General features: G+C 56.8%; 61 protein-coding genes and 1 tRNA gene (2 of these 62 cut by a window edge). 33 read left to right on the top strand and 29 right to left on the bottom strand.

Annotation, left to right across the window (positions count from 1 at the left end; all coding sequences use genetic code 11):
- On the top strand, window positions 1–402 hold the final stretch of the coding sequence (locus ACR0J2_RS02530; RefSeq protein ID WP_170615012.1) for a helicase HerA-like domain-containing protein. 1146 nt of this gene lie to the left of the window's left edge; 402 of the gene's 1548 nt are visible here — the last part of the coding sequence; the start codon falls outside the window, past its left edge; the stop codon is at window positions 400–402.
- 15 nt (window positions 403–417) lie between these two features.
- Here the strand turns inward: ACR0J2_RS02530 and ACR0J2_RS02525 are convergent, their stop codons facing one another.
- The 6 genes from ACR0J2_RS02525 to ACR0J2_RS02500 all read right to left on the bottom strand — a co-directional run bounded on the left by ACR0J2_RS02525 (window position 418) and on the right by ACR0J2_RS02500 (window position 6296).
- On the bottom strand, window positions 418–669 hold the full coding sequence (locus ACR0J2_RS02525; RefSeq protein ID WP_170677152.1) for a hypothetical protein: 252 nt from the start codon (window positions 667–669) through the stop codon (window positions 418–420).
- A 187-nt stretch (window positions 670–856) separates the two neighbouring features.
- A complete protein-coding gene (locus ACR0J2_RS02520) occupies window positions 857–2170 on the bottom strand; it encodes a branched-chain amino acid ABC transporter permease (protein WP_480811573.1) in 1314 nt (437 codons plus the stop codon).
- Window positions 2167–3177, bottom strand: coding sequence for a branched-chain amino acid ABC transporter permease (locus tag ACR0J2_RS02515; protein ID WP_170615015.1), 1011 nt, complete (start codon window positions 3175–3177; stop codon window positions 2167–2169). The genes ACR0J2_RS02520 and ACR0J2_RS02515 overlap by 4 nt, the downstream gene beginning before the upstream one ends.
- 181 nt (window positions 3178–3358) lie before the next feature.
- Window positions 3359–4201 (bottom strand): ABC transporter ATP-binding protein, encoded by an 843-nt coding sequence (locus tag ACR0J2_RS02510; protein ID WP_480811572.1) that lies wholly within the window; start codon window positions 4199–4201, stop codon window positions 3359–3361.
- Window positions 4198–4986, bottom strand: a complete 789-nt coding sequence (locus ACR0J2_RS02505) for an ABC transporter ATP-binding protein (protein WP_480524111.1) — start codon at window positions 4984–4986, stop codon at window positions 4198–4200. The genes ACR0J2_RS02510 and ACR0J2_RS02505 overlap by 4 nt, the downstream gene beginning before the upstream one ends.
- A 128-nt stretch (window positions 4987–5114) precedes the next feature.
- Window positions 5115–6296: an ABC transporter substrate-binding protein gene (locus tag ACR0J2_RS02500; RefSeq protein WP_170615018.1), complete on the bottom strand. Its 1182-nt coding sequence runs from the start codon at window positions 6294–6296 to the stop codon at window positions 5115–5117.
- A gap of 163 nt (window positions 6297–6459) precedes the next feature.
- On the opposite strand from ACR0J2_RS02500, the gene ACR0J2_RS02495 reads away from it, so the two are divergent.
- Complete coding sequence (locus tag ACR0J2_RS02495) at window positions 6460–7551, top strand: PQQ-dependent sugar dehydrogenase (protein WP_480811571.1); 1092 nt, start codon at window positions 6460–6462, stop codon at window positions 7549–7551.
- A 20-nt stretch (window positions 7552–7571) separates the two neighbouring features.
- On the opposite strand, the gene ACR0J2_RS02490 is transcribed toward ACR0J2_RS02495, so the two are convergent.
- Entirely contained in the window at window positions 7572–8576 is a 1005-nt protein-coding gene (locus ACR0J2_RS02490) for a GlxA family transcriptional regulator (protein ID WP_170615020.1), read from the bottom strand.
- Between the two features lie 169 nt (window positions 8577–8745).
- Here ACR0J2_RS02490 and ACR0J2_RS02485 point away from each other — a divergent pair, with 169 nt between their 5' ends.
- A complete protein-coding gene (locus tag ACR0J2_RS02485; protein ID WP_480811570.1) occupies window positions 8746–10116 on the top strand; it encodes a class II 3-deoxy-7-phosphoheptulonate synthase in 1371 nt (456 codons plus the stop codon).
- 66 nt (window positions 10117–10182) lie between these two features.
- Here the strand turns inward: ACR0J2_RS02485 and ACR0J2_RS02480 are convergent, their stop codons facing one another.
- Window positions 10183–10803 carry a PAS domain-containing protein gene (locus tag ACR0J2_RS02480; RefSeq protein WP_480811569.1) on the bottom strand — a complete coding sequence of 207 codons (621 nt, stop codon included), beginning with the start codon at window positions 10801–10803 and terminating at the stop codon, window positions 10183–10185.
- Window positions 10804–11108: 305 nt separating this feature from the next.
- Between ACR0J2_RS02480 and ACR0J2_RS02475 the strand changes: the two genes are divergently transcribed.
- The 11 genes from ACR0J2_RS02475 to ACR0J2_RS02425 all read left to right on the top strand — a co-directional run bounded on the left by ACR0J2_RS02475 (window position 11109) and on the right by ACR0J2_RS02425 (window position 21985).
- Window positions 11109–11987, top strand: a complete 879-nt coding sequence (locus ACR0J2_RS02475; RefSeq protein WP_480811568.1) for a YicC/YloC family endoribonuclease — start codon at window positions 11109–11111, stop codon at window positions 11985–11987.
- Between the two features lie 17 nt (window positions 11988–12004).
- Entirely contained in the window at window positions 12005–12646 is a 642-nt protein-coding gene (gene gmk, locus ACR0J2_RS02470) for a guanylate kinase (protein WP_321252965.1), read from the top strand.
- On the top strand, window positions 12643–13167 hold the full coding sequence (locus tag ACR0J2_RS02465) for a gamma carbonic anhydrase family protein (RefSeq protein ID WP_170824539.1): 525 nt from the start codon (window positions 12643–12645) through the stop codon (window positions 13165–13167). Before gmk ends, ACR0J2_RS02465 begins: the two co-directional genes overlap by 4 nt.
- A gap of 34 nt (window positions 13168–13201) precedes the next feature.
- Window positions 13202–14263: a sensor histidine kinase gene (locus ACR0J2_RS02460; protein WP_480811567.1), complete on the top strand. Its 1062-nt coding sequence runs from the start codon at window positions 13202–13204 to the stop codon at window positions 14261–14263.
- A gap of 182 nt (window positions 14264–14445) precedes the next feature.
- Window positions 14446–15486, top strand: a complete 1041-nt coding sequence (locus ACR0J2_RS02455) for a substrate-binding domain-containing protein (RefSeq protein WP_480811566.1) — start codon at window positions 14446–14448, stop codon at window positions 15484–15486.
- Between the two features lie 83 nt (window positions 15487–15569).
- Entirely contained in the window at window positions 15570–17042 is a 1473-nt protein-coding gene (gene pstC / locus ACR0J2_RS02450; protein WP_480811565.1) for a phosphate ABC transporter permease subunit PstC, read from the top strand.
- Window positions 17039–18400, top strand: a complete 1362-nt coding sequence (pstA, locus tag ACR0J2_RS02445; protein WP_480811564.1) for a phosphate ABC transporter permease PstA — start codon at window positions 17039–17041, stop codon at window positions 18398–18400. The genes pstC and pstA overlap by 4 nt, the downstream gene beginning before the upstream one ends.
- A 12-nt stretch (window positions 18401–18412) precedes the next feature.
- Window positions 18413–19210, top strand: a complete 798-nt coding sequence (gene pstB / locus ACR0J2_RS02440) for a phosphate ABC transporter ATP-binding protein PstB (protein WP_170677121.1) — start codon at window positions 18413–18415, stop codon at window positions 19208–19210.
- Between the two features lie 16 nt (window positions 19211–19226).
- Window positions 19227–19928, top strand: coding sequence for a phosphate signaling complex protein PhoU (gene phoU / locus ACR0J2_RS02435; protein ID WP_170615031.1), 702 nt, complete (start codon window positions 19227–19229; stop codon window positions 19926–19928).
- A 12-nt stretch (window positions 19929–19940) separates the two neighbouring features.
- Window positions 19941–20630, top strand: coding sequence for a phosphate regulon transcriptional regulator PhoB (gene phoB / locus ACR0J2_RS02430; RefSeq protein WP_170806354.1), 690 nt, complete (start codon window positions 19941–19943; stop codon window positions 20628–20630).
- 125 nt (window positions 20631–20755) lie between these two features.
- A complete protein-coding gene (locus ACR0J2_RS02425) occupies window positions 20756–21985 on the top strand; it encodes an acyl-CoA dehydrogenase (RefSeq protein ID WP_480811563.1) in 1230 nt (409 codons plus the stop codon).
- Between the two features lie 252 nt (window positions 21986–22237).
- Here the strand turns inward: ACR0J2_RS02425 and ACR0J2_RS02420 are convergent, their stop codons facing one another.
- Together ACR0J2_RS02420 and ACR0J2_RS02415 are read right to left on the bottom strand one after the other, a co-directional pair.
- On the bottom strand, window positions 22238–23107 hold the full coding sequence (locus tag ACR0J2_RS02420) for an acyl-CoA thioesterase (RefSeq protein ID WP_170615034.1): 870 nt from the start codon (window positions 23105–23107) through the stop codon (window positions 22238–22240).
- A gap of 51 nt (window positions 23108–23158) precedes the next feature.
- Window positions 23159–24334, bottom strand: coding sequence for a serine hydrolase domain-containing protein (locus tag ACR0J2_RS02415; RefSeq protein WP_480811562.1), 1176 nt, complete (start codon window positions 24332–24334; stop codon window positions 23159–23161).
- Between the two features lie 229 nt (window positions 24335–24563).
- Between ACR0J2_RS02415 and aroQ the strand changes: the two genes are divergently transcribed.
- Window positions 24564–25016: a type II 3-dehydroquinate dehydratase gene (aroQ, locus tag ACR0J2_RS02410; protein WP_480811561.1), complete on the top strand. Its 453-nt coding sequence runs from the start codon at window positions 24564–24566 to the stop codon at window positions 25014–25016.
- Entirely contained in the window at window positions 25013–25768 is a 756-nt protein-coding gene (locus tag ACR0J2_RS02405; RefSeq protein WP_480811560.1) for an autoinducer binding domain-containing protein, read from the top strand. Before aroQ ends, ACR0J2_RS02405 begins: the two co-directional genes overlap by 4 nt.
- Window positions 25769–26151: 383 nt before the next feature.
- On the opposite strand, the gene tsf is transcribed toward ACR0J2_RS02405, so the two are convergent.
- The 5 genes from tsf to ACR0J2_RS02380 all read right to left on the bottom strand — a co-directional run bounded on the left by tsf (window position 26152) and on the right by ACR0J2_RS02380 (window position 29946).
- A complete protein-coding gene (tsf, locus tag ACR0J2_RS02400; protein ID WP_170615038.1) occupies window positions 26152–27027 on the bottom strand; it encodes a translation elongation factor Ts in 876 nt (291 codons plus the stop codon).
- Between the two features lie 76 nt (window positions 27028–27103).
- Window positions 27104–27889, bottom strand: a complete 786-nt coding sequence (gene rpsB, locus ACR0J2_RS02395; protein ID WP_170806348.1) for a 30S ribosomal protein S2 — start codon at window positions 27887–27889, stop codon at window positions 27104–27106.
- Window positions 27890–28057: 168 nt separating this feature from the next.
- Window positions 28058–28894: a lyso-ornithine lipid O-acyltransferase gene (olsA, locus tag ACR0J2_RS02390; protein WP_480811559.1), complete on the bottom strand. Its 837-nt coding sequence runs from the start codon at window positions 28892–28894 to the stop codon at window positions 28058–28060.
- A gap of 4 nt (window positions 28895–28898) precedes the next feature.
- On the bottom strand, window positions 28899–29654 hold the full coding sequence (gene olsB / locus ACR0J2_RS02385) for an L-ornithine N(alpha)-acyltransferase (protein WP_480811558.1): 756 nt from the start codon (window positions 29652–29654) through the stop codon (window positions 28899–28901).
- A gap of 109 nt (window positions 29655–29763) precedes the next feature.
- Window positions 29764–29946 carry a DUF3553 domain-containing protein gene (locus tag ACR0J2_RS02380; protein ID WP_480811557.1) on the bottom strand — a complete coding sequence of 61 codons (183 nt, stop codon included), beginning with the start codon at window positions 29944–29946 and terminating at the stop codon, window positions 29764–29766.
- Between the two features lie 42 nt (window positions 29947–29988).
- On the opposite strand from ACR0J2_RS02380, the gene ACR0J2_RS02375 reads away from it, so the two are divergent.
- Window positions 29989–30585 (top strand): histidine phosphotransferase family protein, encoded by a 597-nt coding sequence (locus ACR0J2_RS02375; protein WP_480811556.1) that lies wholly within the window; start codon window positions 29989–29991, stop codon window positions 30583–30585.
- Here the strand turns inward: ACR0J2_RS02375 and ACR0J2_RS02370 are convergent.
- The 9 genes from ACR0J2_RS02370 to ACR0J2_RS02330 form a co-directional block, all read right to left on the bottom strand.
- Entirely contained in the window at window positions 30582–31844 is a 1263-nt protein-coding gene (locus tag ACR0J2_RS02370; protein ID WP_480811555.1) for a glutamate-5-semialdehyde dehydrogenase, read from the bottom strand. The genes ACR0J2_RS02375 and ACR0J2_RS02370 overlap by 4 nt on opposite strands.
- Window positions 31845–31891: 47 nt before the next feature.
- Window positions 31892–32998 (bottom strand): glutamate 5-kinase, encoded by a 1107-nt coding sequence (gene proB, locus ACR0J2_RS02365; RefSeq protein ID WP_480524073.1) that lies wholly within the window; start codon window positions 32996–32998, stop codon window positions 31892–31894.
- A complete protein-coding gene (gene obgE / locus ACR0J2_RS02360; protein ID WP_480811554.1) occupies window positions 32986–34020 on the bottom strand; it encodes a GTPase ObgE in 1035 nt (344 codons plus the stop codon). The genes proB and obgE overlap by 13 nt, the downstream gene beginning before the upstream one ends.
- A 37-nt stretch (window positions 34021–34057) precedes the next feature.
- Complete coding sequence (locus tag ACR0J2_RS02355) at window positions 34058–34594, bottom strand: GNAT family N-acetyltransferase (RefSeq protein ID WP_170615047.1); 537 nt, start codon at window positions 34592–34594, stop codon at window positions 34058–34060.
- A complete protein-coding gene (locus ACR0J2_RS02350) occupies window positions 34591–35199 on the bottom strand; it encodes a LysE family translocator (RefSeq protein ID WP_480811553.1) in 609 nt (202 codons plus the stop codon). Before ACR0J2_RS02350 ends, ACR0J2_RS02355 begins: the two co-directional genes overlap by 4 nt.
- Window positions 35200–35295: 96 nt before the next feature.
- Entirely contained in the window at window positions 35296–35565 is a 270-nt protein-coding gene (rpmA, locus tag ACR0J2_RS02345) for a 50S ribosomal protein L27 (protein WP_010440093.1), read from the bottom strand.
- An 11-nt stretch (window positions 35566–35576) separates the two neighbouring features.
- Window positions 35577–36194, bottom strand: a complete 618-nt coding sequence (locus ACR0J2_RS02340; protein WP_480811552.1) for a 50S ribosomal protein L21 — start codon at window positions 36192–36194, stop codon at window positions 35577–35579.
- A gap of 206 nt (window positions 36195–36400) precedes the next feature.
- Entirely contained in the window at window positions 36401–37201 is an 801-nt protein-coding gene (locus ACR0J2_RS02335; protein ID WP_480524068.1) for a DUF2059 domain-containing protein, read from the bottom strand.
- Window positions 37201–38043 carry a DUF2059 domain-containing protein gene (locus ACR0J2_RS02330; RefSeq protein WP_480811551.1) on the bottom strand — a complete coding sequence of 281 codons (843 nt, stop codon included), beginning with the start codon at window positions 38041–38043 and terminating at the stop codon, window positions 37201–37203. Before ACR0J2_RS02330 ends, ACR0J2_RS02335 begins: the two co-directional genes overlap by 1 nt.
- Before the next feature lie 123 nt (window positions 38044–38166).
- Between ACR0J2_RS02330 and ACR0J2_RS02325 the strand changes: the two genes are divergently transcribed.
- From ACR0J2_RS02325 to ACR0J2_RS02285, 9 genes are all read left to right on the top strand, one after another.
- Window positions 38167–38256 (top strand) — tRNA-Ser (locus tag ACR0J2_RS02325).
- A gap of 350 nt (window positions 38257–38606) precedes the next feature.
- The gene (locus ACR0J2_RS02320; RefSeq protein WP_480811550.1) at window positions 38607–39077 is read left to right on the top strand and encodes a hypothetical protein; all 471 of its coding nucleotides are present in this window, start codon (window positions 38607–38609) and stop codon (window positions 39075–39077) included.
- Window positions 39078–39350: 273 nt separating this feature from the next.
- Window positions 39351–40226, top strand: a complete 876-nt coding sequence (locus ACR0J2_RS02315; protein ID WP_480812020.1) for a branched-chain amino acid ABC transporter permease — start codon at window positions 39351–39353, stop codon at window positions 40224–40226.
- Window positions 40227–40228: 2 nt separating this feature from the next.
- Entirely contained in the window at window positions 40229–41326 is a 1098-nt protein-coding gene (locus ACR0J2_RS02310; protein ID WP_480811549.1) for a branched-chain amino acid ABC transporter permease, read from the top strand.
- A complete protein-coding gene (locus tag ACR0J2_RS02305) occupies window positions 41323–42087 on the top strand; it encodes an ABC transporter ATP-binding protein (protein ID WP_480811548.1) in 765 nt (254 codons plus the stop codon). Before ACR0J2_RS02310 ends, ACR0J2_RS02305 begins: the two co-directional genes overlap by 4 nt.
- Window positions 42084–42857: an ABC transporter ATP-binding protein gene (locus ACR0J2_RS02300; protein WP_480811547.1), complete on the top strand. Its 774-nt coding sequence runs from the start codon at window positions 42084–42086 to the stop codon at window positions 42855–42857. Before ACR0J2_RS02305 ends, ACR0J2_RS02300 begins: the two co-directional genes overlap by 4 nt.
- 3 nt (window positions 42858–42860) lie before the next feature.
- Entirely contained in the window at window positions 42861–44747 is a 1887-nt protein-coding gene (locus tag ACR0J2_RS02295; RefSeq protein ID WP_480811546.1) for an AMP-dependent synthetase/ligase, read from the top strand.
- A gap of 29 nt (window positions 44748–44776) precedes the next feature.
- Complete coding sequence (locus ACR0J2_RS02290; RefSeq protein ID WP_480811545.1) at window positions 44777–45937, top strand: ABC transporter substrate-binding protein; 1161 nt, start codon at window positions 44777–44779, stop codon at window positions 45935–45937.
- Window positions 45938–46071: 134 nt separating this feature from the next.
- Window positions 46072–46743 carry a YrbL family protein gene (locus tag ACR0J2_RS02285; protein WP_480811544.1) on the top strand — a complete coding sequence of 224 codons (672 nt, stop codon included), beginning with the start codon at window positions 46072–46074 and terminating at the stop codon, window positions 46741–46743.
- A 112-nt stretch (window positions 46744–46855) separates the two neighbouring features.
- Here the strand turns inward: ACR0J2_RS02285 and rpsI are convergent, their stop codons facing one another.
- Window positions 46856–47341 (bottom strand): 30S ribosomal protein S9, encoded by a 486-nt coding sequence (rpsI, locus tag ACR0J2_RS02280; protein WP_170615060.1) that lies wholly within the window; start codon window positions 47339–47341, stop codon window positions 46856–46858.
- A 6-nt stretch (window positions 47342–47347) separates the two neighbouring features.
- The gene (gene rplM, locus ACR0J2_RS02275) at window positions 47348–47806 is read right to left on the bottom strand and encodes a 50S ribosomal protein L13 (RefSeq protein ID WP_039536983.1); all 459 of its coding nucleotides are present in this window, start codon (window positions 47804–47806) and stop codon (window positions 47348–47350) included.
- A gap of 242 nt (window positions 47807–48048) precedes the next feature.
- Between rplM and ACR0J2_RS02270 the strand changes: the two genes are divergently transcribed.
- Window positions 48049–48414 (top strand): nuclear transport factor 2 family protein, encoded by a 366-nt coding sequence (locus ACR0J2_RS02270; RefSeq protein WP_480811543.1) that lies wholly within the window; start codon window positions 48049–48051, stop codon window positions 48412–48414.
- Window positions 48415–48417: 3 nt separating this feature from the next.
- Here the strand turns inward: ACR0J2_RS02270 and ACR0J2_RS02265 are convergent, their stop codons facing one another.
- On the bottom strand, window positions 48418–49821 hold the full coding sequence (locus ACR0J2_RS02265; protein ID WP_170806328.1) for an aminotransferase-like domain-containing protein: 1404 nt from the start codon (window positions 49819–49821) through the stop codon (window positions 48418–48420).
- A gap of 99 nt (window positions 49822–49920) precedes the next feature.
- Between ACR0J2_RS02265 and ACR0J2_RS02260 the strand changes: the two genes are divergently transcribed.
- Window positions 49921–50148 carry a DUF1127 domain-containing protein gene (locus tag ACR0J2_RS02260; protein ID WP_480811542.1) on the top strand — a complete coding sequence of 76 codons (228 nt, stop codon included), beginning with the start codon at window positions 49921–49923 and terminating at the stop codon, window positions 50146–50148.
- Between the two features lie 59 nt (window positions 50149–50207).
- Here the strand turns inward: ACR0J2_RS02260 and ACR0J2_RS02255 are convergent, their stop codons facing one another.
- A complete protein-coding gene (locus ACR0J2_RS02255) occupies window positions 50208–50651 on the bottom strand; it encodes a PaaI family thioesterase (protein WP_170806327.1) in 444 nt (147 codons plus the stop codon).
- A 30-nt stretch (window positions 50652–50681) separates the two neighbouring features.
- Between ACR0J2_RS02255 and ACR0J2_RS02250 the strand changes: the two genes are divergently transcribed.
- The 4 genes from ACR0J2_RS02250 (at window position 50682) to gluQRS (ending at window position 54663) form a co-directional block, all read left to right on the top strand.
- Window positions 50682–51494 carry an enoyl-CoA hydratase gene (locus ACR0J2_RS02250; protein WP_480489837.1) on the top strand — a complete coding sequence of 271 codons (813 nt, stop codon included), beginning with the start codon at window positions 50682–50684 and terminating at the stop codon, window positions 51492–51494.
- A 262-nt stretch (window positions 51495–51756) separates the two neighbouring features.
- Entirely contained in the window at window positions 51757–53097 is a 1341-nt protein-coding gene (gene trmFO / locus ACR0J2_RS02245) for a methylenetetrahydrofolate--tRNA-(uracil(54)-C(5))-methyltransferase (FADH(2)-oxidizing) TrmFO (RefSeq protein WP_480811541.1), read from the top strand.
- A 37-nt stretch (window positions 53098–53134) separates the two neighbouring features.
- On the top strand, window positions 53135–53749 hold the full coding sequence (locus tag ACR0J2_RS02240) for a class I SAM-dependent DNA methyltransferase (RefSeq protein WP_480811540.1): 615 nt from the start codon (window positions 53135–53137) through the stop codon (window positions 53747–53749).
- Window positions 53746–54663, top strand: a complete 918-nt coding sequence (gene gluQRS / locus ACR0J2_RS02235) for a tRNA glutamyl-Q(34) synthetase GluQRS (RefSeq protein ID WP_480811539.1) — start codon at window positions 53746–53748, stop codon at window positions 54661–54663. Before ACR0J2_RS02240 ends, gluQRS begins: the two co-directional genes overlap by 4 nt.
- 6 nt (window positions 54664–54669) lie before the next feature.
- Here gluQRS and hisI read toward each other — a convergent pair whose 3' ends face one another.
- A complete protein-coding gene (gene hisI / locus ACR0J2_RS02230) occupies window positions 54670–55059 on the bottom strand; it encodes a phosphoribosyl-AMP cyclohydrolase (protein ID WP_170677050.1) in 390 nt (129 codons plus the stop codon).
- Window positions 55060–55107: 48 nt separating this feature from the next.
- Here hisI and ACR0J2_RS02225 point away from each other — a divergent pair, with 48 nt between their 5' ends.
- A protein-coding gene (locus tag ACR0J2_RS02225) for an iron-sulfur cluster assembly scaffold protein (protein ID WP_170615070.1) crosses the window boundary here: on the top strand, window positions 55108–55470 show its 5' portion. Its footprint extends 90 nt past the window's final position; 363 of the gene's 453 nt are visible here — the first part of the coding sequence; its start codon is at window positions 55108–55110; its stop codon lies off the right edge, out of view.

Below are 55470 nucleotides of genomic sequence, written 5' to 3'. Positions count from 1 at the left end.
GAGCGCACATTGATCCGGCCACCGGGGTCCCAGCTTGGCCCGATCACGCAAAGCGAACGGCAGGCGATCCTTGATGCGTCGAGGATGCGGGCAAAATACGATCAGCCCGTCGATCGAAAGTCGGCGTTTGAAATACTTCAGGCCCGGGCCGACGCAGCAGCAAAGGAAGCCGAAGCTGCCGAGGCAGAAGAGCTGTTTGAAACACAGACACCTGCCGAGCGCGAGTTTGCCGCGGCCCGCAGGTATTCAGGGCAGCGCGTCAGCCGATCCTCTTCCCGCGTTTCGCGGAAACAGGATACGTTTGCATCAGCCATGAGTCAGGCGGTGATCAAGGAACTGAAAGGGACGACAGGCCGTCGCATCGTGCGTGGCATACTTGGCGGGTTGTTTCGCAATCGCTGAGTGAATGCGCCGTTCCTAATTGAGGCGGCGCTGACCTTCCTGTCGGCAGTATGCGTCCGCCTCGGCGACTGACATCTTGGTTGCCGGATAATCGATGGCCCGATCCCAAATGACCCGGTTCAGAGTATAGAGCTGGCAGGTCACAACCCCTTTTGGTGTTTGGACCTGGACAGGTGTTGTTTCAAGGCTTTCTGGGGACGGAACGCAGGCTGTCATAGCCGCGAGAACAGGCAGAACCAGGGCTGCTTTGGTGGTTGGTGCTTTCATGGTGGAACACAACTTTTCTAGGTTAACATACAGAATCGTTACAGATCGGCGGTTTAGGTGTGAGTGAGTGCCGAACAACAGCCAGAAACCATCTGGCTGATATACCCGTCTAGTCAGTTTTTCCTATCGATGCAACAAACCGCGCCGGCCAGCCGGCGCGGTTAACTCAATTGTAAGAAGTTTGAAATTATTTTTCGGGGATCAAACCACGCGGGCTGAATCTAAGAACAATCAATAGAATCAATCCCATGGTAAACAACCGCATATGCGCGGCGCTGTCGATCAGGTGCGCTTTGAGTGCACTTCCGTCAGGCATACCCGCAGTGATCAGATTCATCAGCCACAGACCGATGGGCTCTACCTGAACCCAAAGGAACCAGATCAGGAACGCACCAAGGACGGCGCCAAAGTTGTTGCCCGATCCGCCCACGATCACCATGACCCAGACAAGGAAGGTGAACCGCAGCGGGTTGTAGGTGCCTGGCGTCAGTTGCCCGTCCAGCGTGGTCATCATCGCGCCCGCTATGCCACAAATGGCCGATCCCAGAACGAAGATCTGCAGGTGGCGGCGGGTGACGTCTTTGCCCATCGCCTCGGCGGCGACCTCGTTGTCGCGAATGGCGCGCATCATGCGACCCCACGGGCTTTTCAATGCCATCTGCGCCATCCACAGCAGAACCAGAAGGACAATTAGGAACAGCAAGGAATAGCCAAGTTTCACGGACAGTGTTGAAGCCGTCACTGGGTCCAGTCCGAACCATTCGGCACGGGCAACGAAGCCGGGGTCATTCTGCAGGTCGACCTCATACCCGACCACAGGGGAAGGGCGGGGAATGCCGTAGACGTTCTTGACACCACGCGCCAGCCAGTCCTCGTTCTTCATGATCGCAATGATGATCTCGGCGATACCGAGCGTCGCAATTGCCAGATAGTCCGAGCGCAAACCCAGTGCGGTTTTGCCGATCAGCCAAGCCGCACCTGCGGCCAGCAGTCCACCAGCAGGCCAGGCCAGCAGCACGGGCAAGTTCAGACCGCCGATATTGCCTGCAACGGCGGGGTCAATCGCCTCGATTGCGGCAACATTGGGATCGAAGATGGCGCGGTAGATAAAGAAACCAACGACCAGAATACCAATGATTGCCAGGGTCTGTGTGCGCCCCTTGGGCATCTTCTGCGCAACCATCACGGCCGCAACGACGGTTGCGGCCCCCAGCAACAGCGCGAGGATCACACCAAAGCCACCACCGGACCAGGCGCCCGGCGTGGGCGCGGTCGAAACAAGCACAACAGCCAGCCCGCCCAGCGCCACAAACCCCATGACGCCGACATTGAAGAGGCCCGCAAAACCCCATTGCAGGTTCACCCCAATCGACATGATGGCCGAGATCAGGCCCATGTTCAGGATCAGGATCGCCGCGTTCCAGCTTTGCGTGAACCCGGTCAGCAGGATCAGACCGCCAACGACAACAAATAGCAGTGTGTTTTTGACGGGCTCGCTCATATCACTTTCCCCTTGAACAGACCCGTGGGCTTAAACAGCAGCACAATCAGCAGGATCGCAAAGCTGACGGCGAATTTGTAATCGGTGGACAGGAACTGGACCAAGCCTGACGGCTCCAGACTTTCCGGCGCCAGATAGGTCAGTACCTTTTTCCACGCGTAGGTGATCGTCACTTCGGAAAACGCGATGATGAACCCGCCCGCGATGGCACCCAGAGGGTTGCCAAGCCCGCCTACGATCGCCGAGGCAAAGATTGGCAGCAGAAGCTGGAAATAGACAAAGGGCTTGAAGCTTTTGTCGAGGCCGTAAAGCACACCCGCCGTTGTCGCTAGCGCAGCCACGATGATCCAGGTGATCATCACAACACGTTCGGGGTTGATGCCTGACAGCAAAGCCAGATCCTCGTTGTCCGAATAGGCGCGCATCGATTTACCGGTGCGGGTCTTGTTCAGGAACCAGAACAGCAGCGCCACGGCAACAACCGCCACGATCACGGTAATTCCCTGAGAGGTCTTGATCGCCAGCCCTTCTTGCAGGCCGGTCATCGCCTTGAAATCCCGCGCCGAAACAATGAACCGCGCGCCGTCAGAGAACCTTTGGTCATCCGGCCCGATGATGAACCGCACAAGCCCGTTCATGATGAACATCACGCCCATCGATACGATCACCAGAATGACCGGCTTGGCCTTTTGTTCCCTATAGAACCGATAGACCAGCCTGTCCGTGATCAGTACCAGAACGATACAGCCCAGAATGGCAAAGGGCAGGGCCAACAAGGCGGTCGGCAGCGGCCCGAAACTGACACCGGCGGCCTGTAGGCCCCATGTGACCAGAACGGCAATCATCGCGCCAAAGGCCATCGTGTCGCCATGGGCAAAGTTCGAGAACCGCAGGATGCCATAGATCAGCGTCACCCCCAGAGCCCCCAGCGCCAACTGGCTGCCATAGGCGATTGCGGGAACAAGGACGAAGTTGGAGAGCGCCACAAAGGCGTTGAGGAAGTCCATTAATTTGCTCCTCCGAATGACGAGCATTTTCCATGCCATTGGGAGATTACGAACTCTCCGACGGTAGAAGTGTTACGAGAACGGACTGAAGATCCATTCTCCGAGATCAATGTTGTCTGAGCTTTCAAAGACTGTAGTGCTAGCAGATTGGCGATGGCAGCGGAGTGTAGTCGTCGCATTCTCACCCCCCCAAAAAACTCTTGCGAACTTCCGGATCGGCCAGCAGTTCCTTGCCCGTGCCAGTATAGGCATTCCGCCCCTGAACCAGCACATAACCCTTGTCTGCGATTTCAAGCGCCTGACGGGCGTTCTGTTCCACCATCAGGATCGGCAACCCGGTGCGGGAAACCTCAATGATCCGGTCAAACAACTCATCCATCACGATGGGCGAGACACCGGCGGTTGGTTCGTCCAGCATCAGCACCTTGGGTTGGGTCATCAGCGCGCGGCCCACGGCGACCTGTTGACGTTGGCCGCCTGACAGCTCTCCGGCGGCCTGATTGCGCTTGTCGCGCAGGATGGGGAACAGGTCATAGACCTGCTCCATTGTATGGCTGATGTCGTCGCGCCGGATGAAGGCGCCCATCTCAAGGTTCTCTTCCACCGTCATCGAAGTGAAGATGTTCGAGGTCTGCGGCACAAACCCCATCCCCCGGATCACACGATCCTGCGGGGTGAGGTTGGTAATGTCCTCGCCGTCCAGCCGCACCGAACCGGACCGGACGTCCAGCATTCCGAAAACGGCCTTCATTGCGGTCGATTTGCCGGCTCCGTTCGGGCCAACGATCACGGCGATTTCGCCCTTGTCGACGGCGATGGTGCAGTCATGCAGAATGTCCGGACCCTTGCCGTAGCCACCCGTCATCGTGTCGCCGATCAGAAAGGGACCACCTTCGACCCTGTGGGTTTCGCCGCTTTTGCTATGTGCAGGCGTCATCGTGCCAGCACCCCGGGTATTGGTGATCGAGGCGTCCTTGTTGCCGTGGTCATCCTGATAGGGATTGTCGCTCGTGCCAGCGGTCATGTTTGGGCCTCCAGCTTGTCCTTGTTTTTCAAACCGGTGCCCAGATAGGCTTCGATCACGTGCTCATTGGCCTTGATTTCGTCCAGCGTACCTTCGGCCAGCACCTTGCCCTCGGCCATGCAGATGACCGGATCGCAGATCTTGCCAATGAAATCCATGTCATGCTCGATGACGACAAACGTATAGCCGCGTTCCTTATTCAGGCGCAGGATCGTGTCGGCGATGGTCATCAGCAGGGTGCGGTTCACGCCCGCGCCGACCTCGTCCAGAAACACGATCTTGGCGTCGACCATCATGGTGCGGCCCAGTTCCAGCAGTTTCTTCTGACCGCCCGAGACCTGACCCGCCTTGTGGTCGGCCAGATGTTCGATGGTGAGGAACTCCAGCACCTCGTCGGCTTTCGCGCGTAAAGCGCGTTCCTCGTCGGCGATGCGTTTGCGGCCGAACCACGTGTTCCACAGCGATTCCCCCGATTGGGCACCGGGAACCATCATCAGGTTCTCGCGGCAACTCATCGATGAGAATTCGTGCGCGATCTGGAAGGTGCGCAGCAGGCCCTTGTGAAACAGCTCATGCGGAGGCAGGCCTGTGATGTCCTCGCCATCCATGAACACTTTTCCGCTTGTGGGGGGCAATACCCCGGCGATCACGTTGAACAGAGTGGTTTTTCCGGCCCCGTTCGGCCCGATCAGACCGGTGATTGAACCCTTTTGGATTTCCAGCGATGCCCCATCCACCGCATGAAACCCGCCGAAATGCTTATGCACGTCTTCGACGACGATCATATTATCCCCTTGCCGCCCTGTTCGGCGTTCTTGTTGTCCCATCCCCAGAGAAGAGGTGCGGTCTTTTGTCATTGAAACAGCCCGGACACAAGGCCCGGGCTGCTCGATTTATAACTTGTACTGAGGCGTCAACGGAAGTTGACTGTCTTGTTTTCGCCGTCGGTCACTTCGATCTCGCGGTAAGAACCAGCGCTCTCGCCGGGGCCGATCAGTTCCACGCCCGAGGCGCCGACATAGTCGATGTCCTGACCTGCGGCCAGCAGTTCCAGACCCTTGGCCAGTTCACCCGGATAGATCTTTTCACCCGGAGCGTTGGCGACGTCCATGATCTTGGCGCCGTAGTCCGCCGGGTTGGTCGACCCTGCGGCCTGCATGGCCAGCATGAACAACGCGGCGGCGTCATAGGATTCAGGCGAGTAGGGCGACGAGCCGTCGAAGCCACCGGCCTCGGCCATGGCAAAGTACTTCTCGGCACCTTCACCACCCGAACCGGCGATCTGACCGAACGAGCCGTTCAGGTCTGGTCCCACATTTGCGGGCAGCGAGTCACCGATCATGCCGCCGGGCAGACCGAACGTGTCGAATGCACCGCTGTCTAGTGCCGACTGGATGATGCCCAGACCGCCCTGGTCCAGATAACCGGCAACCACCAGAATATCGCCACCTGCCGACGCCAGAGCGCCAACTTCGGCCGAATAGTCGGCTTTACCGTCTTCGTGCGCCGCAACTATGGTGATTTCACCGCCAGCTGCTTCGAACGAAGTCTGGATCGCGTCCGCCAGACCCTTGCCGTAGTCGTTGTTGGTGTAAGTCAGAGCGATCGAGTTGATGCCGCGGTCTTTCAGAATGTCTGCCATCACCTGACCTTCGCGCGCATCCGAAGGTGCGGTGCGGAAGAACAGGCCGTTGTCTTCCATGGTCGACAGACCGGGCGACGTTGCCGACGGCGAGATCATGACCATGCCGTTCGGGATTGCGACGTTCTGCAGGATCGCGCCGGTCACACCCGAGCAGTCGCCGCCGATGATGCCGGCAACGCCATCGGCAATCATGCGTTCTCCGTTCGAGGTGGCCAGACCGTTGTCGATGCAGCCGGTATCGGCCCGGGTTCCGGTGACGGTTGCGCCATCCAAAAGTTTGCCGGATTCCGTGACTTCGGCCATCGCCATTTCTGCGCCGGACCCCATCGCCGGTGCCAGAGATTCAATCGGGCCGGTGAAGCCAAACAGGATGCCAAGTTTGACATCTTCGGCCATGGCGGTACCGGCCAGCAAAGCGGTTGCTGCAGTTGCTGTTAGCAGCTTTTTCATAAGGTTACTCCCATATTGGAACGTTAACGTCCGGCCATGACCCTAGGCAAGCAATGCGAAAAAGGGAAGTCCTAACGAAAAAGTGCTTTTGCTTGTCCGAACTCTATTTGTTTTGTTGGGTTTAACCAAAACTTGGGCGTCTGACCAAGGCAGGAGGGTAATGATGATCAGGGTTTGCGCGATTCTTTCGATGCTGGGGATTGCTGTGACCGCATGGGCGGATGAACTACAAACCTCGCAAGGCCCGATGAGTGTCGAGGAAATGGCCACCAGGCTGGATACGCCGTGGGCGATCGGGATAATCTCCGACGACATATTTCTGGTGACGGAGCGAGACGGCGATCTTTTGTATTTCGACGGGGACAGAAGCCAACAGGTCTCGGGCGTGCCTGCCGTGGTCGCATCGGGGCAGGGCGGTTTGCTGGATGTCACAATCGCCCGTGATTTCGCGCGTAGCAGAGAGATCTTTCTTACCTTCTCCAAAGCTCAACAGGGTGGTGCAGGCACAGCGGTCGCGGTGGCTCGTCTTTCGGAAGACGGAAAAAAGCTCACCAACGTCCGCATCATTTTCGAGGCTATTCCAGGCGGATCAGGTGGCCGCCATTTCGGCTCGCGCGTGGTCGAAGCAACGAATGGCAGATTGTTCGTGACGCTGGGCGAGCGTGGGGACCGTCCTGCGGCCCAGGACAGGTCCAATCATCTTGGAACGGTCATTCGGATCAACCGCGATGGCTCGGTTCCCGCAGACAATCCCTTCGTTGGTCAGGCCGCGATACGGCCCGAAATCTGGTCTTACGGCCATCGAAACCCGCAGGGCGCAGGGCTGGACGCCCGGGGCCGTTTGTGGGTGTCGGAACATGGGGCCAAGGGTGGTGACGAGGTCAATCTGGTTCAACCCGGCACCAATTACGGTTGGCCGGTTATCTCGTACGGTGTTCACTATTCCGGTAAGAAGATCGGTGAAGGCACGTCAAAGCCGGGCATGAAGCAGCCCGAACATTACTGGGACCCCTCCATCGCCCCTTCGGGATTGCTGGTCTATTCCGGCAAAATGGTGCCCAAGTGGAAGGGGGATATCTTTGTCGGGTCGCTCAAGTTTGACTACATCGCGCGTCTGGCAGGTTCTCCGCTGCGCGAAGTGGAGCAGATCAAAGGCCCGATGACCGAGCGTGTGAGGGACATCGTCGAAGGTCCCGATGGGGCAATCTGGTTCATTTCCGTAGGACAGGGCGCGGTCTACAGGATGTCACGCTGAGCGCGCCAACCCCGCGGTCCTTAGACCGACAACCGCCCGCTTTGCGTTCCACGCTCACGATAAGGGGTGGTGTTGTAGTGCGCCCGGTAGCATTTCGAGAAATGCGAAGGGCTGGCAAAGCCGCAGGCGAGTGCCACGTTGATGACGCTCATATCCGTCTGCATCAGCAGGTTGCGGGCCTTGTGAAGACGCAGTTCCATATAATACCGCTTGGGTGATCGGCTCAAATAGCGACGGAACAGACGCTCCAGCTGGCGGGTCGACATGCCGACTTCTTTCGCCAGAATCGAAGGCGAAATCGGCTCTTCGATGTTCTTTTCCATCATCAGAATGACCTGACTCAGCTTGGGGTGCCGCACACCGATCCGTGTCGGGGTCGACAGCCGCTGTGTATCCTGATCTGTGCGGATCGATGAATAGATCATCTGGTCGGCCACGGCGTTTGCCAGATCCTCACCGAATTCATCTGCGATCAGCTTGAGCATCAGGTCGATGGACGAAGTACCGCCTGCAGTCGTCATGCGATTGCCGTCGATCAGGAACACCGATTTGGTCAGTTCCACTTCATCGAACTCCTCGATGAAACTGTCGGAGTTTTCCCAGTGGATCGTCGCCCGTTTTCCGTCCAGAAGACCGGCCTTTGCCATCGTGTAAGCCGCTGTACACAGCCCGCCGACCTTGAGCCCTCGGCGCGCCTCGCGACGCAACCAGTTCAGCACTTTTTTCGTGGTTGCGGTCTGAACATCGACACCGCCGCAGATCAGGACAACCTCGTCGCGGCGCAGTTCGATCAGGTCGGCGTCCAGTTTGAAGGTCGTTCCGGCGGAACAACTGACGGTGTCACCGCCTTCGCCCACCAGTGACCACGTATAAAGCTGGCGACCGGCCATGCGGTTGGCGATCCGCAGGCTGTCCAGCGCGGACGCAAAGGACAAAAGTGAGAATTTGTCCAGCAAAACGAAAACAAAGTTTTGCGGATTGGACGCAGTGTCTGGCACCGTGACAACTTGGCGTTGCTCTTTCATGGCGTGATGTCCTTGATTCGGCGCCGGGTGATCGTTTTCCCGGCGTCAGCTTTATCAGTCACCATGACCAAAGCTTGTTTGCGGCGTCAAGGGGCGCAAATGGGATATGGTCACTCTTCAATACATTTTGTATAGAGGCGACCTGACTACTTCAGCGGAGATCAAAGCTATGACAGAATGGCAAAAAACGGACTGGCGCAACAAGCCACGGGTTCAGATGCCAGACTATACCGACGCGGCCGCCCTGGCCAAGGTCGAGGCCCAGCTTTCACAGTATCCCCCGCTGGTTTTTGCCGGTGAGGCGCGGCGTCTCAAGCAACATCTGGGTGCCGCCGGTCGCGGCGAAGCCTTCCTGCTGCAGGGCGGGGATTGTGCTGAAAGTTTTGAACAATTCAGCGCGGACGCGATCCGCGACACCTTCAAGGTGATGCTGCAGATGGCGATGGTGCTGACCTATGGCGCCAAGGTGCCGGTGGTCAAAGTCGGCCGCATGGCCGGCCAGTTCGCCAAGCCGCGCAGCGCCCCGACCGAGGTGGTGAATGGCGTCGAACTGCCCAGCTATCGTGGTGACATCATCAACGAACTGGCCTTCACGCCCGAGGCGCGGATTCCGAATCCGGACAAGATGCTTCAGGCCTACACGCAGGCGGCGGCCACGCTGAACCTGTTGCGCGCATTTTCGACCGGCGGATTCGCGGACATGAGCCGTGTCCATTCCTGGACTCTGGGCTTCACCGACAAACAGGATGTCCAGAAATATTCCGAGATCGCGGATCGTATTCAAGACACCATCGATTTCATGGGCGCAGCCGGGATCACGGCGGATACAACGCATGAGTTTTCGACGGTTGAGTTCTACACCAGTCACGAAGGGCTGCTGCTGGAATATGAAGAGGCCCTGACGCGTCTTGATTCCACATCCGGCAACTGGCTGGCTGGCTCCGGTCACATGATCTGGATCGGTGACCGCACCCGTCAGCCTGACGGTGCGCATGTCGAGTTCTGCCGTGGCGTTCAGAATCCGATCGGGTTGAAATGCGGCCCGACCACAACGGCCGAACACCTCAAGGTTCTGATGTCGAAGCTGAACCCGGAGAATGAAGAAGGCCGCCTGACCCTGATTGCACGCTTTGGTGCGGGTAACGCGGGCGAGCATCTGCCGCGCCTGATCAAGGCCGTCAAGGAAGAGGGCGCCAAGGTGACCTGGGTCTGCGATCCGATGCACGGCAATACGATCAAGTCGGCCACGGGCTACAAGACCCGTCCGTTCGACTCGGTCCTGCGCGAAGTGCGCGACTTCTTCGGTGTGCATCAGGCCGAGGGCACGATCCCCGGCGGCGTTCATTTCGAGATGACAGGTTTGGACGTGACCGAATGCACCGGTGGCGTGCGGGCCGTGACCGAAGAAGACCTGTCAGACCGCTATCATACCGCCTGCGACCCACGCCTGAATGCGTCCCAGTCGCTGGAGCTGGCGTTCCTGGTCGCTGAGGAACTGACCAACCTCCGCCGCGACCGCGTTAAGCGCGAAGCCAGCTGATAGTGCTTCCCAGAAAAGCAGAACGGCGGGCCATGGTGCCCGCCGTTTTCATTTGATCGGATTAGTTCAATCCTTTCGCGAAACGACAAGCCGCAAATGAGAGGCGGGGTGTTTGAACCCTTCTTGTTTCTCGGCAAACCCCTCGGCCAATTGTTTCTGTACGTTTTGGGGGGCTTGGATTTCGGAAACAGCGCGGATCCGACTTTCCTTGATCGCAAAACGTCTGGGTGTGGCACCAATGGTGCCGTCGCTGACCATCACGCCCAGTATCCGGCTGACATCGCCCAGATCGCTTCTCAGTGGCAAAAGGATCATGCGTGCCTGCAAACGCGCGCTGCCCAAACGTCCTTTTGAGATCAGGTCCATCTCTGCCAGCGCGGGTTCCGAAAAAACCCGTTCCAGAACTTCGGTAATCTGCCGCCTCGCAGAGGCCTCGAAAAATGCGGTAAGGGGCATGCCGCGGACTTCCATGCCAGCCAGTTTGGTCTGATGGCTGCCAGCAAGGCGGAACCGCGCCAAACCGGGGGCGATACGTTCAAGAACAAAGGTGTATTCCAGAATATTCTCAAGTCCGCGCGGGTCGATCTGTGACCGCATCGGAACGCCGTCACCGGTTAAAAGAGCCGTCCAGTAGGCTTCGGCCTGACGGATCGGAGTAAGACTGCGCCCACTGTCAAAACGATCCATTGCAACGATCTTTCCAAATTTAGACCCGGAACCATTCCCAAAAAGAGACTTCACTTTCGTCACCCCGTACCAATCAAACGCCATTTTCATAAAATGCTACGCATTACGGCCATAGGCGTTCCAAAAACCACGAAAGGAAGATTGGCACGGGTTAACTCAATTTTGGAGGAATTCTTTAACGAATGGTTAACTTCCGGGAGTTCACGCAATCACAGCAAGGTCTTGCCCTGTGGCGGTCTATGGCATTAGGTGCGGCAAGCACGCAGGAAATGGCATCGACAGAAAGGGCAGGCATGATCAGATCCATGACCGGATTTGCCTCGGGTAAGGGGGCTTTCGGGCCGCATAGCTGGACGTGGGAGCTCCGCAGCGTGAATGGCAAGGGTCTGGACATGCGCCTGCGCCTGCCGGATTGGCTGACCGGATTGGAAGCCGCCTTGCGGGGGGAACTGTCAAAATCTCTTAGCCGCGGCAATGTGACTTTGTCGTTGCGGTTGAGCCGCGAAGAAACGGCACCAGATCTTGTGCTGAATGAAACCGCGATGGAATCGGCATTGGATGCGCTGGCTCGAACAGAAAACATGGCTGCAGCGCGGGGCTTGACGCTTGCGCCATCCTGTGCCGCAGATTTGCTTGCGTTGAAAGGCATGATGGAAGCGGGCAATGATACGGACGATGCCGCGCCTTTGGTCGCACATCTTCAGTCTGAATTTCCTGCACTTCTGGGCGCCTTTATCGACATGCGGCGAGCCGAGGGAAAAGCATTGGTCGGTATACTTGACGGGCAACTGGATCAGGTCGCGGCGCTGACAGCTCAGGCGGCTGAGTTGGCCGAAAAGCGCAAAGGCAAGGCTGCCGAGGCGTTGCAGGAGAACCTGGCCCGCGTTTTAGACAACGCTCAGGGTGCGGACCCGGACCGCGTCGCGCAAGAGCTTGCGTTGATCGCCGTAAAGGCGGACATCACCGAAGAGATTGACAGACTGGGTGCCCACGTGACCGCTGCCCGAACTTTGCTGGCGCAGGACGGGGCGGTAGGACGCAAGCTGGACTTCCTGATGCAGGAGTTCAACCGCGAGGCCAACACCTTGTGTTCCAAGGCGCAAAGCGCGGAGCTTACTGCCGTAGGTCTGGAACTTAAGGCTGTGATAGATCAGATGCGCGAACAAGTGCAAAACGTGGAATAAGATCGGAGCGTAAGGATATGGCGGATAGACGAGGCCTTCTTATCATTCTGTCCTCGCCATCGGGCGCGGGCAAATCCACGCTGGCCAAACGGTTGATGAGTTGGGACACAGAGCTGGAGTTTTCAGTTTCGGCAACAACCCGCGCGCCGCGACCGGGCGAAGAACACGGGCGCGATTACTATTTTCTAAGCGAAGATACGTTCCGTCAGCAGGTTTCAGACGGTCAGATGCTGGAACATGCGCATGTTTTCGGAAACTTCTATGGTTCTCCCGCAGGTCCGGTTCGCGAGTCGATCAACAGTGGCAAGGATGTCCTGTTCGATGTCGACTGGCAGGGTGAGGTGCAGATCCGGAACTCGGATCTGGGCAAACATGCGCTTTCGATCTTTATTCTTCCGCCTTCGATTCCGGAATTGCGACGCAGGTTGGAAAGCCGGGGGCAGGACAGTGAAGAAGTGATCGCCAAACGGATGCTCAAAAGCTGGGACGAAATCAGCCACTGGGGGTATTACGATTACGTGCTGATCAATGACGATCTGAATGCAACCGAAGAAAAGCTGAAAACCATCGTCAGCGCCGAGCGAATGCGCCGCATTCAGCAACCCGCGTTGCAGGATCATGTGCGGACATTGCAAAGTGAGTTCGAGGGTTTGGCATGACCATCTACGCACTGGGCGAACACACACCGCAACTTCACGAGGATACCTGGGTTGCGCCCGACGCCAATTTGATTGGGAAGGTCGTGCTGGAGCAAGGCGCCTCGGTCTGGTTCGGCTGCACCATCCGCGCCGATCACGAGGAAATTCGCGTAGGTGCGGGCAGCAATGTGCAGGAAAACTGCGTCATGCATATCGACGCCGGTTTCCCGCTGTCCATAGGGGCCAATTGCACCATCGGCCACAAGGTCATGCTGCACGGCTGCACAATCGGTGAGAATACCTTGATCGGGATGGGTGCCATCGTTCTGAACGGGGCCAGGATCGGCAAGAACTGCCTGATCGGGGCCGGGGCGCTGATCACCGAAAACAAGGAGATACCGGACAATTCCCTGGTCATGGGATCGCCCGGAAAGGTCGTGCGCCAGGTGGATGAGGCGACGGCGCAGCGGCTTACACTCAGCGCGCTGCACTATCAGGACAATATGCGGAAATTTCGTGAAACCCTGAAGCCGATTTCATAGGCCTTTTGACGAGACAAGTAGAAAGGCCGCAGCAATGGCAGAAGATCAGCTAAACGAATTTGTTTCGGCCATTCCCATGCCAGCATTGATGGTCGACCAGACAGAGCGGATCGTTGCTGCCAACACTGATGCCATAACTCTGTTGGGCCGCAACATTCATGGCCGACATTTCGCAACCATCCTGCGGCAGCCTCAGGTTATCGAAGCGATGGAGCAAAGCCTGAGCACGAAAGAGGCCGCGAAAACAAAGCATCTGTCCAACGACGGTGCGCAGGACACCACGTTCGAGGTCCAGTGCAGATACGTTAACGGGGTCGGTGCGGTTTCCGGCGGCGCAGTTTTGGCCATCTTCCAGGACGTGAGCCATCTGGAACAGGCCAGCCAGATGCGGCGGGACTTTGTAGCGAATGTCAGTCACGAGTTGCGCACCCCCTTGACCGCCCTAATGGGGTTCATTGAAACACTGCGTGGCCCGGCCCGAAAGGATGAGGCCGCGCGTGACCGGTTCCTGCAGATCATGATGGATGAGGCGAACCGGATGAACCGTCTGGTGGGCGATCTGTTGTCGCTAAACCGGGTCGAGAGCGAGGAACGTATCCGGCCAAAGGAAGCAGTGGACCTGACGGGGCTGTTGCAATCAACGATAAATACGCTGCGCCCGCTGGCAGAGGATGTGCAAGTCGCTTTGTCTCTGAACGCGCCGCCGGATTCCGTGTCGCTGCCGGGTGATGCCGATCAACTGCGTCAGGTCTTCACCAACCTTATCGAGAACGCCATCAAATACGGCAGCAGCGGCGGCGTCGTTGATGTCACGCTTGAGCTTTTGGAGCGTGACGCGACCGTACGTGGCCCGTCTGTGCGTGTTCAGGTGGCGGACAAGGGGCAAGGTATCGACTCAGTACATTTGCCCCGGCTGACGGAACGGTTTTATCGGGCCGACAGCCACCGGTCACGTCAGTTGGGGGGGACGGGACTTGGGCTGGCGATCGTAAAACACATCGTCAACCGGCATCGCGGCCGGTTGCGTGTGGAAAGCGAATTGGGGCAGGGCACAACGTTCACTGTGATCCTTCCCATCGGGCACAGCGAAACCTGAAACCTGCTCACGGAAGCCTTGCGTCGACGGCATGACAGCTTTGCGCAAAGTTATGCAACTTTCCTCCGGCTTGTCATGAAACTGTTACACACCTGTCACAAAAGGCTTACGCGCGCCTCTTAGAGGTTCGCCCAAGATCATCATGGGGATGATCACTACATATCTTTGTCAAGGAGACTGAAATGTCCTTTGTAAAACTGTCGGCTTCTGCACTGGCCATCGCGGCCGTTTCGGCGACTACTGCTGCTGCGCGTGATCAGGTACAGGTTGCCGGTTCGTCAACCGTGCTGCCTTACGCTTCGATCGTTGCTGAAGCCTTCGGTGAAAACTTTGACTTCCCGACACCGGTTGTTGAATCGGGCGGTTCCTCGGCGGGTCTGAAGCGTTTTTGTGAAGGTGTAGGCGAAAACACCATCGACGTTGCGAACGCTTCGCGTGCCATCCGCGAAAAAGAGATCAAAGCCTGCGCTGAGAACGGCGTGACGGACATCATCGAAGTTCAGATCGGTTATGACGGCATCGTTTTCGCATCCGACATCAACGGCAACTCGTTCGAGTTCACGCCGGAAGACTGGTACAAAGCCCTGTCCGCTCAAATCGTCGTCGACGGCGAACTGATCGACAACCCGAACAAAACCTGGGCTGACGTGAACCCGAGCTTCCCGGCACAGCCGATCGCAGCCTTCATCCCGGGCACCAAGCACGGCACCCGTGAAGTGTTCGAAGACAAGGTGATCCTGGCCGGTTGTGAGCATCTGGGCGACTTTGACGTCTACAAGGCGGCCAACGGCGACGACAAGAAAGCAGCTGAAAAAGCCTGTATCGCGCTGCGCACCGACGGCGTTTCGGTCGATATCGACGGTGACTACACCGAAACACTGGCCCGTATCGAAAGCAACAAGGACGGCATCGGCGTCTTTGGTTTGGCGTTCTACGAGAACAACACCGACAAGCTGCAGGTCGCGACAATGTCCGGCATTGTTCCTTCGACCGAGTCGATCGCATCTGGCGAATACCCTGTTTCGCGCCCGCTTTTCTTCTACGTGAAGAAGGCCCACATCGGCGTGATCCCCGGCCTGAAAGAGTATGCCGAGTTCTTCGTCGCTGACGAGATCGCAGGCCCCGATGGCCCGCTGGCAGAATACGGCCTGGTATCCGACCCCGAGCTGGTCAAGGTACAGGAAACCGTAGCCAACGAAACCGTACTGGGCGGCGGCTCCTAAATACTCATATGAACGGAACCGGGGCGTTTTCTGCGCGTCCCGGTTCCTTTTGACTCCTACTCTGCCATCCTTACGGAGTTCTCATGGCGCTATCCTGGCTGTTGCTTATCCTGCTTGCATTGGCAGTGATTGGATTTTTCGCGGGTCGGTCCCGCGCATTGGCAAGCGCGGCCGGAGAGGCCCGTGATTTGCATTCTTTGCCATCATACTACGGCTACAACGTTGCTCTGACCGCGTTGGTTCCGGCATTGGGTGTGCTTATCATCTGGCTCTTGGTGCAACCGATGATCGTGAACAGCACTGTTTCCGGCCTTATTCCTGATCAAGCGATCCTCGAGGGTTCAGATCGCGGTTTGGTCATGAGCGAGGTGCGCCGTGTGGCTTATGGTCTGGACGGCGCTGTGGCCACTGGCGCGATGGCTGAGGCGCAGGCCCGGGATGGCAATGCTGATATCGAAACCCTGACAAAAACGCTGAAAGAGTCCGGACAGGTTCTGACGCAAGACATCACACAGCCAATTTTGATGGCAGCGCAGAAGTACCGCAGCATGACGTCAACCGGGAAGGTTGCAATGCAGGTCGTCGTACTGGCGATTGCCCTGTTCGGAGCTGCCTTTGCCTATGTCAGAACGCACAAGGATTTCCGGGCCCGTAATGTGGTCGAGCAGGGGGTTCTGGCGCTGTTGCTGCTGGCCGCGTCGATTGCAATCCTGACAACCGTCGGCATCGTTCTGTCGATGTTGTTCGAGACTATGAACTTCTTCCAGTTGCATTCCTGGAAAGACTTTTTCCTGGGAACCACCTGGGCTCCCAACTTCCGTGGCGGAAGTGAGCTGTCGATTCTGCCGCTGCTCTGGGGCACGCTATACATCTCGCTGATTGCGCTGCTGGTTGCTGTGCCGATCGGTCTGTTCGCCGCAATTTACCTGTCGGAATATGCATCCGGTGCGACCCGGTCGATTGCCAAACCTCTGCTCGAAATTCTGGCGGGTATCCCGACCATCGTGTACGGCTTGTTTGCCTTGCTGACGGTTGGTCCCGCGCTTGTTTCCCTTTTTGGTGATGGTGGCGCCTTAGGTGTGGGCTGGATGGCCAGTTCAAATGCGGTTCTGACGGCCGGTCTGGTGATGGGGATCATGCTGATTCCGTTCGTGTCCTCGCTGTCTGACGACATCATCAACGCTGTACCGCAATCCATGCGCGACGGTTCTCTCGGCCTTGGGGCCACGCATTCGGAAACCGTGCGCAATGTGATCCTGCCCGCAGCGCTGCCGGGTATCGTCGGGGCCATTCTGCTGGCTGCCAGCCGTGCCATTGGTGAAACGATGATTGTTGTGATGGCTGCCGGTGCGATAGCAAAGTTCTCGGGCAACCCATTCGAAGCGATGACCACCATCACCACGCGGATCGTCAGCCAACTGACCGGTGATACCGACTTTGCCAGCCCTGAAACACTGGTCGCGTTCGCGCTGGGGCTGACACTCTTTGTGATCACGCTGGGCCTGAATATCCTCGCCCTCTACATCGTACGCAAATACCGGGAGCAGTACGAATGACCGATTTGTCCCAATCACCTGCCTCCGCACCTGCGGCCAAGCCCAAAGGCGGCTCTCTGTTCCAGCAGGATGCCCGAACCAAGCGTCGGAACGCGGCCGAATCCCGTTTCAAGATTTACGGGATCGCTGCAATCAGTGTCGGCCTGCTGATGCTGGTTGTGCTGGTGACGAATATCGTGACCGCCGGAACCGGCGCCTTTCAGCAAACCTATGTCGAACTGGATGTGGACCTGCTGGAAAGCAAGCTGGACAAAAAGGGCAACCGTAACATTGACGAAATCAAGAAAGTGTCGACCTTCGGATACGCACCGCTAATTTCCGCCGCGCTGGAATCCGAAGTTAAAAAGCTGGGCGTCCAAACTGACCTGAAACCCAAGGAAATGGGGAAGATCCTGTCCAAGGCGGCGCAGGCCGAATTGCGGAACTACGTCATCGCAAACCCGAACAAGATCGGCGAAACGGTCAGCTTTCGCTTTCTGACCAACAGCCGCGTTGACGGCTACCTTAAGGGGCGCGTAAGCCGCGAGTCGATCGTGAACGACAAAAGCATCTCGGCCGAACAGCTGGATCTTGTCGACCAATTGCGCGATGCCGGTGTTCTGTACAAAGCCTTTAACCCTGATTTCATTTTCGGCGCAGATGCGTCCGACCAACGCCCCGAGGCGGCAGGGATCGGCGTGTCCATGCTGGGTTCGCTGTTCATGATGTTCGTGGTGCTGGCGCTGGCATTGCCGATTGGTGTTGCCGCCTCGATCTATCTTGAGGAATTCGCGCCGCAGAACCGGCTGACCGATATTATCGAGGTGAATATCTCGAACCTTGCTGCCGTTCCGTCCATCGTGTTCGGTATCCTGGGTCTGGCCGTGTTCATCAACTACATGCACCTGCCAACGTCCGCTCCGCTGGTCGGCGGTCTGGTGCTGACGCTGATGACTTTGCCGACGATCATCATATCGACCCGAGCATCACTAAAGGCCGTGCCGCCGTCGATCCGCGATGCAGCGCTTGGGGTAGGGGCCTCGAAAATGCAGGCGGTGTTCCACCATGTTCTGCCGCTGGCCGCGCCCGGCATCCTGACCGGTACCATCATTGGTCTGGCACAGGCGCTGGGTGAAACGGCTCCGTTGCTTCTGATCGGGATGGTGGGCTTTATCGCTTCGAACCCGCCCGACGGTATTGTTGCGGGCTTCCTGTCCCCGAACTCGGCCATGCCAGCGCAGATCTACGAATGGTCCAAGCGCGCCGACCCGGCCTTTTACGAACGCGCATGGGGGGGCATCATCATTCTGTTGATCTTCCTCGTCACAATGAACACGATTGCGGTCATCCTGCGCCGCCGCTTTGAACGCCGCTGGTAAGTGGAGGCAATAATGAACGACATGACACGAGTGGAGAGAACTGTGGACTCCGAAGAAATCAAGATCGCCGCGAAAAACGTTCAGGTCTATTACGGCGATGCCCACGCCATCAAGGACGTGAACGTGGAGATCGAAGACAAGAAGGTGACGGCCTTCATCGGCCCGTCGGGGTGCGGCAAATCCACCTTCCTGCGCTGCCTGAACCGGATGAACGACACGATCGACATTTGCCGTGTCGAAGGTGATATCCTGTTGGATGGCGAAGACATCTATGACAAGCGTGTCGACCCGGTGCAGCTGCGCGCCAAAGTGGGGATGGTGTTCCAGAAGCCCAACCCGTTCCCCAAGTCGATCTACGACAATGTCGCCTACGGCCCTCGCATCCACGGCCTTGCCAAGAACAAGGCGGAACTGGATGAGATCGTTGAGAAATCCTTGCGTCGGGGTGCGATCTGGGATGAGGTCAAGGACCGGCTGGATGCCCCGGGCACAGGTCTGTCAGGTGGTCAGCAGCAACGCCTGTGCATCGCCCGCGCCGTCGCGACCGAGCCCGAGGTTCTGCTGATGGACGAACCCTGTTCGGCGCTGGACCCGATTGCAACGGCGCAAGTCGAGGAACTGATCGATGAGCTGCGCGCGCAATATTCTGTGGTGATCGTGACCCATTCGATGCAGCAGGCCGCCCGTGTAAGCCAGAAGACCGCTTTCTTCCATTTGGGCAACCTGGTCGAGTTTGGCGAAACCGGCCAGATCTTCACCAACCCGGTGGATCCCCGCACGGAAAGCTACATTACAGGCCGGATCGGCTGAGCACAGGTAACCAGATATGACCGAACAACATATTGCATCCGCATTCGACCGCGACCTTGAAACGATCCAGGCCCACATCATGAAGATGGGCGGTCTGGTCGAGGCCGCAATCATGAGCTCGGCCCGCTCGCTTGAGACGCGCGACGAGGAACTGGCGCAGCAAGTCCGGCAGGGCGACAAGGCCATTGACGCGCTTGAAGAACTGATCAACGAAGAAACCGCGCGTCTGATTGCGCTGCGGTCCCCGACGGCCGGCGATCTGAGGCTGGTGTTGTCGGTCCTGAAGGTTTCGGCCAACCTGGAACGCATTGGCGACTATTCCAAGAACATTGCCAAGCGGACCACGGTTTTGGTCAACGCAGGCGAGATCAACGGCAGCGCTGCGGCTCTGCGCCGTATGGCGCGCGAGGTTGAGCGTATGCTGCGGGACGCCCTGGATGCCTATATCCAGCGCGATGCCGAACTGGCGGCTGACGTGATCGAACGGGACGAGGAAGTGGACCAGATGTACAACGGTCTGTTCCGCGAATTCCTGACGTTCATGGCCGAGGATCCCCGCAATATTTCGTCGTGTATGCATTTGCATTTCATCGCCAAGAACATCGAGCGTATGGGCGACCATGTCACTGCAATCGCTGAGCAGGTTGTTTATCTCGTGACCGGTGAACGACCCTCCGAGGCGCGGCCCAAGGCTGATATCACCTCGCAAACCGTCTAGGAGATCGCGATCATGTCCGCTGATCAGCCCACAGTTCTGGTTGTCGAGGATGAACCCGCGCAGCGCGAAGTGCTGGCCTACAATCTTGAAGCAGAAGGGTTTCGCGTCTCAAAAGCCGCCAACGGTGACGAAGCCCTGCTGCTGGTCGATGAGGATAGCCCGGACATCATCGTGCTAGACTGGATGATGCCACATCTCAGCGGGATCGAAGTCTGTCGGCGTCTGAAAACCCGGCCGGATACGCGCTCCATTCCGATCATCATGCTTTCGGCCCGTACGGAAGAGGTGGACAAGGTGCGTGGGCTGGAAACCGGCGCGGATGACTATGTGGTCAAGCCGTATTCAGTCGTCGAACTCATGGCACGGGTGCGATCCCAACTGCGGCGTGTGCGTCCGGCGACGGTTGGTCTGCGGCTGGAGTATGACGACATCGTTCTGGACTCCGAGACACACAAAGTCAGCCGCGACAGCAAACCGCTGAAACTTGGCCCGACCGAGTTTCGCCTGCTCAGCACTTTCATGGAAAAGCCAGGCCGGGTCTGGAGCCGCGAGCAATTGCTGGACCGGGTCTGGGGGCGGGACATTTATGTCGATACCAGAACAGTTGACGTGCATATCGGACGCCTGCGCAAGGCTTTGACACAGCATGGGGGCGACGATCCGGTGCGCACGGTACGTGGTGCTGGCTACGCCTTGGGCTGAACAAAGGGCAGGGCGGCCCGGTCAGAAACTATGCGATTCACTCATGGGTGATTGCTAAACTCTTGCTGTCTTTTGCCAGCGCTCCGGGTTATTTTGCCGCGAAGCCGACTGAGCGGAGAATGATCATGAACGCCCCGACCCCCAAACCCACCTTGCGCGCCAAGGATACCCCGGATCTTGGTAAATTTGCCTGGGATGATCCTTTTCGCCTGTCTGATCAGCTGAACGAAGACGAACGCATGATTGCGGACAGCGCCCGTGCTTATGCTCAGGAAAAGCTGCAACCCCGGATTACGCAGGCGTTCGAGGAGGAAAAGACAGACCCCGAGATCTTTCGCGAGATGGGCGAAATGGGTTTGTTGGGCACCACGATTCCCGAAGAATATGGCGGGATCGGTGCCGGCTATGTCTCGTACGGGCTGGTGGCGCGTGAAGTCGAGCGTGTGGATTCCGGCTATCGATCGATGATGTCGGTGCAAAGCTCACTGGTGATGTATCCGATCTATGCCTATGGCAGTGAAGAACAGCGGCAAAAATACCTGCCCAAGCTGGCCAGCGGAGAGTGGATTGGTTGTTTCGGTCTGACCGAAGCAGACGCGGGTTCGGATCCGGCGGGTATGAAGACCCGCGCTGAAAAGATCGATGGTGGCTATCGGTTGAACGGCAGCAAGATGTGGATTTCCAATGCACCGATCGCGGATGTGTTTGTTGTCTGGGCCAAATCCGATGCGCATGACGGCAAAATTCGCGGTTTTGTGCTTGAAAAAGGCCTCAAGGGTCTAAGCGCCCCTAAGATTCAGAACAAGCTGAGCCTGCGTGCATCAATCACCGGTGAGATCGTTCTGGATGGCGTAGAGGTTGGTGAAGACGCATTGCTGCCCCATGTTCAGGGTCTGAAAGGTCCATTCGGCTGTCTGAACCGCGCAAGATACGGCATCAGCTGGGGGGTCATGGGGGCAGCGGAATGCTGCTGGCATGGCGCACGCCAGTATGGACTGGACCGCAAGCAATTCAATCGTCCCTTGGCGCAAACGCAATTGTTCCAGCGCAAACTGGCCGACATGCAAACCGAAATCGCGCTGGGGCTGCAGGCCAGCCTGCGGGTCGGACGCCTGATGGATCAGGCCGAAGCTGCGCCGGAAATGATTTCGATCGTGAAGCGCAACAATTGTGGCAAAGCTCTGGATATCGCGCGTCTGGCACGCGACATGCACGGTGGCAACGGTATCTCTCTGGAGTTTCACGTTATCCGCCACATGGTCAATCTGGAGACCGTGAATACCTATGAAGGCACTCACGATGTCCATGCATTGATCCTGGGGCGGGCGCAAACCGGCTTGCAGGCGTTTTTCTAAGCGCCGGATTTCGACGGTGAACATTCTGCCACTCGGCTGCTATTTTGGCAGCCGGGTGGTTGTCGTTGGTAAGATTTTATTCAGAGGTTTGTGAGTTGCCGTCAGCTTGACCGTCAATTTCACAAGATACGTTAGTACGCATAATCAGTATTATGGTAAAAAGCCTCCTTCGCGTTCCTGGTGACACGTTCTTGGTGACACGTTGCTAATCAAAAGTAGTCTAACATCATAACAATCGGTTAGAAGAGATCTCTAACCCTGTTTGACGGCCTTCCGCATCAGGCCTTCCTGTGCGACAGACGCCACAAGTTCGCCATTCTGAGAAAAGATCGAACCGCGGTTAAAACTGCGACCACGGCCTGTCCAAGGTGAATCCATCGAATACAGATGCCAGTTCTCGAAGTGAACCGGTGCATGGAACCACAACGCATGATCCAAGCTGGCGCTGTTGACTTCGCCAGTATACCAGCTCAGGCCGTGCGGCCGCATCCCTGACGTCATCAGGTACATGTCTGACGCGTAGGCCAACAACAGATGTTGTGTGATTGGATCAGTGTCAGCCGCTGCTGACATGCGAAACCAGATTTGGTTGCGGTCATCGGATTTCACCGGATGGATCGGGCTGTGGTGATTGACTTCGCGAACTTCGATCGGACGTTCCCGAAGCAGTTCGCCATGCAGCCGTTTCGGAACTTGATCCAGCAACTTGTGATACAACTCTGATCGCGCGGGATACGAGTTCGGTGAATTCGACTCTGGCATGGGATGTTGGTGGTCCCATCCATCATCCTGAATATGAAAAGACGCCGACAAGTTCAGGATTTGTTTGCCGTTCTGGATCGCAACAACCCGGCGAGTCGTAAAAGAACCTCCATCTCGCGCTCTATCCACTTGATATATTATCGGAATATCAGGGTTTCCGGGTCGTATGAAATACGCATGTAGCGAATGGCATAGCCGGTCGTCCACTGTCCTGTATGCCGCAGCCAGTGCTTGAGCTATGACCTGACCGCCGAAAACTCTTGTTGGGGTTTCCCCGCCGGATCCGGTGCCCCGAAACAGGTCTTGTTCAAGCCTTTCAACGTTGAGAAGATCAAGAAGGATACGCTCGGCTTCGGTCATATTGTGTCTCACTGGTGTATTTCTTCAGGCGAAGTAACAGTCGCCGACCGGTCATTCAATGATTGTACCCAAAACCAGTGATTTTAGCTCGGCCCGGGACGGGTACGAACTAGAAGGAGACAACTGTGTGAAGAACACCGAAGTCAGATCGTTCTGGTAGTCGATCCAGAAAAACGTAGAAGCCATTCCGCCCCAACTGAAATCCCCTTGGGACCCGGCAACCCGGGTGCGACCCGGTTGGATAACAATAGCGCCCGCAAGTCCAAACCCCATTCCCTCCATTGGTTGTTCCGCAAAACTGCGCGGGCCCATCGATGCGATGTCACCCGGCAAATGGTTATGCATTATAAACTCAACGGTCTTGGGGCCCAACAGGCGGTGGCCGTTCCCCTGCCCCCGATTTCGCAGCATTTCCGCGAAACGGGCATAGTCATCGATCGTGCTTACCAGACCGCCACCTCCGGAATACATCGTCGCGCGTTCAAACGGAGATTTCCCGGCTTCGTCTACAAGCCGCAGGCTGTTTTCCCCGACATCGGCGGAATTGAGCGCCATGGCATCGCCAGCCAAGGGGGTGTAAAGCGACGCAAATCTGCTGGATGCTCCATGTGGGACTGAAAAACCGGTCTTTGTCATGCCCAATGGGTCAAAAACATTTTGCAGAAGGAACCCGTCCAAGGACTGTCCGGATACGATTTCGACGATCCGGCCAAGAACGTCTGTCGCGACGGAGTATTCCCACCTGGTCCCTGGTTGGAACGCCAGTGGCAGGGTCGCGAGTTTTGTTACGTTGTCCGCCAGAAAGCCCTGATCCGGCTTGAAAAATAGTTCCTGCGCTTCCATGGCTTCCGGCAGTATTCCGGGGTTAAAGGAATAGCTAAGGCCACTTGTGTGTGTCAGTAGCTGGTGCACCGTCGGGGTCGTGGCAGGTTCTGTCTGATCAATCCTTGTTGCGTCAGACACAAGCGCCTGCATATCCGCGAACTCGGGCAAAAAGTCAGATACCGGCGCGTTCAGAGGAAACAAACCGCGTTCAACCAGCATCATGATGGCGACGGACGTGATCGGTTTGGTCATCGAATAAATTCGAACCACTGTGTCACGTTCAAAAGGCAGTTCGCGCGCAAGATCCCGATGCCCGCAGGTATGGAAAAACGCCTCTCTACCGCCCTGGATCAGCAACAACGAAGAACCTGCGTATTTGCGCTGATCTACATAGCGTTGCATCCAGTGGCGGATGTGTTGCGTCCTGTCAGGGTCAAGTGCCGACTGGCGTGCCATGTATTTCCAAACCTGTGTTGTATTGCGGATTTCGCTGCTCCAGCCAGCCAATGCAGGTGTCGGCCGCCGTTTTGTATGTATCGTAACGGACTAATTACATATTTTTATACAACAATGGCATGTAGACATCTTCCCCATTTCACGTTTATCAAACTGTTATGGGGACAGTAAAATAATGCGCAAAATTCTGGTATTAAATGGGCCAAACCTCAATTTGCTGGGTACGCGGCAACCTGAGATTTACGGCAGCGTCACTTTGAAAGACGTCGAAGATCTGTGCATAGCGCATGGAAAGTCGATTGGGCTGTCAGTATCACATCTTCAGTCCAACCACGAAGGCGCGCTTGTTGATGCCATCCACGCGGCGCGCGGAGTTTATGGAGGGCTGGTACTGAACGCCGGCGCCTATACGCACACTTCAATTGCATTGCTGGACGCGATTTCGTCGGTCGAGCTGCCGACGATCGAAGTCCACCTGTCAAACATTCATGCGCGAGAATCCTTCCGCCACAAGTCCTACATCGCCAGGGCGGCGCTTGGTCAGATTTGCGGATTTGGGGCGCAAAGCTATGTGCTGGCTTTGGATGCGTTGGCTTCGCATCTCAATGACGGAGGTGGCGCGGCGTGAACCTGAAAGAATATCTTCATTTCCTGAGCTATACAAAAACTCTGGAAGAGCTATGGGACGCGCACTGCCGTCAAATGGCTGAGTTCGGGTTCGAGCGTCTTTTGTACGGCTACACGTTGTTCCGGACAGAAACGTCGCTGGGAGACCCCGAAGACTTTGTCATCCTCACAAATCATGGCCGGGCGTATTTGGATGGGTTTTTGCAGGGCGGGCTGTATTTCCATGCGCCAATGTTGAAATGGGCGCTGAACAATGAGGGTGCGCAAAGTTGGAATCTGGCACAATCTTCGCAGAGCAACGGTTCGTTGTCTCCTCAGGAGAAGCAGGTTCTGGATTTCAACAAGTCCATGGGCGTTGTCGCCGGATATACTGTCAGCTTCAATTCTGTGTCGATGCGTACAAAGGGCGCAATCTCACTGGCGGCCGGAAGTGATCTGAACCAGGATGATGTTGACGCGATATGGGAAGAGCACGGCGAAGACATTCTGCTGATGAACAATGTCGCCCATCTGAAGATCCTGACACTGCCCTATCACGCCCCCAACCGGGCCCTGACAAAGCGCCAGCGTGAGGCGCTGCAATGGGTCGGCGATGGCAAGACAACGCAGGATATTGCTCTGCTCATGGGGCTGACTTCAGCGACGGTAGAAAAGCACCTCAGGCTCGCGCGCGAGTCACTTGCAGTTGAAACAACAGCGCAGGCTGTCCTGAAAGCTTCGCTGCAGAACCAGATGTTCGTTATGGAGGCATAACGCATCAATTTTGACGCTAAACTGCGTCAATTTACCTTAGGTAAGGAAATCATGACTTTCCGAATCCTTACCATAAGTTGCAAAGTGAGAGTGTTCCGTGAGTGGTGGCTTTAGCCAGGGAACAATTGATCGGATCTTTGCAATACCAGGGCTCTCCGGTCGCTCTGACTCAAATGCGTCTATTAGTCCACGTAGTTGAGTCGGAAATTTTGGGGGGCCTCGACCATCCCCATCATGCGGGGCCCCTCAATCAACCTTTTCTCCAATCTTGCGGTAGTCGGCAGCGTTCTGCGTACGTGCATCCGGAATACAAAAAACCGGTCACGCTTTCACGTAACCGGTTCCTATTTCTTAGTGGGGGTATCTGTTGATACCCCGCATTCTCAGCCCTGAGCAGCCTTGGCCACTTCGGCTGCGAAGTCTTCTTTTTCGACAACGATGCCTTCACCCACTTCCAGACGGACGAAGCCGGTGATGGTCGCGCCAGCTTCTTTGGCAGCGGCTTCAACAGTCAGGTCAGGATTCACAACGAACTGCTGGTTCAGCAGAGTCGATTCCGCGACGAACTTCTTCATGCGGCCTACGATCATCTTTTCGATCACCTGCTCGGGCTTGCCGGATTCGCGGGCGATGTCCATCTGAACCTGCTTTTCCTTCTCGACAACAGCCGGGTCCATATCATCTTCGGACAGGGCCGCCGGGTTTACAGCTGCGATGTGCATTGCAACCTGTTTGCCGATTGCTTCGTCACCACCGGTCAGAGCAACCAGAACACCGATTTTGCCCATGCCATTGGTGGCAGCGTTGTGCACGTAAGACACAACGGTGTCGCCCGACAGTTTGGCCATGCGGCGAACCGACATGTTTTCTCCGATGGTGGCGATCTTGTCGGTCAGCGTGTCGGCAACGGTCTTGCCGCCCAGATCAGCAGCCAGCAGCGCCTCGACATTGTCCACGCCTTCGGCGGCGTAGGCGATTTTGCCGACCATTTCCTGGAACTCGCCATTCTTCGCAACGAAGTCGGTTTCCGAGTTCACTTCGACAGCGACACCAGTGCCACCGTCCACGTGAACTGCAACCAGACCTTCTGCCGCGGTACGGCCAGATTTCTTAGCCGCTTTGGCCAGGCCCTTGGTGCGCAGCCAGTCAACGGCTTCGTCCATGTTGCCGCCGGTTTCGGTCAGCGCTTTTTTTGCGTCCATCATGCCTGCGCCGGTCGAGTCGCGCAGTTCTTTAACCATTGCTGCTGTGATTGCCATCTTTTGGCTCTCCTCAATTCAAACGGAATTGGGGCAGGTCTACCCTGCCCCATATGTCATTTTGGTGACGGGCAGCTTACGCTTCAGCAGGTGCTTCTGCTTCGGCCTCTTCAGCAACGGCTTCTTCAACCGGAGCTTCTTCGAACGCACCCAGGTCAACGCCCGCAGCACCCATCTGAGCGGTCATGCCGTCCAGTGCGGCGCGTGCGGCCAGATCGCAGTACAGAGCGATTGCGCGTGCAGCGTCGTCGTTGCCGGGGATGATGTAGTCAACGCCGTCGGGCGAGCAGTTGGTGTCGACAACTGCCACAACCGGGATACCCAGTTTGTTGGCTTCGGCGATGGCCAGTGCTTCTTTCTTGACGTCGATGACGAACAGCAGATCAGGAACGCCGCCCATCTCGCGGATACCGCCCAGCGATGCTTGCAGTTTGCCTTGGTCACGTTCCATGCCCAGACGCTCTTTCTTGGTCAGGCCTTCGGCGCCCGATTCCATTGCTTCGTCGATCTGGTTCAGACGGTTGATCGACTGGGAAACGGTTTTCCAGTTGGTCAGAGTGCCGCCCAGCCAGCGGTGGTTCATGTAGTACTGCGCCGACTTTTCAGCAGCTTCAGCGATCGGCTGAGCAGCCTGACGCTTGGTGCCAACGAACAGAACGCGGCCACCTTTTGCGACGGTGTCACGAACAGCCTGCAGCGCCTGATCCAGCATCGGAACGGTCTGGGTCAGGTCCATGATGTGGATGCCATTGCGCGAGCCGTAGATGAACGGGCCCATGCGGGGATTCCAACGCTGTGTCTGGTGACCAAAGTGAACGCCAGCTTCCAGCAGCTGACGCATGGTGAACTCGGGAAGAGCCATGCTTTACTTTCCTTTTCCGGTTTACGCCTCGGCGGGGGTGAAAGAAGCGGATGCTCCAACCGGCGGTCTTGATGAGGATGTCTCCCTCAAAAAGGCCAAACCCCGCCTGCGGGTTTGAATGGCGCGCGTATACGGCAGGTTGAGTGGCAGCGCAAGGGTCTTTCGCCCTTATTTTTCGAGCCGCGCCAGGCTATGTGCGTGCCGAACCGCCTCCTCGCAATGTGCAGCCAAAGCCTTGCGGTTCTCAAAGTCGCTGACTTTTGCGGGGGCGTGATAAATCAACTCAACCGAGCCTTGCTTGCGTGCGCCGAGTGTCTTGAGAAGGTGCGGTCCGAAATCCATGTCGCCCCACCAGCCATAAAATCGCGCAGGCCGCCCATCGGGTGCATGGAAAACCACCGTGACCGGTTGGACATACATGAACTCTCGCAATTCTCTGGTAAAGAACGCCTCGAAAAGTGTTGTTTTAAATGGCAAAACACGCAAACCATCAGTCGAGGTGCCTTCGGGAAAAAACAACAGCTTGTGCCCGGCTTTCAGTCGGGTTTCGAACACCTTGGTCTGCTCGCGCGCTTTCTTTCGGTCACGTTCAATGAACACGGTGCCGGTTGCGCGGGCCAGCCACCCAATGCCGGGCCATTTGGCAACTTCGGCCTTGGAAACAAAGTAGACGCGCTTGCGCGCATTGAGTGCGAAAATGTCCAGCCAAGAGGTGTGATTAGCCACAACAGCGCCTTGTTCCCGCATCAATTCGCCTGAGGTTCGATACCCCATTCCGAGTATTCGAAGTGCATTCCTGCAGACGAACTGGGTGATGGAAGGTGTAACCGGCCTTCGAATGCCGTAAAGCGGTCGTTCGATCAGACGAAGGGCCAAAAGGATGATCAGACCACCAAACACCAAAATCGCTAAAGGCAGCCCGCGCAGGATCACCAGAAGCCAACCGTCCAGCCCCAATCGGATAGGATCCGGCGCATCCTCGCTATTCCAAAGCGGGTCGTTCACAGGATTACGCCCCACTGTAGATGCGCTTTTGACGCTCGTTCATGCGGGCTGTGTCCAGGATCAGGCAGACATCGGTGGTGTTGAAGGCATGATCAATAAAGGCCCCCTCGCCCACAAATCCGCCCAGCCTCAGGTACGCTTTGATGAGTGATGGGACCTGCACCATGGCAGCACGCCGATCCAGATCCTCGGGGGCGACAAGGTTCATGTCCTGAAAGACATCTGACTGGGCACGTACCCGCAGATCAGGTGGTGCCAGATGGTTGTGATGCAGCATCGACAGGGGTTGAGCAAGTGCCTGAACATCCGTGCCGTGGAAACTGGCGACACCAAACAGAACTTCGATGTTGCGGTCTTCAACGTATTTCGCAAGTCCATTCCAGATGTAATACATCGCCGTGCCGCCCCGGTAATCGGGGTGCAGGCACGATCGCCCAAGTTCCAGCAGCTTGCGCCCGCTTTCTTTCAGGACAGTCAGATCATATTCATCTTCCGAGTAGAACTGCCCCAGCTCTGCGGCCCGATCACCGGGCAACAACCGATAGACACCAATCACCTTGCCCGTCGTATCGTCATAAGCCAGCATGTGATCGAAATGCGGATCGAAGCTGTCCTGCTCCAAACCGGCATCATGGTCAACCATCCGCCCACCGCCGCCCAACTCGCGCACGAACACGTCATAGCGTAGCCGCTGCGCCGCCCGAAGCTCCGCCTCGTTTTCGGCAAGTTTGACTGTGAAAGATGGGCCTGCGTCGGGCATGTGCGATGTTTGATCCTTTTTGATACTGGTCCGCCTGATACAGCAGTTTTTTGCGGCTTAGCAACATGCGCTGCTCTGGCAGGTTCCGTTAACTTTTCCTAAACCAGTTTCAGAGATCAAAGACCGACACCAGGGCAATACGTGTCCCGTCAATCACCACTTTCCCCTGCTCGCGAAAGTTCACGGTGATCTTGCCTGCGATGTTGGACTGAACCTGTCCGACGCCCCAATCGGGGAAATCCGGGTGGCGGACATACATGCCCGGTGCAAGAATAGCATTGAGGTCTGTCATGCGGTGGCTCCGGTCCGGCGGCAGATACAGCAGGAGGTACGCATGGGCGGCACGGACGTCAACCTGGCCGAGTTGATCGGTTCCCGGATCTGTCACGATCTGATCAGCCCTATAGGTGCGATCACCAACGGTCTGGAACTGCTTGAGATGGTTGGCAGCGTGCAAGGTCCTGAGATGGAGTTGATTTCCGGCAGCGTCGGCAGCGCCGGTGCCAGAATTCGCTTTTTCCGCGTGGCGTTCGGCGCTGCGGGTGACCAGCCGCTTGGACGAACCGAAATTGCAGATCTGTTACGGGATATCGAACGCGCAGGCCGCGTTCGGATCAATTGGACCCTGGGCGAACCCGCACCCCGCAATCAGGTGAAACTGACCTTTCTGGCATTGATGTGCTGCGAAAGTGCCATGCCTATGGGAGGCGAGGTCGAGATTTCCCTGCATGACGGGAAATGGACTGTGGCCGGGAACGCGGACAAACTGAATATCGATTGCGATCTGTGGAAGCACGTCGCGACCGGTCGGTTTCCCGGCAAGATAACACCATCTCAGGTGCAGTTTGCCTTGCTGCATGAAACTTCGGCGGCCATGGGGCGGCGGATTGCGGTTGAAACTGCCGCAACCCGGGTTGCTTTGCGCTTTTAGGTTCGGGTCGTCCCGTTCCCGCGCACCAGATACTTGAAGCTGGTCAATTGCGCTGCCCCCACCGGGCCGCGTGCATGCATCTTGCCGGTGGCAATCCCGATCTCAGCGCCCATTCCGAATTCCCCGCCGTCGGCAAACTGAGTTGAGGCATTGTGCATCAAAATGGCACTGTCCAACCGCTCGAAAAAACGCGCGGCGGCATTGGCGTCCTCGGTCATGATGCAATCGGTATGGTTTGAGCCATTGGCCCGGATATGCGCGATGGCCGCGTCGATGTCGGCAACCGGTTTTGCCGCAATAATGCTGTCGAGGAACTCCTTGCCCCAATCCTCATCGGTCGCGGCGATTGTGCCTTCGATGGCCAGATCGCCCTCGGCATGGACTTCGACACCGGCCGCCATCAAGGCGGATACAACGTCGCGTCCCAGTGTCTTCGCAACGTCCTCGTGAACAAGAAGACATTCCGCAGCGCCACAAATGCCGGTGCGTCGCGTCTTGGCGTTCAGGACCACATCCAGCGTTTTTTGGGGATCGGCTGCCTTGTCCACGTAGATGTGAACGATGCCTTCGAGATGCGCAAAAACAGGCACACGTGCTTCGCGTTGCACCAGCCCGACCAAACCCTTGCCGCCGCGGGGGACGATGACATCCACGTAATCGGTCATGGTCAACAGTTCCTGAACCGCAGCCCGATCCCGGGTCGGGATCAACTGTATCGCGTCCTCGGGCAGGTTGGCGGCTTTAAGACCCTCAACAAGGCAGGCGTGGATCGCTGTCGACGAGTGAAAGCTCTCGGAACCGCCGCGCAGAATCACGGCATTGCCGGATTTCAGGCAAAGCGCACCGGCATCGGCAGTTACGTTTGGCCGGCTTTCATAGATCACACCGATCACGCCAAGCGGTGTGCGTACACGCTGAATATTCAGACCCGACGCCATATCCCATTCAGACAGAACTTCGCCCACGGGATCTGCCTGTTCAGCGACGGCGCGCAAACCGTCGACCATGCCGCGGACACGGTCCTCATCCAGCATCAGGCGGTCCATCATGGCGGCGCTCAGGACCTTTTCGCGACCAAACTCCAGGTCTTTCCGGTTGGCCTCAATGATTTGCGCGCGGTTTTCCCAAACCGCATCGGCGGCTGCAATCAGCGCAGCGTGTTTACGTTCGGCGCTGGCAAACCCAAGCGCGTTCGACGCTTGCTTGGCGCGTTTTCCGAGATCGGCCATCAGGGCGGGAATGGTGTCGAAATCCTTCATGTCATGTGCCTTTCAGGTCCGAGTGTTCTGCGTTGCGGGGAACGTCACTATAGCGCCAGATCGTCGCGATGGATCAGGGCGGCCCTGCCCGGGTAACCGAGCGTCGCCTCGATTTCCGAAGATTTGCGCCCCTTTATCGCATCGGCTTCCTGCGCAGTGTAGCGGCTTAGGCCCTGCGCCAGACGCCGCGCCACGGGATCCAGAATCGCTACGGGATCGCCACGCCCGAAATCACCGGTTACTTCGATAACACCTGCTGGCAGCAGGCTTTTGCCGTTGGCCAGCGCACGCGCTGCCCCCTCGTCCACTTTGATTTCTCCGCGCGGCTTCATCGCCGAAATCCAGCGTTTGCGCGCGGCGTGCGGATCCAATGTCGCCGTGAACCATGTACAATTTGCGCCGTTCTCAAGCGTTTTCAGCGGGTTCAGCGGGGAACCTTCGGTAATCGCCATATCGCAGCCGGCGGCGATTGCCATCTTGCCAGCCAAAAGTTTAGTCTTCATACCGCCCTTTGACAGCCCGGAACCCGCATCGCCTGCCATGGCCTCAATCTCGGGCGTGATCTGTTCGATCACGTCATAGCGGGTCGCCTTCGGGTCTTCGTTGGGATTTCCGGTGTAGAACCCGTCAACATCAGACAACAGGATCAGTTGGTCGGCCCCAACCGTCACGGCAATCTGCGCGGCCAGACGGTCATTGTCGCCATAGCGAATTTCATCCGTTGCAACGGTATCGTTTTCATTGACGATCGGGACCACGCCCAGGCTCAAAAGCGTCTCAAGCGTCGCCCGCGAATTCAGGTAACGGCGCCGGTTTGCGCTGTCTTCCAGCGTTACCAGAACCTGAGCGGTTTTGATGTCATGAGGCGCAAGTACTTCTTCATACGCACGGGCCAGCCGAATCTGACCGACAGCAGCAGCGGCTTGCGACTGCTCCAACGGCAGGTTGGCCATAGGCAGGCCCAACACGCCACGCCCCAGAGCGATTGAGCCCGAGGACACCAGAATGACATCCGTGCCCTGATTCTTGAGCCAGACCACATCTTCGGCCAGAGAGCGTAGCCACTCGGATCGAAGCAGGCCCGTCTCGCGGTCCACCAGCAACGCGGACCCGATTTTGACAACCAAACGTTTTGCAGTGGTCAGGGTTGCCAAGCTTGTGCCTCCTCGTTGGGCTTTTGGCGCAGGCGGTCTTCGTCGATCTGTGTTCTAAGGGTGCGGAGCACCTCGGTCACACCCAGATGCGCGACGCCCGACATGGTCATGACGGGGCCGCCAACCACTTCTTCCAGTTCGGCCTTGACCATTTCCGTTTCATCGGCATCCAGCGCGTCGACCTTGTTCAGCACGGTGATGCGCGGCTTTCCCGCCAGTTCGCCACCATACGCCTGAAGTTCGTGAATGATGGTGCGATAATCCTCAGCCACAGTTTCCGAGGTTCCGTCAACCAGATGCAGCAGAACCGCGCACCGTTCGACATGGCCCAGAAAGCGGTCGCCAATCCCGCGCCCTTCATGGGCACCTTCGATCAGGCCAGGAATATCGGCCACGACGAATTCCACATTGTCGACGCCCACGACCCCCAGGTTCGGGTGCAGTGTCGTGAAGGGGTAGTCGGCGATCTTTGGGCGCGCGTTCGACGTTGCCGCCAGAAAGGTCGACTTGCCGGCGTTGGGCATCCCAAGCAGCCCCACATCGGCAATCAGTTTCAGCCGCAACCAGATCGTGCGGTCGATACCTGCCTGCCCCGGGTTCGCCCGTCGTGGCGCCTGGTTTGTCGCCGATTTGAAGTGCAGGTTGCCAAAGCCACCATTGCCGCCCTTGGCCAACAGTACGCGCTGGCCAACCTCGGTCAGGTCGCAGATGACTGTTTCTTCATCTTCGTCCAGAATCTCGGTGCCGACGGGCACGCGCAAAACAATGTCGTCGCCATCTTTGCCGGTGCGCTGCTGCCCGCGTCCGGGCTGGCCGTTTTTGGCAAAGAAATGCTGCTGATAGCGAAAATCGATCAGGGTGTTGAGCCCGTCCACGACCTCTGCCCAGACAGACCCGCCTTTACCGCCGTCTCCGCCATCGGGACCGCCGTATTCAATGTACTTTTCGCGCCGAAAGCTGACGCACCCGCCACCGCCGGCCCCGGACCGGATGTAGACCTTTGCAAGATCGAGAAATTTCATGACTGTCCCCTACTGCAAAGGCCCCATCGGCCACAAGTCAGAGTTTTTTGCTGTATGTCCAGGTGGGCACATTCGCGTCGCGCGCCACCGAATAGCTTTCCGCATCACCCAGATACTGGAACCCGCAATGTGTCAGCACCCGGGCCGAAGCCGGATTGTCCTGAAACACGCTGGCGAACATGGTGGCGTTCTCGAGCGGGTTGGCATTGACCAGGGCCTCGACGGCCTGAGAGGCAATGCCAGTGTTCCAATACAGGGGCGCGACCCAGTATCCGACCTCGGATTGATTGCGATCCAGCCGCATCAGTGAGATCACACCGATCAGCTCAGGCCCGCCATCCTTGGTGGCGTCCATGGCCCAGACATCCTCGTCGCGGTCGTCAGCCATTGAGCGGGTCACAAATGCCTCGACCGAGCCGGGCGGCAACGGGTGCGGAATCGACGTCGTCATGCGCGCCACGCGTTTTTCGCCTGCATAATACTCGATGAGACCCATATCCGACCTGCGCAGCGGGCGCAGATCGAACCGCTCGGTTTCAATGACCGGCTGATTGATTATAGTCTCAAGCTTCATGAGTTCGTTCCTCCTCCGAACAACACAAAAAATACGGACGCAACTGTCAAACTCGCCAACGTCCACATCAGATATTTTTCCACCGGGCGACCTTCAACCGCATGGGCAATTCTATCTCCGGCAAATGTCCAAATCGGGTGCAAAATCACCTGGCAGGACAATAAGCAGAGAGCGATCGTGAGCGTCGCGTCAAAACTCGACGTTCCGGCAGCAACAAAACCGGTAAACCCGGCGACGATCATCGCCCAGGCCTTGGGATTCAGCGGGTGAACAATCATCCCCGCCCAGAACCCCGGAGCGGCTTCACGCGTAGAACCACGCGACAGACGCAAGTTCGCAATTTTCCACGCAAGCCAGCAAATATAGGCCGCTGAAGCGTATTTCAGGACTGAAAACACCAGGGGCGCCTGTTCAGCCAATTGCAGCAGCCCAAAACCCACGGGCCAAATGATCAGTTGTTTGCCCAAGATGACGCCGGCCACAAACGGCAACGCCGCCCGAAAGCCATAACGCGCACCGGTTCCCAGCAGGACCATGTTGGCCGGTCCCGGCGTGCCGACCTGACTGGCGGCAAAGATAAGGAAACTGGTGGTTGCGACTGTCATCGGTTCTGGTGATCACGACTGCGATAAAACGAAAAAGGGACCGGCATTTTCTGCCGGTCCCCCATGAATTTTTTATTAAACCTTCTGGGTTTCGGCTTACTCTGCGGCCTCCGCCACTGGCAGGACCGAAATAAAGGTGCGGTTCTTGAGGCCCTTGTGGAACTTCACGGCGCCATCGACAGTTGCAAAGATGGTGTGATCTTTGCCCATGCCTACGCCTTCGCCCGGCCAGAACTTGGTGCCGCGCTGACGCACGATGATGTTGCCTGCAATGGCGGCCTGACCACCATAGAGTTTCACGCCAAGGCGACGACCTGCTGAGTCGCGACCGTTACGGGAGGAACCGCCAGCTTTTTTATGTGCCATTCTCTCTCTCCTTAGCCTTTGGCCAGCTCTTTGGCCTGCTCAACCCATTCGGGTTTCACTTTGACCGTTTCGATAGCAGCAATCTGCTCGTCCGACAAGGCGGCCAGAGCGGCAAAGCTCTCGATACCGGCCTCGGCCAGCTTTTTGGCAGCGGCAGGACCAACACCGTTCAGCTGGGTCAGATCGTCAGCGGCGGCAGCCGCAGCGGGTGCCTCTGCTTTGGCTTCAGCTTTCTTGGCAGGCTTTTTTGCCGCCGGAGCAGCTTCACCAGCCGGAACGGAACCGGTTGCAGCTTTGATGCCCGACTTGTCAGCGCCCGACTCCAGGATGTCGGTGATTTTGACCAGAGTCAGTTTCTGACGGTGGCCAACAGTACGCTTCGAGCTGTGCTTACGGCGGCGTTTGACGAACTTGATGACCTTGTCACCTTTGACCTGTTCGATCACTTCGGCCTGAACGCCTGCGCCTTCGATGAACGGTGCGCCGACAACCGGAGCGTCGCCGCCCAGCATCAGAACATCGTTGAATTGAACTTTTTCACCTGCGTCGGCAGCCAGTTTTTCAACGCGGAGCACGTCGCCCGCCTGAACTTTGTACTGCTTGCCGCCAGTCTTGAGGACCGCAAACATGCGTCTTTCCTTTTCCATACCGCGTTCTGTGGTCCCCTTGTAGGCGTTTTGGCCGAAGCCACCTCGAACAGCGCGCCCTTTTCGGGCTGTGTGACGACCTAGGGCAAAACCCTGAGGTCAAATAATAACGAGACCCGGCGCGGAGATTCCGGCCGGGATGCGCGCTTATCCATAGATTGCCCGAGAAAGTCAACACCAATGCGGTGCTAAAGATCCGATGCCCTCATCGAGTGCGCAACCGCCCTGCCCAGTTGATACGAAATTTCGTCAAACATCTGGTCAAATCCCGTAAACAGCGCCTTGTTCAGGGCTCGGCCTGTGTCTGTACGGGAAAAGGCGATGTTCTCTCGCATCTGCGCCTCGGTCAAGGGTTGATAGGCCAGAAGAAGGAAGGAATACAGCCAAACGGTAGCGTCCTCAGTCCTTTCCTTTGTCTGCGCCAATAGCTGGGCCCAGAGTTCGGCGTCATCCTGGTTTTCTTCCAGATCAAGGCCGCGAAAGAAAAAGAAATCAGCGCTGAGAGAGTTCTGAACATTCTGATTGATCAGGTCATTGACCTGAATGTACTCATCCACCAACTTGAAGAACTTGTCGTCGCGGGGCTCATTTTCATACGCGTGCCGGGCCATCTCCTCGATCGTTTCGTCCGAGATTGCATCCCGCGCCGAGTTTTCCAGTGACACCACAGTTTTGCCGACAGCGCTTTCGAAAAACAGAATAGCCTGATCCATCTGAACGCTGGTCAGATTCTCGGTCAGGGCCGAGGTTATCTGGGACTGCATCCAGACGGTGTCGTAAATATCCTCGACTTGCGCTTCCAGGAATGAGCCGCCCTTTTGGTCCAGATGGGTTTCATCCAGTTCCTGCCGGTGCGCCTGACCTTCCTTCCGAAGGATCTCCATGATTTGGCTCAGCTGCAATGCCTCGGCAAGTTGATCCACCTTTTCGGACGCAGCGACCGTTCCGCATGCAAACAGTCCAATAAGTAATCCAATAACAAGACGCATCAGATATCCTGAGCTGGATGCAATTCTGCCATCCGGGCCGCCAGAATTTCGAATTTCATGGCCATGATTTCGTATTGGATTGCATTCAGCAGCTCATAAACTTCCCGCATTTGCGGATGCTCCAGAGCTTTTGTGTAGGCTTCGACATCCTCGTCCGAGAAGTCCTGATAAGTATATGCGGCGCCTGCCAGAGCCGACAATTGCATCGCCTGACGCATCCCACTTTCGTTACGGCGCAGCATTTCCCGCAATTCATCGGCGCTGAACTGCAGGTCGATAACTCCAGACGCGCTGGCCGCCAAAAGAAAGCGCAGTTGCACTTCCTGCAGCGCACGAAGGGCGGTTCCACTTGAATCGACGGCACGATTCATGCGCTTCAGGGTTTCGACCCTGTGCGAGCCGTCTTTGACAAGCTCTGAAATGATCTCCTGCCCCTGTTTTTGTTTGTTGTCCTCGTCTTCGTACAGATGAGAGGCATTTTCAGCCTCGACAAGCCGTTGGCCGAGGTCCGACGCATAAAACTCTACGGCGTGGTTCAACGAGTCGTCGCTCAACGTCTGTTCAAGGATTGATACGGCGGTTTCGTGCATATCCTTGAGGTCAAAAACTTCTTCCGCCAGGCGCGTCCAGTCCGATCCGAACCCCTCAGGATCGATACCAAGCATTTTGGGGGCTGACGCCGACGTCAGAGCTATACTTTCCAGCGCAACATCAAACCCGGTCGTTGTCAGGAAGGCCTCAATCCGGTCCCTGCTGGCAGCAGAAGGCGATTGCGCCATAACTGCCACCGCAATCAACGGCATCAGCACGGACAGAAGGACGTTTCGAACAAGCTTCATCATGAGTAAGAGCCTAGGTGATTTAGAATGACAGGCAATGGAAAATCAGTCCAATTCGAAATTCGGGAATTTTCCGCTTGCACCCCTGCGCGTTCCTCACTAAATCCCCCCCTCACAGACCCCCGCGGAGAGGTGCCGGAGTGGTCGAACGGGGCGGTCTCGAAAACCGTTGTGGGTGCAAGCCCACCCAGGGTTCGAATCCCTGTCTCTCCGCCATACTCCCCACAAGTATTGTTTGAGCCGACTTAGGAGGTTGGTGCATCGGCGTGTTGTGGCTTTTGTCGCGTTAACATTCGCCTGTACGCGGTTGAAAGAAGACAAAATCATTGCCTGAAAAACATGAGAGTGTTTCTTTCTAAACAGCCCGACGTCAATCACCGGATCGGTCTTTTTCAAGAAAGCCAACACCCAGGACCAACGTAGCGGCACATTCTTGCCGCTGTTGCACAGTCGGATCAGCGTGCTGTGGCCCAAGATCCGAATTTGCAAAGAAATCCAGAGATTTCCCCCTTTGCCCGAGGATAGATTTGACCCATCTCGACCGAGTAGAATTGAAGGAGACACTCATGTCGCGCACTTTAATTATCGGAATCGCCATCGCCGCCATTGGCGCAGGCGCCTATTACATCCTGAACCAACCCGAGCCGACACCGGCAGAACAGTTGCAATCGGCCGCCGAGGATGCAGCCGACGCGGCCAGCGAAGCTGCATCCGCCGTGCAGGATGCCGCCAGCGAAGCGCTGCAAAACGCAACGGAGCAGGCCAGTGAAGCCGCCTCATCCATCTCGGATCAGGCCGGCGAGCAGGTCGCATCGCTGAGCAGCGAAGGCCAAGAGTTGCTTTCGTCCTGGATCGAAGAAGGCGCATTGACCCTGCAGAACTTTGACTATGACAAGATGGTTGCAGCGGTTCAGGAAAGCACTCTGACACAAGACGTCAAGACACAGGCGATCAAGATTCTGGATGAAATCAAGGCTTCGCCGGAAACGATTGCTTTGAAAATTCAGGAACTGCAGCAGCTGTTCACGCAGCAATAATTCTGATTGGGCCGGTTTCCGGACCGGCCCCCGTCTTACATCCTGAAACAAAGAACTTGTTCGCATTTGCCCAAGGCCCTCTGCGAAGGATGAGCGCTGGAAAAATGAAATTTCAGAAAGGCTTATCTCGGGAAGTTTTGCCGTCAATCTACTGGGGCCGCGAAAAAAGAGTGACGAAACGGTGATTATCGCGCCATAGTATTCTCAAGCCGCGGCGTCCTTTGAACGACCGGGCACCAATGATGCCGGACATACCGGACGTGGGAGGTGATTTTGGACAACGCGCAGTTGCTGGTCAGCGGGTTGGCAAACGGATGTGTCTACGGTCTGATCGCACTTGGCTTTGTGCTGATCTACAAAGCAACGGAGGCCGTGAACTTCGCACAGGGCGATTTCATGATGCTTGGGGCGTTCGTGACCATCGGCCTGACCAATACCGAATATATGGGACTGCCTTTCTGGCTTGCTCTGCCAATTTCCTTCATGGTGATGGGCGCTTTGGGCTATCTGCTCGAGCGTCTGATTATCCGACGCCTGTTTGGTGAAAGTCAGACTGCCGTTGTAATCCTGACAATCGCTCTGGGCTTTGTCATCCGGTTCGCCGCCGGTTTGATCTGGGGGCACGAGCCGCAAACTCTGCAAAACCCTTTGGCGGGCAAGGAGGTCCGGTTCGGCGGGCTGGTTCTGGGGATGGAAGACGTGGCCGTCATTGGCGTCACTTTTGTTCTGACCTGGGGTCTTTACGCGTTTTTCAACAGAACAAAGCTCGGACTGGCGATGCAGGGCGCTTCGCAGAACCAACTGGCGGCCTATTACATGGGCATCCCGGTTCGGCGCGTTCAGGGCTTTGTATGGGCTCTGGCAGGCATTGTCGCAGCTATTGCGGGTTTTCTGTTCGCCGCCAAGGGGTCGGTCGACCCGACAACAGGACTGCTTGGTATCAAGGCCTTCGCGGCTGCGGTTATCGGCGGCTTCGGAAGCCTGCCCGGCGCTTTGGCGGGTGGGTTGATTGTTGGGGTGATAGAACCGTTTGCAAGCCGTTACATCGCGGCGGGTTACAGCCAGATCGCCCCTTACGCCTTGCTTCTGGCCGTGCTGGTTTTCCGACCCAACGGATTGTTCAGCCAAGTACGTATCAAGAAGGTCTGATCATGCGGGTTGTTTTCAAAACAAGTTACATGCAGGACATCAGACCGTGGAAGGACGGGTACCAGTTGGGAATGTACCTGGCCTTGCTTGTCACAGCCGCCGCCGCACCCTGGTGGCTGGATGATTTCTATCTTGGTGAACTGACAAACGTTCTGATCTGGGCGGTCGCAGGACTGGGATTGATGCTGCTGACCGGCCACACCGGTCAGGTCAGCCTGGGTCACGCTGCCTTTCTGGCCGTTGGATGTTACGCCAATGTCATTCTGATCGAGGCTGGAATTCCCTTTGTGGTCGCGTTTCCACTGGCCGGGGTTCTGACCGGCATCGCCGGAGTGACTGTTGCCATCCCTGCCCTGCGGTTGCATGGGATTTACCTGGCGATCTTCACGATGGCTTTGTCCATTCTCATGGACGACATAATCGTGCTGGCCGAACCCATTACCGGAGGTGTCTCGGGTAAGTATTTGGGCGGGGTCGAGATTTTCGGACATCTGGTGGATCGCTGGGCGACGCCGTCCTGGTTCTACTGGCTGGTTCTGTCAATTTCGGTTGTTGTCACATTGGGCTATATCAACCTTCTGCGCTCGCCTTTGGGGCGCAGTTTTATCGCCGTACGGGATTCCGAGGTTTCCGCACAGGCCATGGGCGTGGATATCGCCCGAACCAAAATGATCTCGTTCGCCTTGTCCTGCATGGTCACGGGCTGGGCTGGCGCGCTGATGGGCATGTTTGCCGGCGCGTTCAACAACGAGACTTTCAGTGTCCTGATTTCGATTCAGTTGCTGATGATGATCGTGATCGGCGGGCTTGGATCAATCCACGGTGCCTTTTTGGGCGCGATTGTCATTGGTTTCCTGCCGCAATTCCTCTCCATTTCAAAGGAATACGTGGGGGCCTTTATCGGCGGGAACACGGTTGCCGTTCCGGGACTGGAGTTTGGTATTTTCGGAATGATCCTGATCGGGTTCATTCTATTTGAGCCGATGGGCATTTACGGCCGCTGGCTGAAAATACGCACATGGTTTGAGCTGTTTCCCTTCTACCGAAGAGATATGTTCAAAAGGCAGAAATCCTATCTCAGAACGGAGCGTCTGAGATGAGTTTTCTGAACTTCGAAAACGTCACCCTCAAGTTTGGCGGACTGACGGCCGTAAATGACTTGTCGTTTTCAGTTGAAAAGGGTGAGGTTTTCGCAATCGTTGGTCCGAATGGTGCGGGAAAATCTACCGTTTTCAACCTGATATCCCGGTTTTATGATCCAGTTTCCGGATCCATCATATTCGACGGACATGATCTGCTGAGGGTTAAACCCTCTGGCGTTGCCGGTTTTGGTGTTGCGCGCACATTTCAAAATATCGAGCTGTTCGAGCATGCCACGGTCCTCCAAAACCTGCTGGTCGGGCGGCATCGGCATCGTAAAGCTAATTTGCTTTCTCAGGTCCTGTTCACAGCGTCCGCAAAAAGACAGGAGATTGAAAACCGGGAGAAGGTTGAAGAGATCATTGAATTCCTCGACCTGCAGGCCTTTCGCGACAAGATGATATCGGGCCTGCCCTACGGTGTCCGCAAAGTCGTCGAGGTAGCGCGGGCATTGGCCACCGAACCCGGCCTTTTAATGCTGGACGAACCGGCCTCGGGTCTTTCCGTTGAAGAGACAACTGACATGCGATGGTGGATCGACGATATCAGGCGGCAAATGGGCATCACTGTGCTGATGGTGGAACATGATATGGGGTTGGTGTCCGGCGTGTCGGATCGGGTTCTGGCCATGGCGGACGGTGCCCGGCTGGCCCTGGGAACACCGGCAGAAGTTCAGTCGCATCCGGCCGTTATCGAAGCGTACCTGGGAAAGGCTTCATGAGAGAACCGATCCTGACCATCCGCAATGTCGAAAGCTTCTATGGCCCGATCATGGCCATTCGCGGTGTATCTTTGGAGGTACACGAAGGCCAGATCGTTTCCATCCTGGGCGCGAACGGTGCTGGCAAGACGACCCTGTTGAAAACGATCTCGGGTGTAATGGACCCGGAAAAGGGGCGGATCAGATTTGAAGGACACGATATTCAGGGGGCCGAGCCGCACATCGTTGTTCGGAAAGGAATTGTGCACGTCCCTGAAGGGCGCGAAGTTTTTCCGTTGCTGACAGTGGATGAGAATCTGAGCCTTGGAGCCTATACTTCGACCGACAGGACACGTGTCGAGCAGGACCGGGAACTGGTTTTTTCCTATTTCCCGATCCTGAAAGAAAGGCGGTATCAGGAGGCCGGAACGCTGTCGGGGGGGCAACAGCAAATGCTGGCAATCGGGCGCGGGCTGATGGCGAACCCGAAGATCATGCTGCTGGATGAGCCGTCGCTGGGGCTATCACCCATTTTGGTGCAGGAGATTTTTGGCATCCTGAAACGTCTGAACGAAGAACAGAAGATGACAATGATGCTGGTTGAACAGAACGCAAATGCAGCGCTGGAACTGGCACATTATGGATACGTGATGGAAGTCGGCCGCATCGTCATGGACGGGCCTTCCGGCGATCTGATGAAATCCGACGATGTCCGGAACTTCTATCTGGGCGTGCAAGAGGACGGTGCGCGCGAAAACCGCCGTTGGAAACGCAGAAAGACGTGGAGGTAGGCGATGAATATCAGCCCCCTGCCCCCTCAGACGACGATCAACGGTGTTCAGTACAATGCAATGCCAGGTCAGCGCCCGGTTTGCGTGGATGGCTGCATCACCATCGGTCAGTTGTTCCGAAAACGTTGTTTGGAACTGGGTAGCCGGACGGCACACCGCGAAAAGGATTATGGTATCTGGAAGTCCTACTCGTGGAATGACTACTGGAAACATGCCGAATGGATCGGGCTTGGACTGCGGAAACTTGGCCTGCAACGGGGCGAGGTCGTTTCAATCCTTTCCGAGGACCGCAAAGAATGGGCCTGGTTCGACATGGGCATTCAGGCCGTCGGTGGCATCGCCTCGGGGGTTTATACAACTGACTCGGCCAAGCAGTTGAACTATTTGATAAATGACAGCGGCAGCCGATTTCTGATTGTCGAAAACGAAGAGCATCTGGACAAGTATCTCGAGATACAGGGCGACGTCCCCGATCTTTTGAAGGTCATCATCCTTGAGGACGAAGGCCTGCACGATCTGGATCATCCACATTGCCTGATGGTCGATGACCTTTATGAGATCGGGAGACAGGCTGCTGTAGAGGAACCGGATCGGTTTTCGGCAGAAATTGCCAAAGCCTCTCCTCCGGATACGGCATTGCTGGTCTACACGTCCGGCACCACCGGAATGCCGAAAGGCGCAATGCTGAGTCACGAGAACATTCTGGCCGCCATCGAAGCCGGAGCGCATTCGATGCCGACCATGGCCAGTGACGAACAGCTTTGTTTTCTGCCTCTCTGTCACATTCTGGAACGGGATGTATCGGTATTCTTCCCTCTGGCCGCGAAGTGCACGGTGAACTTCGCAGAAAGCCCGGAGACGGTTTTTGCCAACCTGCAGGAGGTTTCGCCCACAACCTTCACGGCGGTTCCGCGGGTATGGGAGAAGATCTTCTCACACGTTCAGATCATGGCGCAGGAGGCTACGCCGATAGGGCGCGCAGCCTATGGAATGGCCCTGAAGGCCGGCTACCGCCGCGCTGAATACCTGCTTTCCGACAGGCCTGTTCCGATGGGTGTGTCCGCGTCCTTCTGGCTTTGGGACGGGCTGGTGCTGCGAAATCTCAGGCGCATGCTGGGGCTGGATCGAATTCGGCGCGGTGGCACAGGGGCAGCGCCGATTTCGCAAGAGCTGCTGAAATGGTACTGGGCCATCGGCGTGCCGTTGATCGAAGGGTTCGGCATGACGGAAACAGCCGGACTGGCGTCCATCAACACGCTGACAGACAACAAGATCGGTTCAATTGGCAAGGCCGTAGCAAACAATGACATCCGGATTTCGGACGAAGGCGAAATTCAGATCAAAGGGTTGAACATCTTCCAGGGTTACTGGCGCAACAACGCGAAAACGGCCGAGACATTTACGGCCGACGGCTGGCTTAAGACAGGCGATATGGGCCGCATCGACGAAGATGGCTTTGTGTCCATCACGGGACGCCTGAAAGACATCATAATCACTGCTGGCGGCAAGAACGTCACCCCGGCCGAGATTGAAAGCCGCCTGAAGTTCAGCCACTACATTTCGGACGCGGTCATCATCGGGGATCAGCGCAAGTATCTGACCGCCCTGATCATGATTGATCAGGAAAACGTAGAAAAATACGCGCAAGGCCGGAAAATCCCGTTTTCAAGCTTTGCGTCCCTGTGTGCAGCTCCCGAAATAAGGGATCTGATCGGCGCTGAAGTATCGTCGGTCAACGACGACTTCGCCCGCGTCGAGCAGATCAAGGACTTTCGCCTCATCGACGTTCTGCTAACTGCCGATGATGACGAACTGACCGCCACGATGAAACTCAAACGGAGTTTTGTTGAAAAGAAGTACGCACATCTCATTGAAAATATGTACGAATAGACATGGTGTACCCCAAAGGGAGGATGAACATGAAGAACGTGATGAAAGGACTGGCAGCATTCGCCGCCCTGTCGGTTTCGCCGAATCTGGCGATGGCCGAAACGCAGGGCGTCACTGATAGTGAAATCGTCATCGGTTCGGTCAATGATCTGAGCGGGATCTTCGCTGCAGTTGGTGTTCCTGCCACAAAGGGCGCAAATGTGGTCTTTGACCGCGTGAACGCCGAAGGTGGCGTTCATGGCCGGACTATCCGCTTTGTCGTCGAAGACAACGGCTATCAGATGCCACGCGCCATGCAGGGCTACAACAAACTGCTGAATCGCGACAAGGTTTTTGCCATGTTGCAATCGCTGGGAACACCAATGAACTTGGCGGGGTTCAAGCTGTTGGATCCAAAGGGGATTCCCAACGTTGCCCCTCTGACAGCCGCGCGTCAGATGTTGCAGGAGCCCATGCGCAACAAATTCACGTCCTTCTCGACCTACTTCGATCAAAGCCGTGTTGGTGTGAAGTATTTGGCCGATCAGTTCGGGTCTCAGGCGGTGTGCAGCATGTATCTGCCAACAGACTTCGGGGAAGAAATCCTTGAAGGAACGAAGGCAGGTGCCGAAGAAGCAGGCATCAGCTTTGTCGCCGAGACCACGCACAAGCCGGATGAGACGGATTTCGTCGGCTCGCTCAGCAAATTGCGGGATGAAGGATGCGATATCGTGACGATAGCGCTGGGGGTAAGGCAGGCGATAACCGTTGTGGGCACTGCCAAGAAGATGGGCCTTGAGGATATGAAATTCCTCGGCACCTCGGCCAGCTTCCTGACCGTGGTCGCCCAGGTGCCAGGCGGCGTGACCGAAGGCTTTTACGCCGCAGCCTCCTGGCAGGACTTGTGGGCGCGGGCAGATGAACCTGCGCCCGCAGCCTTCATTGAAGAATACAAAACGGCTACAGGCGAAGACCCGGTGGGCTTTGCGATGCTGGGGTATTCAGCGGCGGAAATGATGGTCATGGCGCTTGAGGCCGCAGGCCCTGATCTGACGCACGACAGCTTCATCGCCGCGATGGAAACGTTGGACTATCAGGACGAGTTGATCGGGAATCACATGTCATTCGGCCCCGATGATCATCAGGGCGCCGATTCAGTCTATGTCAACGTGGTTGAAAACGGAGCCTGGAAACTGGTCTATGAGGAATAGCTCAGGGACACTCCTTACCTGAATTCAACGACAACGACCCGCCCGCTTGGGCGGGTCTTGCGTATTGGAGGCATGGCGCTGATCTCGGCACCCGCTAAGCTTGCGCTGTCACGAAACTGTTATTATCTGGCGGTATGGCTACATCTCGAATCGAAAATCGGCTGAACCTGCAAAACTGCGAAGTCATAGCGCAGGGAAACCGTCAGTTTGTTTATCAACACCCTGATTCGCCGGACACGCTTCTGAAAATTCCGCAACCTCATACCCAGGACGAAAACGCCAACCTGGTGACGGACACGTGGTTCGACCGTCTTTTTCGCCGGTCTACGGTGTTCAAAGGGTTCTTGCGCGAATTTCATGAGTCCTTTGACCTGATGGTTCGCTATCAGAACCGAGACGAACCTATTCCGGTCTGTGAAGTCCGCGGCGTCATCCAAACCAATCTGGGTCTTGCGCTGATGTACGAGCGCATCTCGGAACCGGACGGCCAATTGTCACCCAGCCTTAAGGAGCTGGCCCAAAGCGGGCGTCTCACGCAGGAGCATCTGGATTCACTGAATAAACACTTTGACATGTTGGTCGAAGAACAGGTCCTTATCAGCAACAAGAATGCTGGAAACATTGTCTATCAGTCGTTCTCTGACGGGTCCGGGCGATGGGTATGGATCGACAGTTTTGGCAGCAAGCAGATGATACCCATTCGCCGCTGGTCGCGCCGTATGAACAAGCGCAAACTTGATCAGATTAGGCAAAGGTTTATGGGCCTCGCCGAAGCGGCGTTACAACAAAGCAAAGCTGAACAGTAACCTGCGTTCAGACGAAACCAGCGGTTTATTACCTGCAACTGGCGCAAGCGCCTGAACAAAAAAACGGTCGCAATTTCTTGCGACCGTCTGAATTCTGAATCTCTGTAGCTTATTAACGCTTCGAGAACTGGAACGAACGGCGTGCCTTGCGCTTACCGAACTTCTTACGTTCCACAACGCGGCTGTCGCGGGTCAGGAAGCCAGCGGCCTTCAGGGCGCCGCGCAGGCTGGGATCGTACAGCTGCAGTGCTTTCGAGATGCCGTGCTTGACCGCACCGGCCTGACCGGTCAGGCCACCGCCTTTGACGGTTGCGACAACGTCGAACTCACCTTCCACGCCGGCAACCTGGAACGGCTGGCGCAGGATCAGCTGCAGAACGGGACGTGCAAAGTAGACGTCCTGATCCTTGCCGTTCACGGTAACCTTGCCGGAACCCGGCTTGATCCAAACGCGGGCAACAGCGTCTTTTCGCTTGCCGGTGGCGTAGGAACGGCCCAGCTCGTCACGTACGGGTTCACGCACGATGACTTCTTCGGCCACGGTTTCAACGCCTGCGACGGCGCTCAGCTCTTCGAGAGTATTGATCTGATCAGCCATCGGTCATTAGCTCCGGGTGTTTTTCTTGTTCATGGACTTGACGTCCAGAACTTCGGGGGCCTGGGCTTCGTGCGGGTGCTCGGCACCGGCATAAACGCGCAGGTTGGTCATTTGCTGACGCGCCAGACGGTTGCCCGGCAACATGCGCTTGACCGCCTGGGTCACGACGCGCTCGGGGTGTGCTCCCTCGAGGATCTGCTGCTTGGTGCGCGATTTGATGCCGCCCGGGTGGCCAGTATGCCAGTAGAAGTTCTCTTCGCGCTTCTTGCCGGTCATCTGGATTTTGTCAGCGTTGATTACGATGACGTTGTCGCCCATGTCCATGTTCGGGGTGAACGACGCTTTGTGCTTGCCACGCAGACGCATGGCGACGATCGAGGCAAGACGGCCCAGAACAACGCCCTCGGCGTCGATCAGGATCCATTTCTTGTCGATGTCTGCAGGTGTTGCAGAAAAGGTTTTCATGGCAGGATAGTCCTGTTTGATGTGAAAGACCGCCCCTGGCGGAGCGGCCCGAATTCGATGGATGGGGTTTAGACCTACTGCAATCCCCGGTCAATACATGTAAACGTGATTTAATTAAGTAATTACAGCAGGTTAAAAAATCGGTATTATTTTACCCCAAAAAACTTGGTCCAAAACGGCCATCATTTACCACACTGATACAGTCACAGGTATGTCATGTCTCTTGGATGCGGAGAAGTCACATGAAGGAACTGACCCGGACAATAGCCAAGTATGGAGCTGCCTGGCAGGAAACCGATGCGAATAAGCGCCTTGAATTGCTGACGCAGTGCTTCGCGGAAAATGGTCGATATGTAGATCCGACCGCTGATGTTTCGGGCCGAAAGGAATTGTGCGCGCATATTGGGAATGTCCTGGAGGATGCGAATGGCCGCGTCGACATTACCAGTAGCCCGACATCACATCATGACGTGGTCCATTTTACGTGGCACATGGTGGCGCCCGATGGCTCGGTCATGGTTGCGGGACATGATTTTGTTCATCTGGATGCACAAGGAAAAATTGCGCATTTGGCCGGATTCTTCGGGGACCCATCGCCTCTGCCTTAGCAATCAGACACTGATTTGTTCGGGTGGGTTGTCCAGCAGAGCCCGTAAGCGGTGCATCGCATCTTCAAATCGTTCAAGGGACACATGCCCGTTCATGGCAATGCGTACCGCGTTCGGGGCGCGACCATCGCGCAGTGCGAATTCATCTGCCGAGCGCAGCTGAATTCCTTCACGCTCTGCTGCGCGGCTGAAGGCTGCGGCGCGCCACCCCGATGGAAGGTTTAACCAGACAAATGGCACGTCCGGTGCCCAGTTCAGATCGAAGCCGCCCAGTGCGTTTACCGCAACGCGCACATATTCCCCCATCCGCTTGCGCACATCCTGCGTCACCTTTCGGGTCCGGGGATCTGACAGCAACAGACGTGTCAGTTCGGCCAGAGGCTGCGCGAGACCGAAATATCCGTATTCCGCCGAACGGCGCAGATCCACGCTACGCTCCCTTGGTGCGATGGCGAACCCGACCCGCAGAGCCGGTGTCAGAATTTTCGAGATCGAAGAAACGTGCCATCCCCTTTCGGGCGCCAACGCGCGATAGCTTGGCTCGCGGGCGTCCCCCATGCGATAACAATCGTCCTCGATAATCTGAACGTCATAGCGGCGAGCGACCTCGACAACCTCTTTTCGCCGTTCCAGTGGCGTGTGTGACCCGGTCGGGTTTTGTACTTCGGGCGAGACGCAGACAGCCTGTGCCGGGGTCTGGCGCAAAACATGCTCCATCGCGTCCGGATCAATTCCCCATCGGTCCATTTTAACGCCGACAACCTGCGCGCGCATCAACTCTCCGGCCCGGCGGAACCCGGCGTAAGACAAGTCTTCGACCAGAACGACCGGCTTGGGGCCACGCAAGATAGTCTGAAACACCAGGCACAGCCCGTTCTGTCCGCCGTGTGTCAGTACAATATCATCATGGGTCAATGCGCCCAGCGGAAGATCTGAAAGCCAGTCGACCACCGCCTGACGCATCGGCTTGTACGCGTCACGCGTTGGGTAGTTCAGGAAAAGGCCGGGATCGGACTGAGCCACCTTCTGTAGGCATTCCCGGATCAAAGCCACCTGCCCTGCATCGGCCAGGCGCGGGCTGAACAGACTTACATTTGCGTTGTACTTGTCATCCCGCAAATGCAGCTGCCTAGCCCAGACATCGTCCAGAATGGGCGATTGTGGCGGGGCTACAAATGTACCACGCCCGACCTCGGCGTGTAGCAAGCCCTCGTCCGTCAGAATCGTATAAGCGCGTGCAACAGTGCCGGGCGTGATCTGCAGTCGATACGCAAGCTCCCGGACCGGAGGTAGTTTCGCACCAACTTCCAGAATATTGTTATCAATGGCTTTTCGGATTGTGTCGGCCACCAATGTATACTTGGGACCTTTGGATTTTGGCAATGACTCTGGCCAAATTGTATCCATTACAATTCTTCCTTTGATTTTGACACAATCCTGAATGTATCAAGCACATGTACCGAACATTTACGCTTTGTGTCAATACAATTTGAAAGGAACCATGACATGACACGCGCAATGCACAACCCCGCCCTTATGCTGCTGACCGACAGCCCCCGGCTGCCGCTGATCGCCGCACTGGCAGTGCGGTTTGCTGCGACGGTCACCAAATGGGAACAACGCCGCCGCAGCCGCGTCAATCTTGGAAAGCTAGACGAAAAATTGCTGCAGGATGTAGGTTTGACCCGGCATCAGGCCTATCGCGAAACCAAACGCTATTTCTGGATGAACTAGAGATCCCCAGTCCCATTATTGGGACCTCTTCCCTGGCCGGGGCATGCCCCCGGCCTTTTTTATCCAAAAGCGGCCGCAGCCGATCCTTCCGGCGGAAGAGAGTATGTCATGCTGGCCCGCGCAACGGGTTTGTCCGAGCCTTCTGAAAACATCAGGACGTCACCGACAGCCAATGTCCGCCCCAGTTTCAGCAAACTACAATGTGCAATCATGTCCGCGCCGCCATCGGGTTTGCGCAGGAAATCCATTGAAGCGCTGGTCGTAACCGCCAAAGCCTGCCGCCCTTTTCTGGCCAGAACCATCGCATAGACACTGACATCGGCGAGCGCAAAGATGGAAGGGCCCGAAATGGTGCCGCCGGGCCGAAGGTGCCGGTCAGCAACAATCAGGCGCATTTTGACCGAGTCGTCAGACAATTCCTCGACCATGAAATCCTCGCGAACCTGCGGAAAGACCTGCGCCAGATAATCAGACAGTTCTTTTTTGTTCAGCGCCAACGACATACTTCCACTCCTCGCCTTGTCGCCCTAGAGTTGGCGCACAGCCAGCAGGAGGGCAAGATGGCAATTCTGGAACGTAACGACACCGGCGCAATCGCACATCTGAAAATGAACGCGCCCGAACGCCTGAATGCCCTGAGCGACGAAATGCTGGCGGCGCTGCAGGCCGAGCTTGACGCACTGAAATCCGATGCCTCGATCCGCGCAGTGATCCTTTCCGGTGCCGGGAAGGCATTTTGCGCAGGACACGACCTGAAGCAGATGACCGCCGGTCGCCAGGCTCCGGACCGCGGGCGGGGGTATTTTCAGGACCTGTTCGCGCGGTGTGCCCGGATGATGATGTCCATCCAGTCCCTGCCCCAGCCCGTCATCGCGCAGGTACATGGCATCGCGACCGCCGCGGGCTGCCAGCTTGTCGCGACTTGCGATCTGGCGATTGCGGCCGAAGGCACGCGGTTTGGCGTCAATGGGGTAAATATCGGGCTTTTCTGTTCAACGCCGATGGTTGCGCTTAGCCGGAACATCCCACGCAAGCATGCATTCGAGATGCTGACCACCGGCGACTTCATTTCTTCCGAAAGGGCAGCTGAGCTGGGGCTTGTGAATCGGGCAGTGCCGGAAATGCTGTTGGAACATGAAACGATGTCTTTGGCCGAACACCTGGCGACCAAACTCGGAACCGCTGTAAAAATTGGGAAAGAGGCGTTTTACCAGCAACTCGAAATGCCAATCCAGCAGGCCTATTCCTATGCCGGCGACGTAATGGCGGAAAACATGCTGCATCGGGATACCGAGGAAGGAATCTCGGCTTTTATCGAAAAACGGCCGCCAAATTGGCACCAATGAGGCAATTGTTTTACATTTTTTTCCTCACTGTCCGTATTTTTGCACTTTTCAAAAGGGCGACACTGTGGCAAAGCTGGGTCGAGGCTAAGGCCTCAACGATACTTTTGGGTCGCCGTGGGCGGAAGGTCCCTCCGAGCTGGTCTCTCTCACCGGCGCAGACATTCCCGCAGCGGCGACCCCAAGATCCCCCTCTCAATCCGCACTTTATTCGACGCGTGCAGTTCTGTTGCGTCGGTCAGCACTCTGCCCTATGTGGCAGATTATGACACAGAAACTGCATATCGTGGGCGGCGGCATGGCCGGGTCCGAGGCGGCCTGGCAGGCTGCGGAGCTTGGCGTGGATGTCGTGATTCACGAAATGCGGCCCAAGGTGGGCACATTTGCGCATCAGACCGGCAATCTGGCCGAGATGGTTTGTTCGAACTCTTTCCGGTCGGATGACGATGAACAGAACGCCGTCGGTCTGCTGCACTGGGAAATGCGCGCCGCAAACGGGTTGATCATGACGACCGCAGATGCGCATCGGCTGCCCGCCGGTGGCGCGCTGGCGGTTGACCGCGATCCGTTTGCCGAGGCGGTCACCGCCAAATTGCGGGCGCACCCTCGTATAGAGATCACCGGAGAGGAAATCACCGCCCTGCCCGATGACGGACAATGGATTTTTGCGACCGGGCCGCTAACATCGCCGGAATTGGGTGAAGCCATCCGCAAAGAGACCGGAGCCGAGTCGCTGGCCTTTTTCGATGCCATCGCACCGATCGTCTACGCCGACAGCATCGATATGAGTCGGGCCTGGATGCAGTCGCGCTATGACAAGGGCGAAACCGAAGAGGAACGAACGGCATACCTGAACTGCCCCATGGATCGCGATCAGTATGACGCGTTCATCGACGCGTTGCTGGCTGCGGACAAAACCGAGTTTCACGAAGGCGAAACTGCAGGGTATTTTGATGGCTGCCTGCCGATCGAGGTCATGTCGGAACGCGGTCGTGAAACCTTGCGGCACGGGCCCATGAAGCCAGTTGGCCTGACCAACCCGCATCAACCGGACGTGAAACCCCATGCGGTGGTTCAGTTGCGCCGCGACAACGCGCTGGGAACGCTGTTCAACATCGTCGGCTTCCAGACCAAAATGAAGTACGGGGCCCAGACCGAGGTGTTTCGCATGATCCCGGGGTTGGAGAACGCCAGCTTCGCGCGTTTGGGTGGCATTCACAGAAATACCTTTATCAACTCTCCGACATTGCTGGATTCGCAGATGCGACTGAAATCCAAACCAAATATCCGATTTGCTGGCCAGATCACGGGTGTTGAAGGCTATGTCGAAAGCGCGGCGATGGGTCTGTTGGCCGGTCGTTTGGCCGCCGCTGAAATCATGCGTCTTTCGAAACCTCAAGTGCCGCAGGACAGTGCCATGGGTGCCCTGATCCATCACATCACCGGAGGGGCCGAGGCCAAGACTTTCCAGCCGATGAACGTAAATTTCGGCCTGTTTCGCCCAGTTGACGGCCTTAAAGGCGGACGGCGCGGGCGAAAGGACCGTTACAAAGCCTACACTGACCGAGCCAAAGCCGAATGGAAGAACTGGCTTGCGCATTGGTGACTGGACGCGCCGGGCAAACCGGGCCTAACATACCGGTATGAGCAACAAATACCTCAAAGACACTTACGATCTGGATACCCCGCAGGAAACACGGGCACATTATCAGAAATGGGCCCCGTCCTACGATGACGAGGTTGGCGCCAATGGCTATGCCACGCCGGGGCGTGTTGCCGAAGCGCTATGGTCCAAAATGCCCCAGGCGCAGACACCAATTCTTGATTACGGGTGCGGCACCGGCCTGTCCGGGGTCGCATTGCGGGATGCCGGTTTTCAGATCGTCGACGGTGCTGACCCGACGCCGCAGATGCTTGAGGGCGCCAAGGCCAAAGGGGTTTACCGCAACCTGAAGACCTTCGACATCACAAACTCAAAACCTTTGACGGCTGGTGAGTACAAGGCAATCACAGCGATTGGCGTGATCGGCATCGGCGCAGCCCCGCCCGAGACATTGGATATGCTGATGCATGCACTTCCAAAGGGCGGGTTGCTTGCATTTTCTTTTAACGATCATGCGCTTGCGGATCATACTTACACCGTTCGATTGAATGACTGGCTGGATATGGGCGCGGCGCGCCTATTGTTCCGCGAATACGGTCCGCACCTGCCCGGCCTGGACCTGAAGTCCGAAGTGTATGTCGTAGAAAAGACGTGACTTTTGTAACCCGGTTTGCTCCTTCACCCACAGGTCCGTTACATCTGGGGCACGCGTACTCTGCCTTGCTTGCCGGTGAAATGGCCATTGCCGAAGGCGGAGAGTTTCTTCTGCGCATTGAAGATATCGACCGTTCCAGATCGCGGTTGATGTGGGAAGACCAGATTTATGAGGACCTGAGATGGCTGGGCCTGCATTGGCCTGAACCAGTCATGCGCCAATCCGCGCGTACGGCAATTTATGAAAAAGCGCTTGATGATCTTTGGGTTCAGGGCCTGCTTTACCCTTGTACGTGCAATCGAAGGGACGTTCTGGCTGCCGCCAGCGCCCCACAAGAAGGTGCGCCGTTGCATGGTCCGGATGGAATCATCTACCCCGGAACGTGTCGTGGAACTCTGAAAGAACGAGGTTCAGGCCGAGACAGGCGGCCATCGGACATCCCGCTTCGTCTGGACATCTCGGCAGCAACCAAAAAAGCCGCCAGCCTTTTCAAAGACCGCAGGATACCAGGAGGACCGGTGAAATCGGTAGCGAGTTTCACGGAATTGGGTGAAGGCCCGAACGGCGAGACCGGAGTGATTGAGTTCACTCCGGAGGAGATGGAAACCTGCATCGGTGATGTAGTCCTGTCCCGGCGTGATATGGGAACCTCATACCACCTTTCCGTCGTTCTGGATGATGCGGCACAGGGCGTCACGCATGTTGTTCGCGGACAGGACCTGTTCGAAGCCACCCGAATACATGTTCTGCTGCAGGCGCTGCTTGGTCTTCCGACGCCATTCTACCACCATCACCACCTGATCCGGGATGATACCGGCAAACGGTTGGCCAAGCGTGATGATGCCAGGGCGATCGCCAAATACCGCGTCGAAGGGGTCAGCCCCGGTGATATTCGTGCGATGGTCGGGCTATAGCGGCAGCTACGACATCGGGGCCATCAATTCTACTTCGTTGCCATCTCTTACGGCTGTGTAGAAACAACTGCGCCTGTTGGTATGACAAGCCGGTCCTGTCTGGCGCACAAGAACCAACAGGCAATCCCGGTCGCAATCGACCCGGAAATCCACCAGTTCCTGGACGTTCCCCGAGGTTTCACCCTTGACCCAGAAGGACTGACGGGATCTGGACCAATACGTAACGCGGTGCGTATCCAGCGTGCGCTGAATGGCTTCAGCGTTCATCCATGCCATCATCAGAACGTCGCCTGTCTGCTCATCTTGAGCGATGGCGGGGACCAGACCGGATTCGTTGTATTTCAGGTTGGACGGATCAAAGACGGGTGTTTCAGACATGACAAAAACCTTTTGCATCCCGAGGGCTGGCCACTATGTATGGGGAACAGCCAATGAGGGAAAGCCATGTCCGGCGAGAACGATCTAATCAAGCTCTATTCCGGCCGCATTCTGGCGCTTGCATCGGATATTCCGCATTTGGACCGGCTGGATCACCCTGACGCGAGCGTCAAGAAAAGGTCGCCGTTGTGCGGGTCCACTGTCACCGTTGACGTCAAACTGCGCGATGGGCGGATTTCTGATTTTGGACAGGATGTGAAAGCCTGCGCGCTTGGGCAAGCCTCTGCTTCGGTTGTGGGTCAGGCCATTATTGGCGCGACCCGCGCGCAGGTGGAACTGGCGCGCGAACAGCTTTCGGCAATGTTAAAAAAAGCAGGCCCTGCTCCCGATGCGCCGTTTGACGGGCTTGAGGTGCTAATGCCTGCCCGC

The organism is Ruegeria sp. CG4, from assembly GCF_056537185.1.
Note: the sequence above shows the minus strand (reverse complement) of the source record. Positions and strands in the feature narration are given on the sequence as shown.

Bases quoted from the DNA above. Each gene is read 5' to 3' on its own strand.
- ACR0J2_RS02355 (WP_170615047.1), bottom strand. From the start codon at position 34,594: ATGAAGCTTGAGACTATAATCAATCAGCCGGTCATTGAAACCGAGCGG.
- pstC (WP_480811565.1), top strand. From the start codon at position 15,570: ATGGCGCTATCCTGGCTGTTGCTTATCCTGCTTGCATTGGCAGTGATT.
- ACR0J2_RS02350 (WP_480811553.1), bottom strand. From the start codon at position 35,199: ATGACAGTCGCAACCACCAGTTTCCTTATCTTTGCCGCCAGTCAGGTC.
- pstA (WP_480811564.1), top strand. From the start codon at position 17,039: ATGACCGATTTGTCCCAATCACCTGCCTCCGCACCTGCGGCCAAGCCC.
- gmk (WP_321252965.1), top strand. From the start codon at position 12,005: ATGGCGGATAGACGAGGCCTTCTTATCATTCTGTCCTCGCCATCGGGC.
- ACR0J2_RS02485 (WP_480811570.1), top strand. From the start codon at position 8,746: ATGACAGAATGGCAAAAAACGGACTGGCGCAACAAGCCACGGGTTCAG.
- ACR0J2_RS02320 (WP_480811550.1), top strand. From the start codon at position 38,607: ATGTCGCGCACTTTAATTATCGGAATCGCCATCGCCGCCATTGGCGCA.
- phoB (WP_170806354.1), top strand. From the start codon at position 19,941: ATGTCCGCTGATCAGCCCACAGTTCTGGTTGTCGAGGATGAACCCGCG.
- trmFO (WP_480811541.1), top strand. From the start codon at position 51,757: ATGACACAGAAACTGCATATCGTGGGCGGCGGCATGGCCGGGTCCGAG.
- ACR0J2_RS02340 (WP_480811552.1), bottom strand. From the start codon at position 36,194: ATGTTTGCGGTCCTCAAGACTGGCGGCAAGCAGTACAAAGTTCAGGCG.
- ACR0J2_RS02265 (WP_170806328.1), bottom strand. From the start codon at position 49,821: ATGGATACAATTTGGCCAGAGTCATTGCCAAAATCCAAAGGTCCCAAG.
- ACR0J2_RS02425 (WP_480811563.1), top strand. From the start codon at position 20,756: ATGAACGCCCCGACCCCCAAACCCACCTTGCGCGCCAAGGATACCCCG.
- ACR0J2_RS02255 (WP_170806327.1), bottom strand. From the start codon at position 50,651: ATGTCGTTGGCGCTGAACAAAAAAGAACTGTCTGATTATCTGGCGCAG.
- ACR0J2_RS02260 (WP_480811542.1), top strand. From the start codon at position 49,921: ATGACACGCGCAATGCACAACCCCGCCCTTATGCTGCTGACCGACAGC.
- ACR0J2_RS02505 (WP_480524111.1), bottom strand. From the start codon at position 4,986: ATGATCGTCGTCGAAGACGTGCATAAGCATTTCGGCGGGTTTCATGCG.
- phoU (WP_170615031.1), top strand. From the start codon at position 19,227: ATGACCGAACAACATATTGCATCCGCATTCGACCGCGACCTTGAAACG.
- ACR0J2_RS02270 (WP_480811543.1), top strand. From the start codon at position 48,049: ATGAAGGAACTGACCCGGACAATAGCCAAGTATGGAGCTGCCTGGCAG.
- ACR0J2_RS02330 (WP_480811551.1), bottom strand. From the start codon at position 38,043: ATGATGAAGCTTGTTCGAAACGTCCTTCTGTCCGTGCTGATGCCGTTG.
- obgE (WP_480811554.1), bottom strand. From the start codon at position 34,020: ATGAAATTTCTCGATCTTGCAAAGGTCTACATCCGGTCCGGGGCCGGC.
- ACR0J2_RS02490 (WP_170615020.1), bottom strand. From the start codon at position 8,576: ATGAAAGAGCAACGCCAAGTTGTCACGGTGCCAGACACTGCGTCCAAT.
- ACR0J2_RS02375 (WP_480811556.1), top strand. From the start codon at position 29,989: ATGGGCGGCACGGACGTCAACCTGGCCGAGTTGATCGGTTCCCGGATC.
- pstB (WP_170677121.1), top strand. From the start codon at position 18,413: ATGAACGACATGACACGAGTGGAGAGAACTGTGGACTCCGAAGAAATC.
- ACR0J2_RS02510 (WP_480811572.1), bottom strand. From the start codon at position 4,201: ATGACCGCTGGCACGAGCGACAATCCCTATCAGGATGACCACGGCAAC.
- ACR0J2_RS02295 (WP_480811546.1), top strand. From the start codon at position 42,861: ATGAATATCAGCCCCCTGCCCCCTCAGACGACGATCAACGGTGTTCAG.
- ACR0J2_RS02310 (WP_480811549.1), top strand. From the start codon at position 40,229: ATGCGGGTTGTTTTCAAAACAAGTTACATGCAGGACATCAGACCGTGG.
- hisI (WP_170677050.1), bottom strand. From the start codon at position 55,059: ATGCAAAAGGTTTTTGTCATGTCTGAAACACCCGTCTTTGATCCGTCC.
- ACR0J2_RS02500 (WP_170615018.1), bottom strand. From the start codon at position 6,296: ATGAAAAAGCTGCTAACAGCAACTGCAGCAACCGCTTTGCTGGCCGGT.
- ACR0J2_RS02240 (WP_480811540.1), top strand. From the start codon at position 53,135: ATGAGCAACAAATACCTCAAAGACACTTACGATCTGGATACCCCGCAG.
- ACR0J2_RS02380 (WP_480811557.1), bottom strand. From the start codon at position 29,946: ATGACAGACCTCAATGCTATTCTTGCACCGGGCATGTATGTCCGCCAC.
- ACR0J2_RS02455 (WP_480811566.1), top strand. From the start codon at position 14,446: ATGTCCTTTGTAAAACTGTCGGCTTCTGCACTGGCCATCGCGGCCGTT.
- ACR0J2_RS02420 (WP_170615034.1), bottom strand. From the start codon at position 23,107: ATGACCGAAGCCGAGCGTATCCTTCTTGATCTTCTCAACGTTGAAAGG.
- ACR0J2_RS02475 (WP_480811568.1), top strand. From the start codon at position 11,109: ATGACCGGATTTGCCTCGGGTAAGGGGGCTTTCGGGCCGCATAGCTGG.
- ACR0J2_RS02415 (WP_480811562.1), bottom strand. From the start codon at position 24,334: ATGCAACGCTATGTAGATCAGCGCAAATACGCAGGTTCTTCGTTGTTG.
- tsf (WP_170615038.1), bottom strand. From the start codon at position 27,027: ATGGCAATCACAGCAGCAATGGTTAAAGAACTGCGCGACTCGACCGGC.
- ACR0J2_RS02335 (WP_480524068.1), bottom strand. From the start codon at position 37,201: ATGCGTCTTGTTATTGGATTACTTATTGGACTGTTTGCATGCGGAACG.
- ACR0J2_RS02290 (WP_480811545.1), top strand. From the start codon at position 44,777: ATGAAGAACGTGATGAAAGGACTGGCAGCATTCGCCGCCCTGTCGGTT.
- ACR0J2_RS02300 (WP_480811547.1), top strand. From the start codon at position 42,084: ATGAGAGAACCGATCCTGACCATCCGCAATGTCGAAAGCTTCTATGGC.
- ACR0J2_RS02465 (WP_170824539.1), top strand. From the start codon at position 12,643: ATGACCATCTACGCACTGGGCGAACACACACCGCAACTTCACGAGGAT.
- ACR0J2_RS02285 (WP_480811544.1), top strand. From the start codon at position 46,072: ATGGCTACATCTCGAATCGAAAATCGGCTGAACCTGCAAAACTGCGAA.
- aroQ (WP_480811561.1), top strand. From the start codon at position 24,564: ATGCGCAAAATTCTGGTATTAAATGGGCCAAACCTCAATTTGCTGGGT.
- olsB (WP_480811558.1), bottom strand. From the start codon at position 29,654: ATGCCCGACGCAGGCCCATCTTTCACAGTCAAACTTGCCGAAAACGAG.
- rpsB (WP_170806348.1), bottom strand. From the start codon at position 27,889: ATGGCTCTTCCCGAGTTCACCATGCGTCAGCTGCTGGAAGCTGGCGTT.
- rplM (WP_039536983.1), bottom strand. From the start codon at position 47,806: ATGAAAACCTTTTCTGCAACACCTGCAGACATCGACAAGAAATGGATC.
- ACR0J2_RS02480 (WP_480811569.1), bottom strand. From the start codon at position 10,803: ATGGATCGTTTTGACAGTGGGCGCAGTCTTACTCCGATCCGTCAGGCC.
- ACR0J2_RS02520 (WP_480811573.1), bottom strand. From the start codon at position 2,170: ATGAGCGAGCCCGTCAAAAACACACTGCTATTTGTTGTCGTTGGCGGT.
- ACR0J2_RS02515 (WP_170615015.1), bottom strand. From the start codon at position 3,177: ATGGACTTCCTCAACGCCTTTGTGGCGCTCTCCAACTTCGTCCTTGTT.
- ACR0J2_RS02370 (WP_480811555.1), bottom strand. From the start codon at position 31,844: ATGAAGGATTTCGACACCATTCCCGCCCTGATGGCCGATCTCGGAAAA.
- rpmA (WP_010440093.1), bottom strand. From the start codon at position 35,565: ATGGCACATAAAAAAGCTGGCGGTTCCTCCCGTAACGGTCGCGACTCA.
- ACR0J2_RS02495 (WP_480811571.1), top strand. From the start codon at position 6,460: ATGATCAGGGTTTGCGCGATTCTTTCGATGCTGGGGATTGCTGTGACC.
- rpsI (WP_170615060.1), bottom strand. From the start codon at position 47,341: ATGGCTGATCAGATCAATACTCTCGAAGAGCTGAGCGCCGTCGCAGGC.
- ACR0J2_RS02460 (WP_480811567.1), top strand. From the start codon at position 13,202: ATGGCAGAAGATCAGCTAAACGAATTTGTTTCGGCCATTCCCATGCCA.
- ACR0J2_RS02305 (WP_480811548.1), top strand. From the start codon at position 41,323: ATGAGTTTTCTGAACTTCGAAAACGTCACCCTCAAGTTTGGCGGACTG.
- ACR0J2_RS02525 (WP_170677152.1), bottom strand. From the start codon at position 669: ATGAAAGCACCAACCACCAAAGCAGCCCTGGTTCTGCCTGTTCTCGCG.